The sequence below is a fragment of the Pseudomonas aylmerensis genome, from assembly GCF_001702265.1.
In the GTDB taxonomy this organism is placed as follows: domain Bacteria; phylum Pseudomonadota; class Gammaproteobacteria; order Pseudomonadales; family Pseudomonadaceae; genus Aquipseudomonas; species Aquipseudomonas aylmerensis.
Genome location: NZ_MAUE01000002.1, coordinates 1 through 57,671, shown reverse-complemented (window position 1 = coordinate 57,671; position 57,671 = coordinate 1). Strand labels below are relative to the sequence as shown.

The 57,671-nt window shown below is 62.4% G+C and carries 40 protein-coding genes and 2 rRNA genes (1 of these 42 running past the window's edge); 10 read left to right on the top strand and 32 right to left on the bottom strand.

Features of this window, described 5'->3' with window-relative positions; all coding sequences use genetic code 11:
- The 18 genes from BBG20_RS01035 to BBG20_RS00950 all read right to left on the bottom strand — a co-directional run.
- Positions 1-69 carry the 5' end (the start) of an RDD family protein gene (locus BBG20_RS01035; protein WP_065899528.1) on the bottom strand. The gene continues 411 nt to the left of window position 1, outside the view, so 69 of the gene's 480 nt are visible here — the first part of the coding sequence; it begins with the start codon at positions 67-69; the stop codon falls past the left edge of the window.
- Positions 70-97: 28 nt separating this feature from the next.
- Positions 98-886 (bottom strand): signal peptidase I, encoded by a 789-nt coding sequence (lepB, locus tag BBG20_RS01030; protein ID WP_065899527.1) that lies wholly within the window; start codon positions 884-886, stop codon positions 98-100.
- A 93-nt stretch (positions 887-979) separates the two neighbouring features.
- Entirely contained in the window at positions 980-1,198 is a 219-nt protein-coding gene (locus tag BBG20_RS01025) for a hypothetical protein (RefSeq protein ID WP_065899526.1), read from the bottom strand.
- Positions 1,185-9,404 (bottom strand): two-partner secretion domain-containing protein, encoded by an 8,220-nt coding sequence (locus BBG20_RS01020; protein ID WP_065899525.1) that lies wholly within the window; start codon positions 9,402-9,404, stop codon positions 1,185-1,187. Before BBG20_RS01020 ends, BBG20_RS01025 begins: the two co-directional genes overlap by 14 nt.
- Positions 9,405-9,433: 29 nt before the next feature.
- Positions 9,434-11,158: a ShlB/FhaC/HecB family hemolysin secretion/activation protein gene (locus tag BBG20_RS01015; protein WP_065899524.1), complete on the bottom strand. Its 1,725-nt coding sequence runs from the start codon at positions 11,156-11,158 to the stop codon at positions 9,434-9,436.
- A gap of 365 nt (positions 11,159-11,523) precedes the next feature.
- Positions 11,524-12,006, bottom strand: a complete 483-nt coding sequence (pgaD, locus tag BBG20_RS01010) for a poly-beta-1,6-N-acetyl-D-glucosamine biosynthesis protein PgaD (RefSeq protein WP_065899523.1) — start codon at positions 12,004-12,006, stop codon at positions 11,524-11,526.
- A gap of 2 nt (positions 12,007-12,008) precedes the next feature.
- Complete coding sequence (gene pgaC, locus BBG20_RS01005; RefSeq protein WP_065899522.1) at positions 12,009-13,349, bottom strand: poly-beta-1,6-N-acetyl-D-glucosamine synthase; 1,341 nt, start codon at positions 13,347-13,349, stop codon at positions 12,009-12,011.
- A 2-nt stretch (positions 13,350-13,351) separates the two neighbouring features.
- The gene (pgaB, locus tag BBG20_RS01000; RefSeq protein WP_065899521.1) at positions 13,352-15,349 is read right to left on the bottom strand and encodes a poly-beta-1,6-N-acetyl-D-glucosamine N-deacetylase PgaB; all 1,998 of its coding nucleotides are present in this window, start codon (positions 15,347-15,349) and stop codon (positions 13,352-13,354) included.
- Between the two features lie 12 nt (positions 15,350-15,361).
- Positions 15,362-17,842 (bottom strand): poly-beta-1,6 N-acetyl-D-glucosamine export porin PgaA, encoded by a 2,481-nt coding sequence (gene pgaA, locus BBG20_RS00995; protein WP_065899520.1) that lies wholly within the window; start codon positions 17,840-17,842, stop codon positions 15,362-15,364.
- Positions 17,843-18,141: 299 nt separating this feature from the next.
- The gene (locus tag BBG20_RS00990) at positions 18,142-19,638 is read right to left on the bottom strand and encodes a YdgA family protein (RefSeq protein WP_065899519.1); all 1,497 of its coding nucleotides are present in this window, start codon (positions 19,636-19,638) and stop codon (positions 18,142-18,144) included.
- A 147-nt stretch (positions 19,639-19,785) separates the two neighbouring features.
- Positions 19,786-20,418 (bottom strand): NADH:ubiquinone oxidoreductase subunit N, encoded by a 633-nt coding sequence (locus BBG20_RS00985; RefSeq protein ID WP_065899518.1) that lies wholly within the window; start codon positions 20,416-20,418, stop codon positions 19,786-19,788.
- Positions 20,419-20,499: 81 nt separating this feature from the next.
- A complete protein-coding gene (locus tag BBG20_RS00980) occupies positions 20,500-21,942 on the bottom strand; it encodes an efflux transporter outer membrane subunit (protein WP_065899517.1) in 1,443 nt (480 codons plus the stop codon).
- Positions 21,939-22,829, bottom strand: coding sequence for an efflux RND transporter periplasmic adaptor subunit (locus BBG20_RS00975; RefSeq protein ID WP_065899516.1), 891 nt, complete (start codon positions 22,827-22,829; stop codon positions 21,939-21,941). The genes BBG20_RS00980 and BBG20_RS00975 overlap by 4 nt, the downstream gene beginning before the upstream one ends.
- On the bottom strand, positions 22,826-23,035 hold the full coding sequence (locus BBG20_RS00970; protein WP_012721577.1) for a DUF1656 domain-containing protein: 210 nt from the start codon (positions 23,033-23,035) through the stop codon (positions 22,826-22,828). Before BBG20_RS00970 ends, BBG20_RS00975 begins: the two co-directional genes overlap by 4 nt.
- Positions 23,032-25,110: an FUSC family protein gene (locus BBG20_RS00965; protein ID WP_065899515.1), complete on the bottom strand. Its 2,079-nt coding sequence runs from the start codon at positions 25,108-25,110 to the stop codon at positions 23,032-23,034. Before BBG20_RS00965 ends, BBG20_RS00970 begins: the two co-directional genes overlap by 4 nt.
- Positions 25,107-25,517 carry a MarR family winged helix-turn-helix transcriptional regulator gene (locus BBG20_RS00960; RefSeq protein WP_065899514.1) on the bottom strand — a complete coding sequence of 137 codons (411 nt, stop codon included), beginning with the start codon at positions 25,515-25,517 and terminating at the stop codon, positions 25,107-25,109. The genes BBG20_RS00965 and BBG20_RS00960 overlap by 4 nt, the downstream gene beginning before the upstream one ends.
- 265 nt (positions 25,518-25,782) lie before the next feature.
- The gene (locus BBG20_RS00955) at positions 25,783-26,028 is read right to left on the bottom strand and encodes a DUF2789 domain-containing protein (protein ID WP_065899513.1); all 246 of its coding nucleotides are present in this window, start codon (positions 26,026-26,028) and stop codon (positions 25,783-25,785) included.
- A 33-nt stretch (positions 26,029-26,061) separates the two neighbouring features.
- Positions 26,062-27,666: a glycosyltransferase family 39 protein gene (locus BBG20_RS00950; RefSeq protein ID WP_065899512.1), complete on the bottom strand. Its 1,605-nt coding sequence runs from the start codon at positions 27,664-27,666 to the stop codon at positions 26,062-26,064.
- A 179-nt stretch (positions 27,667-27,845) separates the two neighbouring features.
- On the opposite strand from BBG20_RS00950, the gene BBG20_RS00945 reads away from it, so the two are divergent.
- Positions 27,846-30,011 (top strand): outer membrane assembly lipoprotein YfiO, encoded by a 2,166-nt coding sequence (locus tag BBG20_RS00945; protein ID WP_065899511.1) that lies wholly within the window; start codon positions 27,846-27,848, stop codon positions 30,009-30,011.
- Positions 30,008-30,712, top strand: coding sequence for a DUF3142 domain-containing protein (locus BBG20_RS00940; RefSeq protein WP_065899510.1), 705 nt, complete (start codon positions 30,008-30,010; stop codon positions 30,710-30,712). The genes BBG20_RS00945 and BBG20_RS00940 overlap by 4 nt, the downstream gene beginning before the upstream one ends.
- 107 nt (positions 30,713-30,819) lie before the next feature.
- Here BBG20_RS00940 and BBG20_RS00935 read toward each other — a convergent pair whose 3' ends face one another.
- The 11 genes from BBG20_RS00935 to BBG20_RS00885 all read right to left on the bottom strand — a co-directional run bounded on the left by BBG20_RS00935 (position 30,820) and on the right by BBG20_RS00885 (position 43,782).
- Positions 30,820-33,270: a TonB-dependent siderophore receptor gene (locus BBG20_RS00935; protein ID WP_065899509.1), complete on the bottom strand. Its 2,451-nt coding sequence runs from the start codon at positions 33,268-33,270 to the stop codon at positions 30,820-30,822.
- A 92-nt stretch (positions 33,271-33,362) separates the two neighbouring features.
- Complete coding sequence (locus BBG20_RS00930) at positions 33,363-34,313, bottom strand: FecR domain-containing protein (RefSeq protein WP_065899508.1); 951 nt, start codon at positions 34,311-34,313, stop codon at positions 33,363-33,365.
- Positions 34,310-34,819: a sigma-70 family RNA polymerase sigma factor gene (locus BBG20_RS00925; RefSeq protein WP_065899507.1), complete on the bottom strand. Its 510-nt coding sequence runs from the start codon at positions 34,817-34,819 to the stop codon at positions 34,310-34,312. Before BBG20_RS00925 ends, BBG20_RS00930 begins: the two co-directional genes overlap by 4 nt.
- A 74-nt stretch (positions 34,820-34,893) precedes the next feature.
- Positions 34,894-36,339, bottom strand: a complete 1,446-nt coding sequence (locus BBG20_RS00920; RefSeq protein WP_065899506.1) for an efflux transporter outer membrane subunit — start codon at positions 36,337-36,339, stop codon at positions 34,894-34,896.
- Entirely contained in the window at positions 36,336-37,394 is a 1,059-nt protein-coding gene (locus BBG20_RS00915) for an HlyD family secretion protein (RefSeq protein ID WP_065899505.1), read from the bottom strand. The genes BBG20_RS00920 and BBG20_RS00915 overlap by 4 nt, the downstream gene beginning before the upstream one ends.
- A 15-nt stretch (positions 37,395-37,409) precedes the next feature.
- Positions 37,410-38,945, bottom strand: a complete 1,536-nt coding sequence (locus BBG20_RS00910; protein ID WP_065899504.1) for an MFS transporter — start codon at positions 38,943-38,945, stop codon at positions 37,410-37,412.
- A 213-nt stretch (positions 38,946-39,158) separates the two neighbouring features.
- Positions 39,159-40,079 (bottom strand): LysR family transcriptional regulator, encoded by a 921-nt coding sequence (locus BBG20_RS00905; RefSeq protein ID WP_065899503.1) that lies wholly within the window; start codon positions 40,077-40,079, stop codon positions 39,159-39,161.
- Positions 40,080-40,138: 59 nt separating this feature from the next.
- Positions 40,139-40,987, bottom strand: a complete 849-nt coding sequence (locus BBG20_RS00900; protein WP_065899502.1) for an ABC transporter permease — start codon at positions 40,985-40,987, stop codon at positions 40,139-40,141.
- A gap of 11 nt (positions 40,988-40,998) precedes the next feature.
- On the bottom strand, positions 40,999-41,850 hold the full coding sequence (locus BBG20_RS00895) for an ABC transporter ATP-binding protein (RefSeq protein ID WP_065899501.1): 852 nt from the start codon (positions 41,848-41,850) through the stop codon (positions 40,999-41,001).
- Between the two features lies 1 nt (position 41,851).
- The gene (locus BBG20_RS00890; RefSeq protein ID WP_065899500.1) at positions 41,852-42,877 is read right to left on the bottom strand and encodes an ABC transporter substrate-binding protein; all 1,026 of its coding nucleotides are present in this window, start codon (positions 42,875-42,877) and stop codon (positions 41,852-41,854) included.
- Positions 42,878-42,891: 14 nt separating this feature from the next.
- Positions 42,892-43,782 carry a TauD/TfdA dioxygenase family protein gene (locus tag BBG20_RS00885; protein ID WP_065899499.1) on the bottom strand — a complete coding sequence of 297 codons (891 nt, stop codon included), beginning with the start codon at positions 43,780-43,782 and terminating at the stop codon, positions 42,892-42,894.
- A gap of 369 nt (positions 43,783-44,151) precedes the next feature.
- Here BBG20_RS00885 and BBG20_RS00880 point away from each other — a divergent pair, with 369 nt between their 5' ends.
- The 5 genes from BBG20_RS00880 (at position 44,152) to BBG20_RS00860 (ending at position 50,740) form a co-directional block, all read left to right on the top strand.
- On the top strand, positions 44,152-44,850 hold the full coding sequence (locus BBG20_RS00880; RefSeq protein ID WP_065899498.1) for a GntR family transcriptional regulator: 699 nt from the start codon (positions 44,152-44,154) through the stop codon (positions 44,848-44,850).
- A gap of 335 nt (positions 44,851-45,185) precedes the next feature.
- Positions 45,186-45,944 carry a DUF3050 domain-containing protein gene (locus BBG20_RS00875; protein ID WP_065899497.1) on the top strand — a complete coding sequence of 253 codons (759 nt, stop codon included), beginning with the start codon at positions 45,186-45,188 and terminating at the stop codon, positions 45,942-45,944.
- Positions 45,941-46,888 (top strand): diiron oxygenase, encoded by a 948-nt coding sequence (locus tag BBG20_RS00870; RefSeq protein ID WP_065899496.1) that lies wholly within the window; start codon positions 45,941-45,943, stop codon positions 46,886-46,888. The genes BBG20_RS00875 and BBG20_RS00870 overlap by 4 nt, the downstream gene beginning before the upstream one ends.
- Positions 46,885-50,262 (top strand): amino acid adenylation domain-containing protein, encoded by a 3,378-nt coding sequence (locus tag BBG20_RS00865; RefSeq protein ID WP_065899495.1) that lies wholly within the window; start codon positions 46,885-46,887, stop codon positions 50,260-50,262. Before BBG20_RS00870 ends, BBG20_RS00865 begins: the two co-directional genes overlap by 4 nt.
- Positions 50,263-50,281: 19 nt before the next feature.
- Positions 50,282-50,740, top strand: coding sequence for an SRPBCC family protein (locus BBG20_RS00860; protein ID WP_065899494.1), 459 nt, complete (start codon positions 50,282-50,284; stop codon positions 50,738-50,740).
- A gap of 45 nt (positions 50,741-50,785) precedes the next feature.
- On the opposite strand, the gene BBG20_RS00855 is transcribed toward BBG20_RS00860, so the two are convergent.
- Positions 50,786-52,666, bottom strand: coding sequence for a methyl-accepting chemotaxis protein (locus tag BBG20_RS00855; RefSeq protein WP_065899493.1), 1,881 nt, complete (start codon positions 52,664-52,666; stop codon positions 50,786-50,788).
- A gap of 278 nt (positions 52,667-52,944) precedes the next feature.
- Here BBG20_RS00855 and BBG20_RS00850 point away from each other — a divergent pair, with 278 nt between their 5' ends.
- The 3 genes from BBG20_RS00850 to BBG20_RS00840 all read left to right on the top strand — a co-directional run bounded on the left by BBG20_RS00850 (position 52,945) and on the right by BBG20_RS00840 (position 57,028).
- Positions 52,945-53,460: a sigma-70 family RNA polymerase sigma factor gene (locus BBG20_RS00850; protein ID WP_065899492.1), complete on the top strand. Its 516-nt coding sequence runs from the start codon at positions 52,945-52,947 to the stop codon at positions 53,458-53,460.
- On the top strand, positions 53,457-54,440 hold the full coding sequence (locus BBG20_RS00845) for a FecR domain-containing protein (protein ID WP_083221302.1): 984 nt from the start codon (positions 53,457-53,459) through the stop codon (positions 54,438-54,440). The genes BBG20_RS00850 and BBG20_RS00845 overlap by 4 nt, the downstream gene beginning before the upstream one ends.
- A 92-nt stretch (positions 54,441-54,532) precedes the next feature.
- The gene (locus tag BBG20_RS00840) at positions 54,533-57,028 is read left to right on the top strand and encodes a TonB-dependent siderophore receptor (protein WP_065899490.1); all 2,496 of its coding nucleotides are present in this window, start codon (positions 54,533-54,535) and stop codon (positions 57,026-57,028) included.
- A gap of 184 nt (positions 57,029-57,212) precedes the next feature.
- Here BBG20_RS00840 and rrf (BBG20_RS00835) read toward each other — a convergent pair.
- Positions 57,213-57,328: ribosomal RNA gene (rrf, locus tag BBG20_RS00835) — 5S ribosomal RNA — on the bottom strand.
- 108 nt (positions 57,329-57,436) lie between these two features.
- Positions 57,437-57,552 (bottom strand): 5S ribosomal RNA (gene rrf / locus BBG20_RS00830).
- Positions 57,553-57,671 lie beyond the last annotated feature (119 nt).

The following is a 57,671-nucleotide window of genomic DNA, read 5'->3' as shown; positions in this document are numbered from 1 at the left end:
ACGAGCGGCCAGGCGGCGGCCGATGCTGGCCAGGATGGTCGCCCGTCCGGTGGTGTTCGGGACATTCATAGGGTGTTGCTCCAGCTTCAAGAAGGTATCAAGGGAATGTCGTGCCGATCCGCGTCCGGTCTTTGGAGGACCAGATGCCGGTCACCTTGCCCACCACGTCTTCAACCGCGACCTGGCCCATGAAGCGGCTGTCATTGCTGTTGTGGCGGTTATCGCCCAGCAGGTAGACGTGCCCCGGCGCAACCTTTATCGGCGCGAGCGTCAGCGATTCCGGGCCTTTCACACGGTCGGCCTGGGCATGGAACAGCCCGAGGTTTTCGCCATTGTGGATCAGCTCGCCGTTGACGATTTCTAAGGTGTCCCCGGCGACGCCCGCCACGCGCTTGATCGCTTCGGTGCCATTCCAGCGGTACACCACGATGTCACCGACCTTGGGTGGCCCCGCACGCAGGTCGGACACGATGTAGTCGCCGATCGACACGGTGGGCGCCATCGAGGCTGTCGGTACGAAGTAGGTGTTGAAGCCCAGCAGCGGTGCACGCAGCACCGAGAGCAAGACCAGCGTGACCACCACCAGCACGCCCACATAGAGCACGTGGACACGTTTGCGCGGCACATTCAGCGGGCCGGTGTAGCGGCGCGCCAGCACCGCGGCGGTGACCGCCGAGGCAAGCTTGACGCTGATGATGAAGCCCAACAGGACATACAAACCGAGCGGCGTCGAGATCAGCCCGCACAGGCCCAGCAGCACGATGCCGATATACATCAGCGCCGCGACGCGGATGCCCCACTGGATGCGGTCGACATACACCAGGCCCCAGCCGGCCACCAGGCAGGACATCAGGAAGGCCTGCAGGGAAAGTTTTACGGGTTTCATTCATCGTCCTTGAAAAGGTAAAGGCGCCTAGCCGAACAACGGGCCGGAGTTTAACGCAGTGTCCGCCTGATACGCTCCGCTGCCCGTGGATAATCAGCGCACATTAAAGAACCAAAGCACCCACCCCGCGATGAATCCAACCCCGGCCACTTTCAGGTACAGCAGGCTGTTTTCCTTCACCAGTCCGATGACATCCTCGCCACCACTCAACCAGTACCCCGCCACCTGGAAGAACACACTCATGAACAGCAGCGCCAACGCAAAGGCACACGGCAGATAAATGGCGACCCACCAGGGTTCATTTCTTCTCATTGAGGTCTCTTTTCTTCATATAGTACTCAACGCTTTTGTTGAAAAGCCCGGAGGCCGTGGAGTCACCCAAATTACCCGCGATGGAAGGAATGGAGCTTGGCGGGGCGGGCTTTGTAATAGTCCATATTCCGGCCGGTACCCACTCGTACTGCTTGGACAAAGGGTTAAGGCCCTTCTCCAAGGGTAATTTGACCATGTTACCAATGCCGAACCCTACGGTTGCGCCCGCTTTACCTACCAAGGCCGCCATGAACGGATCATCGCCCTTCATTTCAGCCTGATAATAACTACCTGTTGCATTCCACGTGACCGTAGGGCTGTACCCTTTACCGGGGGTGATGGCCCCGACTATCCCAGAGCCAATCACGTCCGCCAGTGTCACCTTGCCATCCGCCGCGTATTGGATACCGGCGCCAACACCGGCGGAAACGCCCACGGAGACTAACTGTTCTCGCCCTTTGGTCACTGCATTGGTGAGAATGGATTTACCGCCCATCAAAATGGCAGGCCACGTTAACGGATCGATGACAACCGACATCACGCGGTCTGAGTCGGTAATGTTTTCCTTCAGAAACTTGAGGTCCGCGCCATTCAGATAATTAACCAGCGCAATGGCCTCGGGGTTCTTCAACTTTTCACTCGTGCGAAACTGTGAGGGATCGGCATCTCTGGCAGCATTGGTACTTGCCTGGATTTCCTCTTCGCGCGTGACACACGTCCATCCCCCGCCCGTACAGCGACCCGCCATTCTTTTACTGTTTTCATTACTGATATCAATGTATTTCTTTATCACCGGCGCGCAGTCTCCACCCCTGACGTTTTTACAGGCTGTCAGTTCTTTATCAAGCGCACGGGCTTCTGTCTCGCTCAGCCAGTTATTTTCCACCGCATTACGTCCTGCTTGAGCGCCGGCGACAGCGCCGAACATGTCACCGCCCGCGAGCCCTCCGCCCACGCCCGCAGCCAAGCTCGACAGCGCGGAAACCGTTGCCTTTTGCGCCTGGGTCAAGTCAGCGGTCGCGGTGCCCGGATACAGCTGGCGGGCAATAAATTCGCCGGTTGCAGCACCGGCTGCCCCTGACAACGCCGAGTTACCCTGGGCTTGCGCCACCACCGCACCCAGCACTGCGTGAGCCATCAGGTTGGCGTAGGGGTCGCCTTCAGTCTGCTGCTTGATTTCATGGGCCAGGTACGGTGCCGCCGCACCCGCCAACGCACCGCCAACACTGCCACCCATGACCGCCTGCACCACGGCCGTCACGGCCTGGCTGGCCTTCTGGAAGCTGCTGCCGACACCATAATCCTTCTGGGCTTGCTGGTTGATCTGCGCCGGTGTCGGGTTAGCGATACCGTCCTCAATCAGCTTCTGCCGTGTGGCTTTATTGATGTCGCTGTTGGGGTCATTGGCGGCATTGATCCTGGCGGCGGCGATGGCATCGCCGATCCCCTTGGTCAACTCCATCGAGCTTTTGATCAGGTCCATGCGTTCTTGCATGGCCTTCTGGTCAGGCTTGTCGAGGTGCTGGTTGGCATTCGCCGTGTCGCGGTTCAGGCCGATCAGGTCGCCCGCGCCTTCGGGGTTGCGCACCACGATCGTGCCTTCACTCACGGCACTGCGGGTGTGGCTGTGGTCCGAATCATTCAGCGCCATGCCATACAGGGCCCCGGGTGTGAGCGTACCGACACCGCCACCGTAGGAACCGGACACACTCATGCCCGCCGATTTGCTTTCGATCTCGCTCTTGTTCTTGATGTCGCTGACCAGCAGACGATCGGTGAGCAGTAAATTCCTGTCAGCCGTGGCTTCGCTGGCAATCACCGCGCCTTGCAGGGTGGTGTTCTTGGCCACGTCGATGGTGTAGCCGCCCTTGCCGGCAAAGAACCCGCTCTGGTCGGTCACCGCCTGGTAATCGCTGTTCATCTTCGACGCCGCCAGGTTCGCCGACGCCGCCACGGTGGAGCCGTAGCAGAACGGCGGGATACAGATGCTCGCTCCGAAGCCTGCGCTGTCCTGCTTGCTCTTGGAGGTCTCGGTGTCCTGTCGCGACAGGATGTTGAGGTTGCCGCCGATGTCGGCATCAATGCGATCAGCCCGTACCTGCGCTCCCGCCAAGGTCGTGTCCTGGCCGCTGCGCAGCACCAGTGAACCGGTGTCCAGGGTGGTATTGACTTGCGTCACCGAGCCACCCGACCCGAGGTTCTTGGCGGTTTGTGCGCCCAGGTCGAGAGTGAAGCCGTTTTGCTCGCCAATGTTGAAGCTGGCGCCGATGGCAGTCCGGTTGCGCGAGCCATCGTTTTTACGCTCAGTGGTGTTCTGCGCGCTTTGCAGCAGGATGTTGTTTTTCGCCGACAACAGAGTGTTGCCCGCTTTCAATGAACTGCCGGTGATCAGCAGGTCGCCCAAGGTCTGCGGCGCGTCGCCCGCCGCGACAATCAGCAGGTTTTCACCCGCATTGAGACTGCTCTGATGGGCGGTTTGGGCTGTGTATTCACTGCTGCTTTTGGTCCGCGTGTTGGCCAGTTCAGTCCCAATCTTGATCAGCGAGCCGTTACCGGCGGAGCCGCCGGTCTTGTCCTTGAAACCGGTGCTTTGCTTATTGAGCTCGCCCGCCTGGTTATTGAGGTTGTAGACCGACAGCGCCGCCTGGGCGATTTTCACGGCCTTCAGACGCGGGTCGTCGGAGCTGCGCGCTGCCTCGGCGGCATCACGGATACTTTTAGTGGTATCGACCACGGTGCCCGCGATCACACGGCCTACCGCCAGGCTCTTGGAACTGTCCTTGCTGGTCTGGCTGGCAGTTTCCATGCCGGCCGTAATGCTGACGTTCGCACCGGTGAGCGCCATGTTTTTGGTACTCACCAGATCACTGGCAATCACCGCCAGCTCACGCCCTGCAGTCAGCGACACATTGCCTGCACTTGAGCCAATCGTGCTGCCGGTCAGGGTCATTTCATTGGCGGTGCCGTTGTGCTTCGAGCTGTTGATGTACAGTTTCTGGTTGCCGGTGATGTCATCCAGGCCCAGCGTGTTGCCGGTCAACACACCGGTGAGGTCGCGGTTTTTTTCCTTGTGCATGTCGGTGCGGGCGAAGGTGTTCTGCGCCGCATCGATGGTCAGGTCGCGGCCGGCCTGCACGGCGAGGTCGCCGGTGCTGACCAGCGCGGAGCCGGTCACCACGGCATCGCGCTTGGCCGCGACGGTGACGGTTTCGCCGGAGACCATGCTGCCCATGGCGGTGGTGCGTTTTTCGTCGACCTTGTCCTCGACCTTGCTCGCCTTGAGCCCGCCCCAGCTGCTTTTGCTCTCTTTGCGTTCGTGGCGGGCGCTGTCCGAATTGCTCACCGCGAGGATGCTCACGTCCTGCCCGGCAACCAAGTGCGCCGCGCCTTTTTCGGCGGTGACGGCACTGCCGGCCAATAGCAGGTTTTCGCCGGCCACGACCGTGCTGTGAGTGCCAGCGCTGACGAGGCTGCCGACATTGTTCACGGCGTCGGTTTCGTCGAGGCGGAATTTCTTGCCCTGGGAGGTTTTCTTGGTCTTGCTGTAGAAGCTGTAGTCCTGGTCTTCAGCGGTTTTAAGGCTGAGGTTTTTACCCGACACCAGGTAGGCCTCGCTGCCGGCATTGACCTGGCTCGCCACCAGTTGCAGGTCCTGCCCGGCGCTCAGGCTGGCGTCGCCACCGGCCTTGATCACGCTGGAGACTTGCTGGACGTGGTCCTCGATGCGCTTGACCTTTTTCGAGTTGAACGTCGAGTGCTGCTCATTGGCCGCTGCTCCCGCGTTGAAATCGCGGGTGGCAACCAGGTTGATATCGCGCGTGGCTTGCACCTGGCTGGCCACGATGCTGATGTCGCGCCCGGCGGCCACGTGCAGGTCGCGACCGGCTTCCACCACGGAGCCTTGCTGCGCGATGGTCTTGTAGTTGGAGCGCGTGCCGATGGCGCCGCTGTCGAGGGTTTGCGAGGCGCTGATGTTGACGTCGCCCACGGCTTGCGCGGTGGTGTCCGCGCCGCTCTTGAGCACACCACCGACGTTGTTGAGGTTGGCCCCGGCCTGCAAGGTCAGCGCGTTGGCTGACTCGATGCGCGCGGCGCTGTCGACGAAATCGCTGCGCTCGGTGCGATAGGCACTGGCGCTTTCGTGGGTGGTCACCGTGCGCTCGTTGAGCAGGTCGGCGCCGGCGGCGAGGTTGACGTCGCGCCCGGCAATGACACCGCCCGCGCGGTTGGTCAGGTTGTTGCCGCTGAGCAGGTCGAGACGCCCACCAGCTTCCATCAAGCCGCTGTTGGTGAGGTTGCTGCCGACATTGGCCAGCAGGCTGCCGTTGGCGCGCAAGGTGCCGGCGTTATTGAGGTGGCTGCCGCTGATCAAGCTGACGTCGCTACCGGTAATCAATGCACCATTGGGCGCCAGGCGGTTGCTGGCCTGGGCCAGGTACAGCACCGGGACCAGCACTTGTTGCCCGGCGACGGTAGCGTTTTCCAGCCACACGATGTCGTGGGTCAGGGCCGCCACCTGTTCGGCGGTGAGGCTGACGCCCACCGACAGGCTGAGAGCGTCCTTGCTGCTGATGGCGTTGTCCATCAGGTGCTTGAACAGGTCGGCATCGCTGGTCAGGCCGTCGATGAAACGCTGGCCGGTGCGCGCAAGCACGGCCTGCTGGATCAGGCGCTGTTCGTAGAAGCCGTCGCCGAGGCGCCGTTGCGCGGTGTCGGGGTCGTAACCGAGCTTGCTGAGCATGTAGTCCGAGCTCATGAACTGGCGCATGTCGGTAAGCAGCGGGTTGGTTTCGATCAGGTATTTGTGCGGGTTGGCCGCGAACTGGCTGGTGGGCACACCGTTCACGCCATTGCCGTCATTGAGGTGGAACAAGCCGTTCTGCCCGGTGGGCAGGTCGAAGCCTGGCAGGCCCAACGGGTTGACTTGTTGCTGGGCGACGTCCGGCGGCAGCTGCGGGTTGAGGCTGACCTCGGTCGAGTAGCCCGGCGCATGGCTGTTGGCGCCGCTGCCGACGTAGGTGTAGCCGCCGCGCACGACTGTGTTGTCGATACCGGCCTGGGCCTGCACAGTCACAGCGCCACCGGCCTGGATCACGGCCGCGTAGCTCTGGTCCACCGGTGCCAGTTCGGTGGTCTTGCGCAGGGGGAGCTTCTCCATCTGCATCGCGCCGATAAACGTCGCCAGCGACGCTTCCAGGCCGCCGAGGTTGTTGGCGTCGTACCGAGTGCCGCCAATGGAATATTGGTCAGTGAAGTCCGCGGCGTAGCGGTACCAACCCTCTGGCTTGCGCTCGCGATCGGAGGTAAACACGCGGTCGTACTGGGTGTCGTGAGTCACCACACCGACGTTGGTCAATTGGTTGACCCGCACCGTCATGTTGCCACCCGAGGCGATGCTACTGCTGCTGTTGAGCAGGTCGCCGCCGGCCAGCAGCATGTCGGCGCCCGAGGTAATGCTGGACGCCGCCGTCGCGTTGCTGACGATGAAGCGATCGCGTTGGGTGATCTGGAACGGTCGGTTCTGCTTGCCACCGTCGCAGTCGCCACCGGTCACGCCCTCGACACAGGCGATAGGGGTGATGGAGGCGCTGTAGATGCCCGATTCGGTGGTCAGCACAGTACGGATGTTGTCGATCGTGCTGGCCGCCAGGACCAGGTTGCGCTCGCTTTCGATGGTGCCCGAGCTGTTGATGATGCTGGTGGCCAGCCCACCCTGGCCGTCGCGGTCAACGCGCAGGTTGCCCATGGCGTAGATGTTGGCGCCGAGGTTTTTCAGGCGGTCGACCTTCAGGTTCATGTCGCCGCCGCTGAAGATCAACCCGTGGTCATTGAGCAGGTTGCCCACCGACAGGTCGAGGCTGCCCTGGCTGGCAACGGAGCCGCCCACCGTCCAGTCCTGGCCGCTGCCGACCAGGCTGCGGGTACCGAGCAATTGCCCGGTGGCGGTCTGATGCAGGTTGTCGACATTCACCGTCAGGCGCCCGGCCTGAATCGCGGTGCTGTTGGTCCAGTGGGTCTTGTCGAGGGTCAAGTCGCCCTGGGTCACCAGGCTGCCGCCGACGTCATCGAGGCTGATGCCACTGAGGTCGAGCACGCCGGTGCCGACGTGCAACACCTTGCCGCCGGTGTTCTGGAAGGTGCCGGCGGCGAGGCTCAATTGGTCGTTGGCGGTCTCCAGGCTGCCGCTGTTGTTCAGCAGGCCACCGATGGCGTAGCGGGTCTTGCCGACGACGCCGAGGGCGCGCATTTGCCCGCTGTTGGTGAGGCTTGCGCTGTCGACATCCAGGGTCGTGGCGCTTTCGATCAAGCCACGGTTGACCAGCGCGCCGCGCAGGCTGACGTCGATCCGGTTGGCGGCGATCTCCCCGCCGTTATCCACATTCACGCCACTCAGGTGCACGCGGTCACGGGCGAACAGGTTGCCACTGCCGTTGTTGAAATCCGTGGCATCGATAAGCGCATCACCGCCTTTGGCCGCGATGCGTCCGCCGTTGTTATCGAGGGTGCCGGCGGTAATGCTGAGGCCGGCCTTTTCGCTGTGGATCAGGCCGTTGGTGCCGTTCTGTACGCCTTCGGAGGCGGTCAGGCTCAGGCCATCGTTGGCGGCCAGGGTGCCGCTGTTCTGGTTGTCGATGCTGGTGGCGAACACCGTCAGCAAGCTTTGGCTTGCGAGCTTGCCGCCCTGGTTGTCGAGGTGGGCCGCACGCTGGACCAGCAAGGGCCCGACACTCGCCAGCTTGCCGTTGCGGTTGATCAGGTCACCGAGCAAATCCAGGGTAAGCGTGCTGGCGCCGGTGAGGTTGCCGGCACTGTTGTCCAGGGTATTGCCGTGCAGGGTGAATGCGCCCGTGCTGTCGATGATGCCGCCCTGGCTGTTGTCCAGCAGGCCGCTGACGTTTAGGGTTTGAGTACCGTCGCTGAGCAATTGGCCCTTGTTGCGGTTATCGAGGCTGCCGGCGGTGATGTTCAGCGCTTGCTTGGCGCTCATGCTGGCGCCTTGGTTATCCAGGTCTTGGGCGACGGTCGCGGTCAGGTTGCGATTGGCGATTACGGTGCCGGTGTTGGTGATCTGCTGGCTGTCGAGCGTGACGTCGCCCCCGGCGTTGCGGGTGTTGTCGGCGTTGACCCCGGCTTCGATGATGCCGTTGTTGGTCAGCTTGCCGTTGCTCGCGAGGGTGATGCTGTCACGGGCGGCGAGGCTCTTGCGGTTTTTCAGCTCGCCCTTGGTCTTTGCCTTCAGGGTGGTGCCGGCGTAGACCGGGCCCTGGGCATCCAGGCTTGCCGCCTTGATGTCCACCGCACCGCTGGAGGCGGCCTGGGCCATGCTCAGGTGGCCGTTGACATCGAGTTGGATATCGCCGCCGCTGGCGGCCAATGTGCCGTCGAGCTTCACGCCGACGCCGGCCTCGGTGCCCACCAGCTTGATGGCGCCGGCGTACATGCCGCCCAGCGCCGACGAGTCGATCGCCAGCTCCGGCTTGGCGCTGCCGTCGTCGGCGCGCGCGGTGGTTTTCAGGCTTTTGGCATCAACGTCATTGCGACCGGCGATCACCGTAAGCTCGCGTGCATTGATCTGCGCGTTGATCTTGGCCGAACGGGTGATGATCTCGAAATGGTCGACGTTGCTCGCGTTCAAGCCCTTGCCGTCGATGGTCACCGCACCGCCATCCACCTGGTAATGGTCCAGGCGGCCGACTTTGTCGATAACTGGCTTGCCGGTGGTCAGGGTGACATTCGGGGTGTTGATAAAACCGCAGCCGTTGCAGCTGATGCCATACGGGTTGGCGACGATCACCTTGGCCGACTGGCCCGCCACTTCGGTGTAGCCGCGCAACTGGCTGGGGCTGCCGCCGTTGACTTCGTTGAGGATGACATTCGCAGCGCCGCCCTTGAGGTTCGGGTTACCGACGATGATCCCGCCCAGCTGCGTGTTCTGGACCATGCCCGTGGCGTTGTTGAGGATCACGCCATTGGGGCCGACGTTGTAGTCCTGGAACTGGTTATGGGACAGGCCGCTGCCATTGGGCGTGGCGATGTTCACCACCGGCACGCCGTTGCCCGCCTGGCCGACAGTCGTGCCCGGACCGCTGACCACGATACCGTCGGCCTGGGCCAGCAGCGGCTGCCAGAACAGCGCATTGGCCAGGATCAGGGCCAGGCCACGCTGGGACAGGGTTTTCAGGGCAACAACAGGGCGAACGTCCATATTCAGAATCTCACGGCAGCGGCGTTGAATTACAGGAAGAAATCCAGGCGGAAGTAGATCGGCGCTTCGCGCTCGGTCACCACGCCAGGTCGCTCCAGGGAATGGGCAAACGTCACACTGGTGCTGACGTATTTGCCCCGCGCGAACAACTCAACGGAGTTGCTCGACACCCGGCCATGCTGGGTGTCGTTGTAACGGTCATTGCGAATCACGCCCTGGTCGTAACCGACGCCGGCGCCGTATTCGAGCAAGGCCGGGCGCAGCCAGCCGACCGTGACCGGACGGGTCCAGCGCAGGTCGTTGCGCCAGTAGCCGCCGCTGTCACCGTTCAGTTGCTGGTCCTTGAACCCGCGCACCGAGTAGGAGCCGCCCAGGCTCATGCGTTGCGACGGATACAACACATCTTCACTGCGCTGCCCGGTGGCCAGGCTGGTGAAACTGAACGACTCGCCCCACAGCGTGAACGGCTGCAGGTAGCTGGCGGTGGCTGTGTATTTACGGTAGCGAGGGGTGGGCGTGAGGTTGCCGAAGCCGTCGCGACGCTGTTCGTCGCGCTGGGCATCGAAGGCGCCGATGCCGTTTTGCATGCCAACGTCCAGGTTGACGAAGGCACTGGCGATCCGCCGCCCGTGGCTGAGGCCGACCTGGAACTCACTGAGGCGGTTGCTGCTGACGCCCAGGCGCTCGTCGTTGATGTAGTTGTTGGTGCGCAAATGAGTGAGGCCGACGTTGACCGAAGTCTTGCTCACGTCATCGCGATGCACTACGCGCTCGGCGCGCAGCTGGTGGTTCTGGCTGTCGCCCGTCTGCTTGTATTTGTAGCCCTGGAGGTCACCTGGCGTGCGGTAGTCGCTTTCACTGTAGCTGTAGCTGAAGTTCCACCAGCCCCACGGCAGGTTGTAGTAGAGCATGCTGCTTTTCGAGGTTTTCTGGTGGTCGCTGATCGCGTCGTGGCCGCCGCGCACTATCAACTGGTCAGCCAGGCCCAGCGGGCTGTCCCACTCCAGGCCCGCGCCCCATTGCTGTTCGCCGGTGCTTTTCTGCCCGTCATTGTTGCGCGACAGGCTGGCGCGCCAGGGCTTTTGCGGCTGGTTTTTCACCACCACTTCGCTGCCGCCGACCTGGCTGCCGGGGATCAATTCCATCTGCGCCTGCTTGGACGGCAAGCGGCTGAGCTGGTCCACCAGTTGCTCGACTTCACGCAGGTTGAGCGCCTCGCCGACCTTGCCGGGAAACGCCATGGCCAATTCACGGTCGGTCACGCTGCTGCCCTCGGCGCCCTTCAGGCCTTCGAGCTTGCCTTCCACCACCAGCACCTGGAGGTGACCGCTGGAGAGGTCTTGTTGCGGCAGGTAGGCGCGGCTGGTGACCCGGCCCTTGGCGATGTAATAGTCGGTGATGACCTTGAGCAGTTCATTGAGCTGTGCCACGCCCAGGCACTGGCCGATATAGGGCTTGAGCAGGCGCGTGCGGTCGGCGGCGGACAGGCTGTCGGCGCCCTTGAGTTCGATGTCCTGGATCGGGAAGCAGCGGGTATCGACGGGCGTGGCCGGCGCCTGGGCCTTGGTGTCTTTGCCGGGCAGGTCCTGAAGTTCTTCCAGGCGCCGGCGCTGCTCTTCGAGAAGGCGGTTCTGGCGGTCGCGAATCAGGTCCTGATCCCCTGGCGTAGGGGCGGCCATGGCACTGTTCATACTCAAATAAGCGAGCAGGAAAGTGCACAGCAAATACCGAGTCCGTGGCGATAACAAAGACATGTTCGATCCGTCGAAAATCAAGGGGCGGCAAACTAACATCGAACTTGCGCCAACCCAAGAAGCTGGATTAGTTGCACAGCCGTACTAGTTACTCACTTAACCTATTGATTAATAACAACTAAAAATCATCAAAAAGAAATACAGCCTGTGACTGGCAGTATTATTCCGACAAGCGGCAATAGTTTTGATGGCGATTCGTCGGAGAACTTGAAAGTTGCCATTAGTTAGCCATCAAGTTCTTGCCGAGATAAGTTAGTACCGGAAAAGGCAGAAAAGTTCGCGGCGTTTTTGTGAATTGGATCCCACTTATCGGTATTAACCAAGAGTGTTCCCACATTGCGCGGGAACACTCTCCAGCGTAAATCCTAGCTGGCGTCCTTGTTGCGATCCTGGCCAGGCACCAGGGTCAGCCCCGGCTTTTCCACATCCCGCGAGACATGGGATTTGACCTCCGCCACACCGCCGTCGTCGTCATTGTGGATCACCAGCACGCCAGGCCGGCGCAGTTGCTCCAGGTCACCCTCGCCGAGGCTGAAGCTGTCGCTCAGGTTCTGGTCGGTGAGGGCCTTGGCCTCGGCGCGACGCTGGGCGAACTTGCGACCCCGGCGTTGCTGGTAGCGCGCCCAGCTGATCAGGATCACGGCGTTGAACAAGGCAATCCACAGGTAAACCTGCAGGGTGTTGAGCGCCGCAAAAATCGGCGCCTCGATACGTGGACCGCCGTGGGTGTCGAGCATCGAGGTAATCCCGCGAGCCAGTAGCCAGATCAAGCCGGCCCAGGCCATCAGGGTCAACAGCACATCGATGATCCACATCACGGAGCGTTGGCGGGTTCTGACCAGTTTCATGCTCACGCCTCCTCTTCAAGGGGTTTGATACCGCGATCCGGGCTGACCCAGCGGGCGCGCTTCTGGTGCTGGTTGAACAGCACCTTGGGGAAACTGACCAAAGTGGTGAACAGGCTGACCAGCCAGAACACCATCGGGTACCACACGGTCCAGAACAGGGTTTTCCACAGGTCTTTCTCGTAGCGCCGGTCAATCAGGATGCTCACCGCAAACTGCACCAGGCACACCATCGCCAGCACCAGCCCGGTAAACGCCGGCGGCACCAGGGAGTCCACGGTAATTGCCTGTGGCAGCGGGATGAATTTACCCACGCCCCAGAAGATCACCGACAGCAGGAAGGTGAAGGCCCATCCTGTGGACAGGCAGTACTCGAACAGCAACGGCCACAGGTAGCGGTGGCGCCACTGCCAGATGCCACGGATATTCTTGAACAGCACCTCGGCGCCGCCCTGGGCCCAGCGCAGGCGCTGCTTCCACAGGCCGCCGACGGTTTCCGGCATGAGGATCCAGCACAGTGCACGCGGCTCGTAGAAGATGCTCCAGTGATCGAGCTGCAGCTTCCAACTGACGTCGATGTCCTCGGTGATCATGTCGGTGCTCCAGTAGTCGATGCGGTCCAGCGCTTTCTTGCGAAACGCCACCACCACACCCGACACCGTGAAGATCCGCCCGAACACCCGCTGGGTGCGCTTGATCAAGCCGATGATCGACGAGAACTCGCCCACCTGCACCCGCCCGATCAGCGTCGAGCGCGTACGAATCCGTGGGTTGCCGGTGACGGCGCCCAGGCGCGGGTTGTCGAGCATCGGCGCAACCATGTAGGCCGCCGCATTCTTATCCAGCAACGCGTCGCCATCGATGCACACCAGGTATTCGCTGCGCGCGGCCACCGCGCCCATGCGCAACGCCACCGCCTTGCCCTGGTTCTGCGCCAGGTGCAATACGCGCAGGCGTGGCTGCTGCAAGGCCAGGGCATCCAGTACTGCGGCGGTGTTGTCGGAGGATCCGTCGTTGACCGCAATCACCTCGATATTCGGGTACACCTGGGCCAGCGCGGCCTCCATGGTGTCGGCGACGTTTTCGCCCTCGTTGTAGCAAGGGATGATGATCGAGATCAGCGGGTTGCCGGCCAGCACCGGCGCCGGGGTGTCTTCTTCCCACGGCCAGTGGCGCTCCCAGTGCAACCAGAAATACAGCCCGCCGGCGATCCACAGCGCCGACATGAACAGCGGGTAGAAAAACACGAAGTCCATCAGGAACTGCCCGGTGACCAGGAAGATCAGGCCCAGGGGCACACCCAACACCAGTGCCAGCACGAATAACGCCAGGATTCTGTCGAACATGGTCAAGGGTTCCATTGGTTGGAAAGAGCCGGACGCACTGTCTTCAGATCCGGCGAGTTTTCCAGGAAGTTGTCCGGGTAATAACCAAAACTCGTGACCCCCTGGCGTTTGAGTACACCCATCCACTGTGCCATCTGCGCCCCGTCGATATCGGGCGCGGCCTGGGTGCGCCAATCCTTGGCTTGCAGTTCGAATACGGTCCGTTGCAGCGCACCGGGGCGCGCCTTGACCGTGGCGACCAATTTTTCCAACCAGGCATTGGAGTTCTTCAGCGTTTCGCCTTCCATCAGCGGCATGGCCATGGGCGCGGTCCAGTCGTAGGTCTGGAGGAAGTCATCGAGGTTCTGCGCGAACCAGGCTTCGCTGCCGGGGTTGAGCATCGGCTCGGCGAAGATATTGCGCGCGGTCTGCACCTGCGGCCCACGGATGGCGCGGACCTTGGCAGTCAGCTCCTGGGTGAAGTCGATCAGGTAGCGACTCTTGAAGCGTGTCCAGCGCTGCATCACGGCCGGGTCGGCGCGCAGGGCGGCGATGGTGTCGGGCAGGCCGTTGGCGGCGTAGGCCTTGAGCGCCGCCGGGCTCGCGTCTTCGAAGTCCGAGAGGATCGCATCGTCGTGGAACAGCACGCCGTCGACAGCGGTGTTGCGCGCCAGGTCTTCGTAGATCTCGCCGATCTGCTGGCGCACTTTCGGATCGAACGGCGACAGGCGCTTGTACTGGTCCGGATCAAGGCCGAGCTGGCCGGTCTTCGGGTCCCAACGGGTGACGCGCGGCAACGCCGGGTCGAGGGCAAAACTGAGCACCGGCATCCACGCGAAAATCGCCACATGACCACGGGTACGCAGTTGCCAGGTCACGCGGTTGAACAGGTCGCGGCGCACCGGCAGGTGGCGGTTGGGAAAGTACAGCGAATGCACCAGGCCGTCGCCCTTGGGGTCGGCGAAGGCTTGCAGGAACACGGTGCTCACGCCCATGTCCACCACGCGCTGCACCAACTGGTCGAGGTTGCGCGCCTCCTGGGCCGGGTCAGGGTCGTAGACGTTGTCGAGGTCGACATGCAGCACGCGCATCGAGGCCTTGGTCTCGGTGCCGACAATCGCGTTGGCGTAGTGCTCGCCGTCCGGGTCGGACGCCACCAGAAAGCGCGGGCTGCTCTTGAGGTTGGCGAGGTCGTCGAGGCCGTCGTCCAGGGTCAGGGCCATCTGGTAGCCCTGCTCGCCCACAACGGCCAGGGACGTGCCATCGGCGGCGCCATAAGGCCACACCCACACACGCGGCGCCTTGCCGGTGACGGCGCGCAGCTTGTTGGAGATGGCCGTCACGTCGGCACGCATCCGCGCCTGGAACTGCGCGTCGGTTTCGTACTTGCCGGTAGCGGCATCGTAGCGCCGTGTGGCGGCGGCGGGCTCCAGGTTGCCCTGGGGGTTGGCCAGGATGCCGGTGTGGCTGGCGTCGGTATGCGCGGCGATTTCCACCAGGCCCGATTGGGAAATCTCCTTCACCTGCTGCCAGGTGAGGAAGTCCGAGCGCGCGCGGGGCGTGCCGGCGAAGTCCACCGGTTTGTTCAGCGGCGTGTCGATCCAATAGCCCACCGGGGCCAGGATCGCCGGCCAATGATAGGCCCGCAGGATCGGCATCACGCGGGTGTAGAAACTCGAATAACCGTCGTCGAAGCTGAGCAGGATGGCCTTGGGCGGTAGCTCGCGCCCACCGCTGCGTGCAGCCAGGATCTGGTCGACGCTGACCGGCTGGTAGCCGTTCTCGCGCAGCCAGGCCAATTGGTCGATCAACCGCTCGGTGCGCACCGCCACCACCGCCTGGTCCGGGTCGCGATCCTCGACATCGTGGTAGGCGATGCCGAGGAAATGGTTCTTCGGCCACGGCGCCTCATTGGGCGGCGTCGGCCGCTCGGCGGGTGGGATGTAAGGCGCGGGTTGCTGGGCGCAGGCACTGGCCAGCAATACACCCAGGACCAACAAGCAACGGCTGAGGACGGTCATGGTCAGGCTCTTCTAGAAACGGTAAGTGAGGTCGACGAGCAGGCGCAGATCGCGTTCGCGATCGCCGTCATAAGGTCGGCTGATCAAGCTCAGGTTGGCGCCGGCTTCCAGCACGTCATTCCAGCGAATGCGTTGGCCGTAGCCGATCAGGCCGACCCCGCCGGTGGAGTAGTCGCGCTGGCTATAGGTACCCGCACCGACCTGGAACTGCTGACTCCACTGGGTCTCGTAGCGGTGATAGAGCACATGATTGACGGTGACGCTGGGCAACACGCTGAGGTCCGACTTGGGGTTGAAGTACACCGTGTCGTCCTTGGTGTTGCGGCTCGCGCCGACCTCCAGGCCCAGGTCGACTTGCACATGGGGCGAGCTGTAGATGCCCTCGCGGCCAGTGAGCAAGGCTTCGAGCCGATTGTTGCCGTCGCTGAAGTGGGACGGGCTCAGGGACAGTTTCCACTCGCGGCTTTCATTCGCGCGCCAGCGGATAAAGCCGCTGCCGCCGTTGGCGGTGACGTCGGCGTTCAACGCCCGCAACGGCGTGGTGGCCAGCAGGTAGCCGAGGCTGCCGCCGTATTGCCAGTTGTCGTTGATGTCGCGGGTGATCGACACCGCAGCGCCTTGCTTGGAGCCGTAGCCGTAGGAATGGTTGGAGACTTCAGCCTCCAGGGTCATGTCGCGGGTGCGCTGCTCCACGCCAACCCGCTGGAAACGGTGCTGGCCGGTGCCTTCGGTGAAGTCGGCGGTGGCATAACCGGCGCCGGCGAACACGCGCCAATCTTCATTGATGGGCGGGCTGTAGAGCACGCTTTCGATGCCCCAGTCGCGACTGCCCGCGACCGCGCCCACGTCGTCATTGCCGCCACCGCCGTAGCTTTTACCGGTGTAGGCCTCGACACGCAGCTCGGCCATGTCATGCACATCGCGCAGGCGGCTGAGGCGCTGCACCTGGCGGTTGTCCGGGTTGCGCGCGAGCACGTCGTCGGTCAGCGCGTCCATTTGCCGCCATTCCTGCAGATCCATCGCGGTGTAGGCCTGGCTCACTTCCAGGCCGATGTCGCGCGGCGCCTGGGCTTCGGTTTCCTTGAGGCTGCCCTCGGCCCGGCGCGGCCATTCACGGGCGCGGTACATATCGGCCTGGGCCAGGCGCAAGCCGACGTTGCCCGGGGCCTTGGCCACCAGCGCTTCGAGGCCGGCTTCACTGCCTGGCAGGTCGCCGCCGTAAGTGCCGGCCTGGGCCGACAGTTGTTGCGCATCCATCCAGCTGTCGTTGGGGTTGCCGATCGGCAGGCCCTTGAGTTCCACCCGTGGGTTCTGGCTGTCGGCCAGGTTGCTGGCGACCTCGCGCGCTTCCATCACCTTGTCGCTCTCGAGCAAGGCATAGAACAGCGCGGTGCTGTCTTCGACGTGGTCCGCCGGGTCGGCGTCCGGCGCCGTGATGGCCTGGCGATAGAGTGGCTCGGCCTTTTCCGGCTCGCGCTGGTCGAGGTAGGCGGCGGCGACCCAGCGCACGGCATACGTCGGCAACTGCACGCCTTCGCTCTTGAGGGTTTCGTATTCGCGGATGACCTGCGCCATGCGCGCACGGGCCTTGAGTGCACCGAGGCGGTCGATGCGCCAGCGCACGACGTCGTCATGCGCAGTGGGGTCCGGGGTCCAGCGAGCGAGCAGCTTGTCGTAGTCCTGCAGCGCCCGGTCGGCGATGACATAACGTTCCTGCTCGGTGCGCGTGGCGAACTCGGCCATGCGCACACGCTCGGCCGCCACGTCGCCTTCCAGGCGGCGCTGAGTGACGTCATCCAGCAGGCCCGGACGCTTGGCCGACAGGCGCAGCGCGGCTTCCGGCAAGCGCGCCTTTTGCAGGGCGACGATGTACTCGCGAGCGACTTCAGGCTTGTCGCCAGTGCGGATAAACGCCTGGTCGAATTCAAACAACGCGTCGTAATTGAGACCGGCGCGGGTCAGTGCGTAGCCCAGTGCCATGCGGCGGTTGGGATCGTCCGGCTTGGCCGCCACCAGCGCGCGGGTGCGCTGCACGGCTTCGTTGGCCTGGCCGCCGTCGGCCTGGGTGAGCGCAAGGCCCAGTTGCAGGTCGACATTGTTCGGTTCACGCAGCAGCGCGCGGCGATAGACTGCCTCGGCCTGCGCCCACTGCTTCTGGTTGCGATAGGTGCGCGCAACGGTGGCCAGCGCCTGGGAGGTCAGGTTGCGGTTCGCGCCCTGGGCCTCGTACACCTTCAGCACTTCAGCGTCTTGCCCGGCCCAGCCGGCGATCACCAGATGGTCACTGATCTGGCCTGGCGTCTGGCGCTCGGCGGGCCATTGGCGCAGTTGCGTGAGGGCGGGTGTGAAGTTGCCGTTGCGCGCCTGAATGATCAGGGCGTCATAGGCCGCATCGGCCATGGCGAAGGTGGGGACCAGCAATTGGCTGCACAAGGCGACCCCGATGAGCAGTCGCAACCGTCCTGTGGCACTGAGTGGTAGGTTTCGCAACATATCGTGAGCTTCCTTACACACGGAAAGCTGTAACGATAGGTGGTCCTGAGCAATTTGCCTCAGGGTGTCGGCGTCTCGTGACCCGACCTAGCTTTCCTGTAGGAACTATCCCCGACGCTTGTATCGAAATGGACAATTCAGAACAATTGTTCAGAATTGCCGCAGATTCTGAAAAGCGAATGGGGGAGCGGGGTTGCGTGCGATAAGGGGGTGACGGCAAGGCTACGCGCCGACCGTTTGACCCTTATCGCAGGCAACCCCGCTCCCCCATTATTTATTTCGGGGTGATGGCGAAATTCTTACTGCGCGCCGCTCACCGCACCGACTTTGGACATCACGAAGCCAATGAACTGCTCAACGGTCATCTTCTGGCCGTTGAAGGTCACTTCATTGTTGGCGTAGTGCAGCTTGGACACCACGTCGCTGCCGACCAGGGTCGCCAGTTGCGTGCCGACCGCCATGCCGCTGACCATCTCGCTGGCCATCTGGGATTGCTGCTCGATGGCTTTAGGATCGGTTACACCACCTACCTGCGCTTGCAGGGCGGCCACGTCGGCGATCATTGGCTTGGACAGGGTCAGGTTGGCGTCGAGCAGGGACACCATCTGCTTGCCCAGCTCGATCGGTGGCAATTCCATGGAGGCCGGCTTGGCCAGGTCCACGACCAGGCTGAGCTTGCTTTCGCCGTGGGTGGTTTTCAACGACAGGTTTTCCAGCGCCAGGTGCGGCTTGGCGGCCAGCAACTGGTTAACGTTGGCTTCGGCCAGGGTCTGTTCGGCCTCGGTCAGTTGCAGCTCCGGCACCGGTTGGCCGGCAGCGGCGGCGGCTTGCACCGGCTGCATCTTGTCCTGGTACAGCTTGGTCAGCACCAGGCCCGATGGCACGTCGATGTTCTTCAGGCTCACGGCCATGGCAGCGGAGCCAACCGGTTTGCCCTGGTAGCCGATCTCGTCGATCTTGTAGTCAACGCGGCCATCCATGCTGTTGTCTTTGATTTCGCTGGTGTCTTTCTGCTCGAAGCCCTTGAGGGTCAGCACGGCTTTCTGCGGACCGAAGGTCAGCTTGCTGTCGGTCAACTCAACGGTGTTCTGCCCGGTGTAGAAGCCGAAGGTGGATTTCTCCAGGTTGCTGGCCACGGTCAGGCCGGCAAACTCGGCGTCGAACGGCGTGCCATTGGCATCGATCACGGCGATCTTGAGGCTGTTCATGTAGCCATCGGCCTTGACCTTCTTGCCTTCGGCGGTGCTGTCGAAGTCCAGGTTGGCGCCGGAGAAGCTTGCCGAGGACGTTTCGTCCTTGTACTCCAGGGGCAGCAGTTCGAGGTTACCGCTGACCGAACGGTTGTAGCCGATATTGGCCACGCCCTTGAGCGGCGACACGTCCTTGGCGGCGGCGAACCATTTTTCGGTGGTGGCGTTCTTTTCCAGTTCGTAGTGACTGGTGGCCATGACCGGCAGCCATTTCAGCGACACCAGGCGCGAGAACGGCAGCGGACCGTGTTCGATATGGTCGACAAACAGCAGTTCGGGATTGGGGTTCTGCTCGCCGAAGAACGAGCCTTGCGCCTTGAGGCGGTAGTGCGCGGTGCTGCTGAACAAGCCACGGTCCAGGGAGACCAGTTCCAGGGCGACGCTGCCGTCGACGCCGGCCATGGACCGTTGCAGTTCCTTGTTGGCGTCCTGCACCGCCGTTTGCAGCACGGGCTCCAGCTGCTTACCGGTGTACCAGGCGCCGCCTGCACTGACGACGCCAACGGCGACAACGAAACCCAAAAGAACAACTGCTGGCTTATTCATGAAGTGACCTGATCAAATCCTGTGAGAAGTGGGCTGTCTTCCTTGAACCCCAAAGGGGTTGGCTCAAGCCCGCCGAAAGCGGGGGAAGATTAGCACTGGCGGCCGCGGACGGCCCAGCTTTTCAGAGGGGTCAGGCGTGCAGTTGGTTCACGAGTACTCCAATTCGATCTCGTCGAGCTGGTGGTCAAAACTCTTCAGGCGCGCGGTCCAGGTGTATACCAGCACCTCAAACTCGCGGTGTATGACGGCATTGCCCGGGGTGTCGGTCTTGGGGTCGCAGAAGTCCAGTTGGTAGCGCTCGCGGGCCATCTGCGTGGCGACATCGGACAATTCCCGCGCGTTATTCAGCCAATGCCTACCCTCGGCGACCTGCTGATCGAGGGCCACGCATTGTTTTTTCAGGACTTCGAGGCTTTTTTCCAGGGGCGTGCCAGTGAGGTCGCCCATGACTTCCTGGAAGGTGCGCCCAGGCTGCCAGTAGCTGCCCCAGAAATAGCGGTCGAACACGGTTTCGACCCGGCGCAGGGCAACCTTGGTGTCCCAGATGGCCACGCGGGTCTTGCCTTGTTCGAGGAGCTTTTTCTTCACGCGTTGATTTTGGTAGGAGGCCCACGCCACGACGCCGATGGACAGCGTGCCAATCACCAGGCACGCGCTGTCGAGAAACACCATGGCCTTGTCGATCTGATGGGCAAGCATGACGCCGTAGAAATAGGCAGCCGATAACAACACCAGTGCGAAGCACACGCACCAGAAAGCGGGAGCATAAGGGTTTTTCATTATTGGAATCCCCATGAGCAAACGCGAGCAGTGTCAGGCGGATCGTCACGGCGATCCACCTGACAAAGCATAGCTACCTGCTCAGGGTTTGCTGCCCTGTGACGCTTGCGTTCGTCCGCTTTCCCAACCACCGCCCAGGGCCAGGAACAGATCGATCTGGCTCATGGCAACCTGAGTGTTGGCCGCGGCCAGTTGCGCGCGGACGTCGGTGTAGGTGCGGGTGGCCTGCAGGTCGGCCAGGAACGACGCGCGGCCGGCCTGGAAGAAGCGGTGGGTCTGGTCGGCGGCTTCCCGTGCGGACTCGCCGGCCTCGGCCAGCGCGTCGCGCCGTTGCAACTGCGCGGTGTATTGCGCGAGGCCGGTCTGGGTCTCGCGGATGGCATTCAGCACCACGCCATCGAAGTGGGCCAGGGCACCCTGGGTCGCGGCTTCGGCTTCGTGGATGCGCGCACGCGCGCCATTGGTGGGTAACGACCAGCTGATCAGCGGGCCAAACCCCCAGCGGTTGGTGGGAGCGGTACCCAGGTCGTCGAGGATACCGACGGTGCCCACCGTGGCGCCGATGCTGATGTCCGGGTACAGCGCACCGGTCGCCACGCCGATACGCGCGGTGGCAGCGGCGAGTTGACGCTCGGCCTGGCGTACGTCGGGACGGCGCTTGAGCAGGGCCGCGCCGTCGCCCACCGGCAACAACTGGGCGATGTGCGGCAGCTCGGCGCAGGTGGCGGTGCCGGCCGGCAGTTGGTCCAGCGGCTTGGCCAGCAGCATCGACAGGCGGAACAGCCCGGCCTGGCGCGCCGCTTCGTAGCGCGGCATGTCGGCACGCAGGGATTTGTATTGGGTCTGCGAACGGGTTACCTGGGTTTCATCCCCACGCCCGGCGTCGCGCAGGCGCTGGGTCAGCTTAGTGCTCTGGCCTTGCAGGTCGAGGGATTCGTTGGCAATCGCCAGCTCTTCATTGGCCGCGCAGACCTGGGTATAGGAGCGCACCACATCGGCCACCAGGGTGATGCGGGCGATATCGGCGGCGGCTTGCGCAGCATCGGCGCTGGCCTGGGCGCTTTCGATACCGCGTTGCAGGGTGCCGAACAGATCGAACTGGTACGAGGTGCTGATGCTGGCGCTGCCGATGTTGGCCACCGGGACTTTTTCCGTCAGCAAATAGGCCTCACCCGACTCCTGCAGGCGCTGCGCCTCGGCCTTGGCACCGGCACTCCAACCGCCGGCGGATTCAGCTTCCTGAGTCTGGAAACGCGCGCGTTGCAGGTTGGCGGCGGCCACGCGCAGGTCAGTGTTGGAGGCCATGGCCTGGCGCACCAACTCATCCAGGCGTGGGTCCTTGTAGAGCTTCCACCAGTCGGCCGGCACCGGCGCCGACACCACATTGTTGCCCTCGCCCGCCAGCTGCCCTTGCAGGTCGCCACGGTTGACGGCGGACTTTTCCGGCAGCTTGTAATCCGGCCCTACCACCTGGCAGGCCGACAGCAACAACCCCAACGCAGCGGTTGCCAGGAGCTGCTTCATGGTTTGTCTCCATCTTTGACCTTGTCACCGATGATCGACACCGTCGCCGTACGCCCGGCGATCATGCGAAAGTCCGCCGGCACATCGTCAAAGGCAATGCGCACCGGGATCCGCTGGGCCAGGCGCACCCAGCTGAACGCCGGGTTGACGTTGGGCAGCAGGTTGGAGCCGCTGGTGCGGTCACGGTCTTCGATACCGGCGACGATGCTTTGCACATGGCCGCGCAGACGCGCGTTGTCGCCGATCACGCGGATGTCCACGCTCATGCCGACGTGGATGCCGTCGAGCTTGGTCTCCTCGAAGTAGCCGTCGATATGGAACGAGTTGCTGTCCACCACCGACAGCACCGGGCGCCCGGCCGTCACGAACTCCTGGGCACGCGGCGCACGGTCGTTGACGTAGCCGTCCACCGGGCTGCGGATCACCGAGCGGTCGAGGTTGAGCTGGGCGGAATCCACCGTCACCTGGGCTTCGGCCAGGGCCGATTGCGCACGGGCCACGCGCGATTGGCTTTCTTCCAGTTGCTCGCTGGGCACCAGGTTGCCGAGGCCACGGTTACGCTTGTACTCGCGCTGGGCCTGGGCCAGGGTTTCCTGGCGGTCGGCCACGGCGGCCTGGGCTTGGCGCAGGGCCAGCTTGAAGCGGTCCTGGTCGACGGCGAACAGCACCTGGCCCTTGGTCACCAGTTGGTTGTCGCGCACCTCTACCTGCTGGATCAGCCCGGAGACGTCCGGGGCGATCTGCACGATGTCGGCACGGATGTGCCCGTCACGGGTCCAGGGTGCAAACATGTAGTACATGACCATGCGCCACACAACGACAACCGCGAACGTCACGATCAACAACGTGAGGACTACACGGCCGATGGTCAAAAAAGGTTTTTTCATGTCATCAGGTATCGACTGAGTGAGTCCACCGCGCCCAGCAACAGCGCGTAGAGCCCCACATTGAACAATGCCCGGTGCCAGACCAGGCGATAGAAGTGGACGCGGGTCAACAGCCCGTGCACCACCAGGAACAACACGTACGTAATGCCCATCAGCACCAGCAGCGTGGGCAGGAACACCCCGCTGATATCCAGATCACCGATCATAAAGGCGCTCCATCAGGCAGCGGCGCTTCCATCTCCGTGCCACCAATAAATTCCACCCCCGGCAGCAGCGACAGGCGCAGGCCGGCCAGCGCATGCAGCAAGTGCAGGCGGGTGTCGTCTTCGTCTTGCAGGCCCTGGCCGTTGAGCGCGCGCCGGGTGCGGTCGAGGGTCATCAGCAGACCGCTGGGCGCGGGCAAGCGTTCACCCGCCTTGAGGCAGGCCTTGAAGTAACCGCCCACGCCTTCCACCACCTGGTTGAGCAGCACGCGCGGCACGCCGTAGATGCGCGGCGAGTACGCCAGCAGATCGAGCAGGTTGAGCGCCACGCGCAAATCGCGCAGGGCGGTGCCGGTGTCCTGGTTGATCAGGGCCAGGCGCGGCAGGTGCTGCATCAGGCGGTCGAGCATCTGCACGGCCATGTGCCGGTGTTCGGCCAGGGTCGCAGGCTCGGTGAGGCTGACGATGTCGCGCCAGCTGAAACGGGTCAGGCGCTTGGCCGCCAGCTCGGCACCGAAGGGCCGCGCGATCAGCGTCCACACGAACGCGAACAGCAGGCCCACGGGCCCGGCCAGGTTGACGTTGGCGAAGTTGAGGAAGTCCGCGTCGTAGGCGCCCTGGATGCTGATGAACGACGAGGTATTGACCAGCGTCAGCAGCATGCCGAGGTAGAAACGCGGCTGCACGGTGAGCGTGCCGATGCAGATAAACGGCACCGCGAACGCCAGTACCAGCATCGGGAAGTCATGCAGGTTGGGCAGCACCAGGAACAGGTACAGGCTGGCGAACAGCACCGACATGGCAGTCCAGAAAAAGAACCGGTAGATCTGCGGCGCCGGGTCGTCCATCGAGGCGAAAAAGCTGCAGGCCACCGCGGCCAGGATCACTGCACTGCCGCCGTCGGTCCAGCCGAGCAGGATCCACAGCACCGAGGCGACGATGATCGCGGTGACTGTGGAAAACGCCGAGTAGAACATCAGGCCACGGTCGAGAAACGGCGTGAGCCGGCCCAGTCTCCAGTGGCGGTAGACCGCGCGCCAGGTGTCCTGGCTTTCGCACTGGATGGCGGCTTGCAGGCTGCGGCAGTCCTGCCACAGGTCGATCCATTCGCCAAGGCGATACAGCGCATTGGAAAACAGCAGCGTGTGGCGGTCGTCCAGGGCTTCGCTTTCGGGTTGCAGGGCGTCGAGTTGGTCACGCAGGGCACGCCAGGCTTCGAGCGGCGCAGCGTGCGTGGTGCTTTCCAACCATTGCCGGGAGGCTTCCAGTACCGGCGTGATGCGCTCGAGAAACTCCGGCGCGCGATGCTCCAGGGCATACAGGGCATCGTCGAGGGCATCCACCACCGGCAACAGGTGGATCATGCGCCCGCGCAATTCCTTGGTGTTGCGCACCGTCTGCGGCCGCGCGCCTTCGTGAGGCAACTGGCCGATCATCAATTCCAGGGTGTTGAAGGTGGCGACCATGCCGCCACGCAAGGTGCTGACCTCTTCCGGCTGCACATTGCGGCTGAGGAAACGCAGGCTGTAGACCTGCGCGTCGGCAAACCACTTGGCCACCGAGCCGTCGAACACCGGCATCAGGCGACGCGGCCAGAACATCGCACCGACCACCGCCGCGACCGCGATGCCCAGGAAGATTTCTTCTGTGCGCGCCTCGGCCACATCCCACACGGCCAGCGGGTTATCCACCACCGGCAGGGCGATCAGCGGCAAGGTGTAGCCAGCCAGCATCAAGGCGTAGTTGTTGGCGGTGCGCAGGTGCATGGAGAGGAACAGCAGAATCCCGGTCCACAGCGCGATCACCACCACAAGCACGTAGGGCGACTGCACGAACATCGGCACAAAAACCACCGCCGCCGCCGCGCCCATGAAGGTGCCGATGGCGCGGTACAGGGCCTTGGAGCTGGTGGGCCCGACAAACGGGCTGGAGACGATATACACCGTGGCCATCGCCCAATACGGGCGCGGCATCTGCATGAGCATGGCGATATACAGGGCGATCATCGACGCCGCAAAGGTGCGCACGCCGTAGAACCAGTCGCGGGCCGGTGGAAAACCGGTAAAAAATCCGTTCAAAGTGTCGCCGCCTCAAAGGCACGCAATACCCGCAGAGCCGCTTCCAGGTCGTTCGCAGCGATGTCTGCCAGCACGTCCTTGCGCAGGCGCACCAGTTGTTCTTCAACCGCTTGCACCAGCTCGCGCCCACGCTCGGTGAGGCTCAAGGCCTTGGCCCGGCGGTCGTGGACATCTTCGGTGCGGCACACGTAGCCGCCGCTGCACAACTGGTCGAGCAGGCGCACCAGCGACGGGCTTTCCATGCCGGAGGCCTGGGCCACCTTGACCTGATGCACACCGTCGCCCAAGCGGCCGATCATCAACAACGGCACGGCGCAGGCTTCGGAAATACCATAGCTCACCAGCGTGGTCTGGCAGATTTTGCGCCAGTTGCGGGCGCCCACCACCATGCTGCTGCTGAGGTTCATCTGGAGTTGTTCGAGGGTCTGGGACACTGAATAATTCGCATACAGTTAGTTTGCTAACTATCAATATGGTGGATGGATCCAGAGCCGTCAAGTTTTGAAACAATTTGCCGGATGGGTGGTGGACACGCTGGGGTAAGTAAAGCGGGATTCGGCGCGGGCGCTGGATTTTCAGCGGGGAAGGCTACTTGGCAGCACCTCTGTGGGAGAGGGCTTGCTCCCACGTGCAGATCAGTGATGGATTCAAAGCGAGTGAGGCACAGGCCGCCTAGCCCCCTCGCCCACCGCGCAACATCAGGTTCAACTCATCCACCACTTCAGCCCAATCCGCATCCTCCAGAATCTCCTCGCGCAGAAACGCGCGCTGACTCTCTGACCAGAAAAACGCCTCCGCCAGGCTCAAATCCGGCTTGAGCGGCGAATGCACCGCCACAAACTGCTCGATACTCACCGGGTCATCCGGCAACCCCAGTTGTTTGAACAGTGACGGCAAGCTGTGCACGGGCGATTCCATGATGGGCTCCTGCTGGAAGTGGTTTAACCGAGTCTAGCGGCAGCCCTCGGGTTGCGCCGACGGCACGTTGCACAACACAAACAGACGCGCCCTCGCGCCGCCGCCGTCCTGACGACTCAGCTCGCGCCAACCCTCGGGCAGCGGGGCGAAGTCATCCGGCGCCTCGTTGCTGCTGATCAGCCACACGCGACGGCTTTCGACAGGCAGCGCCGATAGACGGTCGAGGTAGATGCGCCCGCCGTCCTGGTCCACCAGGGTGCCGAAGCCGTAGGCGTTCGGCCGGGTGGGCGTACCGTCGGGCTTGGGCGGGGTGTAGAGCTGCAATTGCGCATCGGTCTGGTCGTAATACACGTAGCTGAGGTACCACATCATGTCGCTGAGGACGATGCGGTCACCTTCCTGGTAGTTGCGGTTGACGAACTCCACCGGCACGTTGAATTGGTCGTGCTCATCCACCGTGAAGTTGTTTTTGAGGCCCACCAACTCCACGCCGACAAACAGCACGAACAGTGCCGCCCCCAGCAGTGAAAAACGCGCGGGCAGGCGGTCGATGGCCAGCGCCACGAGCATCGGCAAGGCCAGGGCATAGGCGGTGAGATAGCGCTCGATAAACACCGGGGAGATGAACGACACCCCATACACCAGCAACAGCGGCAGCAGCAGAAACAGCGCCAGCAGGCAGGCCGGGCGGTAGCGTTCACGGTCATGCACGGCGGTGATCACCACCACGGCAACCAGCAGCAGCGGGTACAGCCAGAACAGCAGGGGCCAGAAACCGCCGCCTTCATCCTGCAGCACGAACTGCCAGATCATCGACGGCAGGGAGAACAGGTTGACCGGGTCTTCCCAGCCAATATCACCGCCGACTTTGAGCTGGTCGACGTGCTGGACCAAATCCCACAGGTTCGGCAACCACGGCAGGTACAGCAACACAATCACGGCGTTGGTCACCCACCAGGCCGGGCGCGCGAGCAGGCGCTGGCCGCGCGGTTGCGTGCGCCACAGCACACCGAGGTAGGCCCAATGCACCAGCACGCACAGTGCGGTGAAGTAATGGGTGTAGAAACCGGCAGTCATCAACAGCACATACACCGCCAGGTAACGCGTACGCTCGGGTTGGCGCACCCAGTACACCAGCGCCAGCGTGGCAGCCAGCAGCCACACACCCAGCAACGAATACATGCGCACTTCCTGGCTGTAGCGCACTGCCGTGGGCAGCAGCGCCAGCAGGATCCCCGCCAGCACCGCGGCACGCCGGGTGGACAGTTGCCGCGTCAGCCAGATCCCCAGGCCCACGGCGATCACGCCGGGGATCGCACTCATGCCGCGAATCGACAGGATGCTGTCACCGAACAGTTCGATCCAGCCGCGCAGCAGGAAAAAGTACAGCGGCGGATGCACATCATGGGCCGCGTGAAACCACAGGTCGGCCGCCGCGTACTCGCTGAGCAGCAGGCTGGAACCTTCATCGCCCCAGATCGCCGCCGAGGTCAGGCCATAAAAACGCAGGCCCATGGCCAGGGCCAGGATCGGCACCCACCACAATCGGCTGAGCCAACCGGCACCTTCCCACGTGAGTCGATTGAATGCGGGCAACGTCCCGACCTTTTCGTTTTGCTCTACCACAGACCGACGCACCTCGATTTCCCTAGCACTGCCCTGATTGCCTCAGTGCAAACACCGCCACTCTAGGACAAAAGCCCCCGGTTCGCTTCTGGAATCGGACAAATCAGCAATTTGTGTAGGGCTTCACCGAAGCACCCGCAGGAACAGGCTATTATTGGCGCCCTCCAAGGACTCAGGATCAAGGACACGTCATGCGCATCGGTTTTCTGTCACCCCTGGCACTGGCACTGCTCGCCGGTATTTCCCAGCCGGCACTCGCCAGCTCCGACGACTCGTGCTACCCCGACTGGCGGGTCTCGCATGACAGCCTCGATGCGTGCAGCAACCAGCCCTTTCTCAGCCCCGGCAACGACAGTCGCGTGAACCTGCGCTTGCTGCTGGCCGACAAAAAGGCCGCGCCCCTGGCGCCGAATGCCCTGAGCGAGGACGACCTGTCCCAAGGATTCGGCCCGGTGCCGTTCCCGGCATACCGCCTCGTACCGATTCCCGCTGCGAACGAAGCGTCCGACAACCCGCCGGGCAACTCGCGTACAGCCGAACTCGAGACGTTGCTGCAACCCCTGGGCATCCCGCGCGGCGACGTCACGCCCGCCGGTGACGCCTTCCTCAACGGCGAAGGCAGCCGTTGCCGCAGCAACAACGAGGACAGCGCCACCACGTTTATCAGCCAGGTGATCAAGGCCGACATGCCGCCGGCCGAGCGCGACCTGCTGATCAAGGCGCGCCTGCAGTTGCTCGGCACCTGCACCTGGGAGGGCCAGGTGCTCGACGCGCAGCAAACCTCGTCACCCAATGCACAACTGCTGCGCACTTACCTGCAGGCCGCCGCCGACTTCTACAGCGGACGCTTCAGCGATGCCGAACGGGGCTTTGCCGCCGCCAGCAGCAGCGAGCTGCCATGGCTCAAGGAAACCGCGCTGTACATGACCGCGCGCGCGTCGCTCAATCAGGCGCAGGCCGAGGCGTTCGACCAATACGACATGCCGCAGCTCGACCATGTGGATAAGTCCGCGCTGGGCGATGCCGAAGCGGGCTTCCTCGGCTACCTGAAAACTTATCCACAGGGCGCTTATGTGGCCTCTGCCCATGGCCTGCTGCGCCGGGTGCATTGGCTGGCGAACGATGACGACAAGCTCGCCGCCGACTTTGCCTGGCAACTCACCGACGCCAGCGACGCCCAGCGCAATGTGTCGGTGGACGAACTGGTGGAGGAAGCCGACCTCAAGTTGCTGATAGGCAGCAGTCGCCTCGGCGACCCGATGCTGCAGGCGGTCAGGGACCTGATGCTGATGCGCACCCAAAACCCGCCGCGCTTGAGCCGCGAAGATCTCGACAAGCAGAAAGCCACATTTGCCAACGAGCCAGCCCTGTTCGACTACCTGCAGGCGGTGTACGCCTTGTACGTGGAACATCAACCCGAAAATGCCTTGAAGCACCTGCCCCGGGACGTGCCGTCAAACCTGGATTACTTTGCCTTCAGCCAGCAGACCCTGCGCGCCCTGGCGCTGGAAGCCCAGCAAGACTGGAAAGGCGCCGAGGCGCTCTGGCTGCAACTGCTGCCGCTGGCCAAGCAACCACTGCAACGCGATCAGCTGGAACTGGCCCTGGCCATGAACTACGAGCGCAGCGGCCAGTTGGCCAAGGTGTTTGCGGCCGACTCGCCGATCAGCGCCAAGCAGGTTCGCTACATCCTGCTGCGCAACGTCGCCGGGCCTGAGTTGCTGCGTCAGCAAATTGCCCAGGCCAGCGACCCGCTGGAGCGCCAGACCGCGCAATTCGTGCTGCTCTACAAAGACCTGCTGCACGGCCAGTTCGCGACCTTCGCCGAGGACTTCAAGCAACTGCCCGCCCAGGCGCCGGAAGACAAACTGGGCACCAGCCTGGGCTACGTCTACAGCGCCAGCCAGAGCTTGAAACTGTTCCAATGGAACGGCGACAAAGCCGAATCCGGCTATGCCTGCCCGAGCATTTTGCACACCGCCGGGATGCTTCAAGCCGATGCAAAAAACCCACAGGGCCTGAACTGCTTTGGTGAGTTCATCCTGCGCAACGGCCTCGACGGCATGCCGCTTGAGCAAGCGCGCGCTGCCGGTAGCCTGGGCAGCACTGCATCGGACTTCAAGGGTGAGACCTTCTCGCGGCTGGACGGTTACAAGCTCGTCATCGGCAATCCCAAGGCGCCGAAGAATGACAAGGCCTATGCACTGTTCCGCGCCATCAACTGCTACGCGCCCGCCGGCTACAACAGCTGCGGCGGCCAGGACGTCGAGCCGGCCGTGCGCAAGGCCTGGTTCCGCCAGCTCAAGAGCGGATTTGCCGACACCCAGTGGGGCAAGTCGCTGCAGTACTACTGGTGAAGCACCTGTGGCTCGGCTTGCTGTTGCTGGCAAGCCCGGCCTTCGGCTCCGTCGACGCGGGTGACTATGACGCCTTCTGGCTGTGGAGCGGCGTCGCACCGCAGCCGGTGCTCAAGCAGGCCAAGACCCTGTACATCCTCCAGGGCCAGATCAACGCTACACGCCGCGCCCCGCAGCGCGGCGTGCAACTGATCGCCCAGGGCATCAGCGTGCCGCGCCTGACCCGCGGTGAAGTCTGGGTGGTGTATCGCGCCCATACCTTGCACTGGCCGGAACGCGTCTACACCCAACTGCTGGGCCAGGTGCAACGTTGGCGCGACGCGGGCAACCCGGTGGTCGGCATCCAGATCGACTTCGACGCCCGCACCCAATACCTGCACGAATACGCCGACTTCCTGCGCGACCTGCGCCAACGCCTGCCGGCCGACCTGCGCCTGAGCATCACCGGCCTGATGGACTGGAGCAGCAACGCCGACCCCGCCGCCATCGCCCAGCTCAAGGGCGTGGTGGACGAGGTGGTGGTGCAGACCTATCAAGGACGCCAGAGCATCCCGGACTACGCGGCATACCTGCCCCGCATGAATCGGCTGGGGCTGCCGTTCAAGATCGGGCTGATCCAGGGTGGAGAGTGGGATGAGCCTGGGTATTTGCAGGGGAGTGAGTGGTTCAGAGGGTATGTGGTGTTTCTACGGAACCCGTGAAAGGCACAAAACTGTAGGAGCCCGGCTTGCCGGCGATGACGGCCTGAAGAGCTGAGGTGCTTTCAGACCTTATCGCCGGCAAGCCGGGCTCCTAAAGGTTCAGGGGGTCACCAGTCATACGTCAGGCTTGAGACCACCGTGCGCCCTGCTCCGTAGTAGCAATCCAGGTCGCTGGTGCACTGCGACACATACGTCTTGTTGGTGAGGTTCTGCACGTTCATCGCCAGTTTCACGCCCTTGAGCTTGATCGGTGAGGCGCCCAGGTCGTAACTCAGGCTCGCGTCGTAGACGCTGTACGACGGCACGCTGAACGCGCCCTCGAAGTAGTCGCCCAGGCTTTGGCGCGCATAGCGAACGCCCAGTCCGGCGCCGACGCCGGCCAGCGGCGTATCGCCCAGCACGGTGTAGTTGACCCACATCGAGGCAGTGAGCGGCGAGATCCCGGCAGGATGGCGGCCTTCACGGCCTTCTTCATCCTTGGTGTACTTGATGTCGTTGCGCGAGGCCGAGGCGATGACCTCCCAGGCATCGCTGAGGGCCGCCTTGGCTTCCAGCTCCACACCGCGCGAGCGCATGGCGCCGCTCTGGGTGCTGAAGGTCTCGGTGGGGTTGGTGGTGATCACGTTTTCCTGGTCCAGCTGATACACCGACACCTGCACAAAACTCTTCTGGCCCGGCGGCTGGTACTTCATGCCGACTTCATATTGCTTGCCGGTGGAGGGGTCGAACGGTTTGCGCTGGGCGTCGGTACCGGTCAGCGGCAGGAACGACTCCGAGTAGCTGACAAAAGGCGCCAAGCCGTTATCGAACAAATACACCAGGCCCGCGCGGCCGGTGAAGGCTTCGTCCTTGCTGGCAAAACGTGTGCCTTGCAGCGGTTCCTTGTTCACCACGCTGGCCCAGTCATAGCGACCACCGAGCACCACGGCCCACTTATCCAGTTTGATCTGGTCCTGCACGTACAGCCCGGTCTGGCTCAGGGTGCGGTCCCAACGATACGGCTGGCCGAAATCCAGGCGTTGGCCGTAGACCGGCTTGAACAGGTCGATCACCGGCGGATTGCGGTCATACCGGCCATGGAACAGGGAGCCGGAGTGGTAGTAATCCAGGCCGATGATCAGGGTGTGGGCCAACGCGCCCGTGTCGAATTCGGCCTGGGCAATGCTGTCCACGCCAAACACTTTATTGTTCTGCGCCCAGTCCACGCCGAAGCGTTGCAGGTAGCGTTGGTCCTGCACGCCGGTGGCCGGATTGGCGACGAAACGGTAGCCGTGCAACGGCGCGGTGTAGCGGTCATCCACCTCGGCGTAGCGCGCGTTTTGCTTGAGGGTCCAGGTCTCGTTGAGGCGATGGGAAATCTCGTAGCCCAGCGCGTACTGCTCGCGGTTGTACTGGTTGACGCCCGGCTCGCCGAGGAACAGGTCGCGCTTGATCTTGCCATTGGGGTTCGCCCACAAGGTGCCGGACGCCGGCAGGCCTTGGGCTTCGGGCACGCCTTTGTCTTTCTGATACTGGGCGAACAGCGTCACGCGGGTGTCGTCGCTGGGCTGCCAGGTGAGGCTGGGCGCGATGAACTGGCGCTTGTTTTCGACGTAATTGATCTCGTCCTGCCCGTCGTTGGCCAGGCCGGTGAGGCGGTAGAGGAATTGCCCCTGCTCATCCAGCGGGCCGCTGAGGTCGATGGCCGCGCTCTTGTGCTCATAGGTGCCGGCTTGCAGCACCACCTGGTGCACCGGGGTTTCGCTGGGGCGCTTGCTGACCATGTTAACGATACCGCCAGGCTGGTTCTGCCCATACAGCACCGAGGCCGGGCCCTTGAGCACTTCGATGCGCTCCAGGGAGTAGGGCTCGATCTGCAACGCGCCACCCGTGCTGCCGCCGCCGTAGGGCAGGTGCAAACCGTCGAGGTACAAGGGCGTTGGCGTGAAGCCGCGCGAGGTCGGCTCGTCGAACAACTTGACCCGGTCAGCAAAGCCGCCGGCGGTCATGCCTGGGGTGTAGAGCAACGCCTGGGTGACACTCTGGGCACCGCGCGCCTTGATCTCGGCGGCGGTGATCACGTTGATGGTCTGGGGAATTTCCACCAGTGCCGAATCAGTCTTGCTGCCGGACGCGCTGCGCGTGGCGACGATACCGTCCACCGGTCCCCAGGCGCTTTCCTGGGCCTGCTGGCCGCTGATCTGGGTGGCACCGAGCTGCAACGGCCCGCCACCGGAAATCGCCTGCAACGACCACCCGCCCTGGGCCTGCACCGCCACCAGGCCGCTGCCCGCGAGCAACCGCTCCAGGCCCGACCCGACGCCGTAACGCCCCTGCAGGCCGCCACTGCGTTTGCCCTCGGTCAATGTGGCGTCGACCGATAACAAAATGCCCGAGGCACTCGCGAAATGGTTCAAGGCCTGATCGAGACTGCCCGCCGGGATGTTGTAGGCGCGCATTGTCTCAGTGGTGTCTTCGGCGTGAACCTGGATCGGCAGCATCGGCACCGTCGCCAGCAGGCTGACAAACAAGCCACGGCGCAGGGCGCGGGCCAAGGGTTGGATTGGGTGGTGCGGCATTGCAGGACTCCCCGTGAGAACGCTTCTTGATTGGCTTTCAAGAGGTATCCCGAACGGATCGCGCAAACCGACAAGACCTGAAGAAAAAATATTCAGGCCCGCGCCTTGATGGTCACCCAGTAGCGCGTCACCGACTGTACCTGCACCGGCAGCGAACGCTCCAGGGCCGCGAGGATTGCGTCGGTATCGTTCAGGGGGAAAACACCAGTGAGCAGCAGGCCCGACACCGCCTGGTCACAACGCAACAGGCCGGGGCGGTAACGGCTCAGTTGCGCGACGAACTCGCCCAACGGCTGGCGCTCGGCGATCAGCCGATGCTCGGTCCAACTGCTGGCTGCGGCGCTCACTGGCGGCAGCGCTGAACTGTGCCGCGCATCGAACCACAGGCTGTCGCCGGCATTCATCTGCACCGCCGGGCCATGTCGCGGGGTCACGCGCACGCGGCCTTCGTACAGGTCGACGCGGCTCCCCTCGGGCAGTTCACGCACGGCGAAACGAGTGCCCAGCGCCTGCACATCACCGGCAGGCGTTTCGACGATCAGCGGGCGCACCGGGTCGTGGCCGCTGGTCAGCAGGACCTCGCCACGGATCAAGCGAATGCGCCGCTCGCTGGCGCTGAAACGCAGGTCCACCGCGCTGTCGCTGTTCAGGTCCAGGCGCGTGCCGTCGCTGAGGGTAACGTGGCGAATCTCGCCGGTGGGGGTGCGGTAGTCGGCAAAGGTGGCCTGCCAGGGTTCGCTGCGTTGCACCAGATAGCCGCTGCCGCCGGCCACCAGCAGCAGGCCGAGCAGCTTGAGCGCGGCACGGCGCTGGGTGTCCGGGGTGTCGCGCAGCACCGCGCGGGCGCTGTCGACCGGCACGCCGCCGAGGGTTTGCTGCAGGTGCTGCAAGCGTTGCCAGGCGCGGCGATGCTCCGGATCGGCGGCCTGCCACTGGGCAAACGCTTCGTGCTGCTGGCCCTGCAGCTCACCGCCCCACTGCAGCATCAGCCATTCGCTGGCCTGCTCGACAATGGCCGGGGCGATGGGCGCGTCATGCCTCATTCTGCGTACGCCACCTGGTAGCAGGCGACGATGGCGCGGGTCATGTACTTCTGCACCGAGCTGACGGTCACGCCCAGGCGCTCGGCGATCTGCGCATAGCTCAAGCCTTCGAACTGTGACAGCAGGAATGCACGGCGCACATTATCGGGCATGCGGTCGAGCATGGCGTCGATCTGCATCAGCGTTTCGAGGATCAGCGCGCGGGTTTCCAGCGACGGCGACTCAGGCTCAGGCAAGTGCGCAATGCTTTCCAGGTAGGCGCGCTCGATGCGCAGGCGACGCCATTGGTCGATCACCAGGTTGCGCGCGATCTGTGCCAGGTAGCTGCGGCTTTCCTTGTCACCGGGGAAGCGCCCGGAGACCAGCAGGCGCAGGAAGGTGTCCTGCGCCACGTCAGCGGCATGTTCACGATCGCCCAGGCGCTTGCGCAGCCAGCCTTGCAGCCAGCCGTGATGATCGCGGTACAGGAGGTGAAGCTGTTGCTGGCCGTTGGTCGCGGTGTCCATGAAAAGCTCAGATACACGATTGAGAGCAATTATCATTACACCTTGTTTCGCGGCTGGCAAAAACTCTTTGCGGTTCAGCGCCCGGCAGTTTGCAGCGGATACACCGATTCCCAGCCGCCGCCCAACGCTTTGTACAAGCCGACCATGGCCAGCGACACCCCGGTAGAACTCTCCACCCACTGCTCCTGAGTCGCCAGCAACGCGCTCTGTACGGTGAGTACGTTGACGAAATCCACCACGCCTTCGACGTACTGCTGTTGTGCCGTGCTCAGGGCGATCTGGTTCTGGCGCACCGCTTCGGCAAGGCTGTCGCGGCGCAGTTGGCTGGCGTTGTAGCGGGTCAGTTGGTCGTCGATTTCATGCCACGCGCGCAGCACCGTCTGCTGGTACGCGAGGGCCGCTTCCTGCTGCTGGGCTTCGCGCAGGTCCAGCATGCCTTGCAGGCGCCCGCCGTTGAACAACGGCAGGCTCAATTGCGGGCCGAAGGCAAATGCGCGCGAACCCCACGAGCCAAAATCCGACAGCTGCATGGCCTGCGAGCCGAGGCTGCCGGACAAAGTAATGCGCGGGTAAAAATCGCCCTTGGCTACGCCAATACTGGCGGTGGCGGCGTGCAGGCGCGCCTCGGCCTGGCGGATATCCGGACGACGCTCGGCCAGCTCCGACGGCAGGCCGATGGCGACCTGGCGCTGGGTCTGCGGCACGCCAGCGTCCTTGGACAGTTGCGCGTGCAAGGCTTGGGGCGGTTCGCCCATCAACAGGCTCAGGGCGTTGATCAATTGGTCCTGGCGTTGCTGCAGATCCGGCAGGCGCGCTTCGATGGCGGCGACCTGGGCGGCGGCTTCGGCCACGTCCAGGTCGGTGGCCACGCCGTCGGCCAGGCGCAGTTGCGACAGCTTGAGGCTGTGACGCGCGACGTCGAGGTTTTGCTCGGTGACGGCGCGGGTGTTCTGCACGCCGCGCAGTTGGATATAGTCCTGGGCAGTCTCGGCGAGCACCGACAACAGCACGGCGCGGCGGTCGTTTTCGGCCACTTGCAGGGTGGCGTCGGCGGCTTCGGTTTCGCGTTTGACGCGGCCCCAGAAATCCAACTCCCACGACGCGGTGAACCCCATGTCCCACTGGTTGAAGGCCGACCGGCCATTTTCGCCGGACGGGTCGCTCAAGCCTTTGCCGCTGTTGCGCTGGCGCAGGTAATCGCCGGTGGCGTTGACGTTGGGATAGCGCTCGGCGGTGGTCACCTGGCGCACCGCGCGGCTTTGTTGCAGGCGGCTGCTGGCGAGCTTCAAGTCGAGGTTATCGGTCAGCGCACGGCGTGTGAGTGCCGACAGTTGCGCGTCGTGGAACACATCCCACCAGCGCTCCTGCAGTGGGTCGCTGACCGCGCGACTGGCGGCCTGACGGCCCTGCGGCTCGGCCCATTGCGTCACCTGCGGGCTCTGGGGCCGCTGGAAATCCGGGCCGACGGTGCACGCGCTCAGGCTGATCAGGCTCACGGTGAGCCAGGCAAGGTGTCTCATTGCTGGGCCACCTCACGTTGCTGTGCGACAGGCCGGGTGTCGACACTGGCTTCCACCGACATCCCCACGCGCAGGCGCTCGGTGTGGGCCTGGTTGGGCTCGAGCACGATCTTCACCGGAATGCGCTGCACCACCTTGGTGAAGTTGCCGGTGGCGTTGTCCGGCTTGACCGAAGCGAAGGTCACCCCGGTCGCCGGCGCAAGGCTTTCCAGGTGGCCGTTGAGCAACTCGCCGTCGAGGCTGTCGACGCGCACCTGCACGGCCTGGCCGGCGTGCATGTGCGAGAGCTGGGTTTCCTGGAAGTTGGCTACCACGTAGGCCTCGGCCAGCGGCACCACCGCGAGGATCTTGCTGCCCGGCGTCACATAGGCGCCGACCCGCACCGCACGCTCGCCGACCATGCCATCCACCGGCGCGACAATGCGCGTATAGGACAGCTGATAACTGGCCATTTCCAGCGCCGCCTGGGCGCGCTTGAGCCCACCTTCGGCGGCATCGCGCTGGGCCGTGAGGATTTCCACCTGCTTGCGCTCGGCCGCCAGCACCGCCGTGGCATTGGCCAGGCGTGCGGTGGCCTGGTCGATACGGGTCTTGGCTTGCTGAGCGTTTTGCACGGTGCCCGCGCCGACGCCGGCCAGATGGTTGTAGCGATTCAGTTCGTGCTCGGCGAAGGCCACTTCAGCGCGGTCTGCCGCCACGGTGGCCTGGGCCTGGGCGATCACCGAGCTTTGGCGCTCCAGGGTCGCGCTGGCGTTTTTCAGCTGGGCCTGGGCGACCAGGGTGTCGGCATCGGCCGCTTGGGCGGCGGCGCGAAAATCACGGTCGTCGATCAGCGCCAGCAGTTGGCCGGCCTTGACGCGCTGATTGTCTTCCACCAGCACTTCCTTGATAAAACCGGCCACGCGCGGCGCGACCAGGGTGAAGTCGGCGGCGACGAAGGCATCGTTAGTGGTCTGGCGCTTGCTGCCCAACACACCCGGCGCCACCAGGTACACCAGCACGCCGACGGCGAACACGGCGATAACGGAGACGGCAATTTTGTCTTTGCGTTTCATGAAAATTCCTTGTGGCTAGGTCGGTGCGCGAGGCGGGAAAATCCGCGTGGGCATCCAGAAAATCAGCAGGATCAACGCCACCGCGACGGCGGCCATGACGTAGTAGAGATCCGAAGAAGTGAGCACCACGGCCTGCTCGTGCAGGCGGTGGGCAACGCCCGGCGCATCACCCTCGGCCAGCGGCGAGTTGCCCAGGCCGTCGACCAGCATGGTCGAGTGAAAATGCAGGCGCTGGGTCGTCAGCGCATCCAGCACACCGGTGGCGATCACGGCGGCCAGGCCTTTGACGGTGTTGAACCAGGCCGAGGCGAACGGCCCGTCCGCCGGCTGGATACTGCCGGTGGAGAGCATCAGCAGCGGCAGCACGGCCATGGGTTGCCCGAAAATCTGCAGCAGGTACAAGCCGTAGAAATCGTCGCGAATCCATTCCGACGTGAGGTGCGCACTGCCGACGCAGCACAGCACCAGCATGCCCAGCCCGGTGCCCAGTACCCAGCGGCAATCGATCCAGCGCAGGTTGCACAAGGCGGCTACCAGCGGCAGCGCGATCAATTGCGGCAGCGCCATCAACAACATCACCGGCGCGGTTTGCAGCGGGCGATAACCCTGGACCTGGGCAAGGAAACTCGACGGGATGATGATCACCGAGGTCAGCACCATCAGCACGCCGGCCAGCACGATCAAGGCAAACGACAGGTTGCGCAGGCCGAGCATCTGCAGCTTGAAAAATGGCATCGGGTGCGACCATTCGTTGAGCATGAACAGCACCAGCAACACGGTGCCGCCGCTCAGCAGGAAGGTGATCAGGCCCGACTCGAACCAGTCCAGGCGATTGCCCTGCAGGATGCCAATCACCAGCATGCAAATCGCTGGAAACCCCAACAGCAGGCCGCGCCAGTTGAACTGCTTGAACCGCTCCAGGCGCACGGGGTCCTGCGGCAAGCCGTAGGCCACGGCGGCCATCGCCACAAGGCAGGGGCCGACGATCTGCCAGAACGCCCACTGCCAGCCGACATATTCGGTCCACAGCGCCGCCAGCGGCGTGCCGAGGCTCGGGCCGAAGGTGGCAGTGAGCGCATAACCGGCCAGGCCATACAGCTTGACGTTGGCGGGCAGGAAACGCAGCGCCACGGTCATCAGCATCGGCGGCAACGCCCCGCCGGCCAGGCCTTGCACGGTGCGCAGCACCAGCAGGCTTTCGTAGTTCGGCGCAAACGGGCACAGGATGCCGAGCACAGTGAACAGGCCGATGGCGCACAGGGTGAAGCGGCGCAGGGAGAAGGTCACCGAACACCAGGGCGCAAAGGCCATGGCCGACACCGAGGTGGCGGTGTAGGCGGCAACCAGCCAAGTGCCTTCGTCGAAACCGATGTAGAGCGCGCCGCGAATATCCGCGAGGGCCACCTTGGTGACCATCTCGTTAAGACCGGAGACCAGCACGGCCAGCAATACGCCGACCAGGCCGATGATGATGCGCGGGCCGAATACAGGCGGGGTGATAGCGGTGGGCTTGGCTGCGGCCTGGAGTGCGGGAGCAGCGAGGGAAGTCATGAACAGGCAACTCGGAATGGTAAATACCCGAGCAGTTTAATCAGGCGTACACATGACAAAAAGTTACTTGTCGGCAGGTTATAACTGCACCAGACGCAATCCTTAACTCACTATTAACTCGTGCTTGGGGCGATGGAGGCCTGGATCACGTCGAGGTATTCGCCGAGCCTGCGCTATCGCCGGCAAGCCGGCTCCTACAGGGGCTATGGGGTGTCAGGTGGGTTGCGCTTCGAGCCAGGTGGCGTGGCAACTCTCGCGCATGGTTTCGCGCAGCCATTTGTGGGCCGGGTCTTTGTCGAAACGCGGGTGCCAGGATTGGGCCAATACCAGCGTCGGCAGCGAGATCGGCAAGGCAAACGCGCGCAGTGGCAGCTTCAGGCGATTGGCGCTGAGCAGCGCTTCCTTGGGCACCGGCAGCAGCAGGTCGGAATCGGGCAGCATGAACATCGCGCCGTGAAAGCCCGGGGCGATCATCGCCACGCGGCGCTCCAGGCCTTGGGCGTTCAGTGCGGTGTCAATCGGGCCGCGGGCGATGCCACGCCGCGAGATGCTGATGTGGGAATAGCTGGCGAAGCGCGCTGCAGTGATCTCTTCGTCGAACAACGGGTGATCTTCCCGCGCCAGGCCGACGAAAGTGGTGGAAAACAGGTTCTGTACCTTCACTTCGGGACTGACCGGCATGGTGTTGCTCACGCGCAAATCCAGGCGCCCTTCACGCAGCGCCTCGTCGTCGGTGTCACCCTCGGGCACGAAGCACAGCTCGCACAGCGGCGCCATGCGCTCCATGGTGTCGAACAGACGACCGCCATACACGCCGATAAAAAAGTCGTTGGCGCGCACGCTGAAGCGCCGGCGCAAGGTGCTCAGGTCGACCTGGTCCGCCGAACGAAACAGCAATGCAGCCTGCTCCACCACGTTGCGCACCTGGCCTTGCAACTGCAGGGCCTTGGGCGTCGGCACCAGGCCGCGACCGGCGCGCACCAGGATCGGGTCGCCTACCGCCTCGCGAATACGCGTAAGGGTGCGGCTCATGGCCGCCGGGCTGAGGTTCATCCGTCGCGCGGCACCGACCACGCTGCCCTCGTCGAGTAATGCGTCGAGGGCGACCAGCAGGTTCATGTCCGGTAGTTGCATGCCAAGCACTCGTAAGCAGTGGGGAGTGAGCGGAATGCAATCCTAGCAGGACGGGCGAATCAGCGCTGCATGCCCCAGCGCTTTACCGTCAGACGCTCGAAGGTGTCGAACACCAGGTTTTCCACGAGCAGGCCGATCAGGATCACTACCGCGAGCCCGGCAAACACCTTGTCGGTGTACAGCTCGTTGCGGTTCTGGAAGATGTACCAACCCAGGCCGCCCTTGCCGCTGGTAGCCCCGAACACCAACTCGGCGGCGATCAGCGTACGCCAGGCAAAGGCCCAGCCGATCTTGAGGCCGGCGAGGATCGACGGCAGCGCCGCCGGGATCAGGATGAACAGCACAAAACGCATGCCCTTGAGCCCATAGTTGCGGCCGGCCATGCGCAGGGTTTCGGACACGCCGAGAAATCCCGAATAGGTGTTGAGCGCCAGCGCCCACAGCACCGAATGCACCAGCACGAAGATCAGGCTGTTCTGCCCCAGGCCAAACCACAGCAGCGCCAGCGGCAGCAGGGCGATGGCCGGCAACGGGTTGAACATCGAGGTCAGGGTGCTCAGCAGGTCGCGGCCCAGTTGCGTCGACACCGCCAGGGTGGTCAGCGCGAACGCCAGCACGATACCAATCAGGTAGCCCTTGATCAGCACCACCAGCGAAATGCTCACCTTGCTCAGCAATTCACCGCTGAGCAAGCCGTCATACAGCGCGTAAGCGGTCTGCAGGAAACTGGGCAGCAACAGGTCGTTGTTCTGATAACGCGCGACCGCTTCCCAGAGGATCGCGAGCACGATCAGGATCAGGCCTTTGCGCAGCCAGCCTTGTTGCCACAGACGTTGGCGCAGGGGCAGCTCGCGTTCCACGGGAACGCTGAGCAGCGGCTCGAGAGTAATTTCGTATTCCTGGCGCATGGGTTGTCCCTTCAGTAAGCGATGCGGATATCGGCGAAACCCAACTCACGTTCGGCCTCGGGCGCTTCATCGAACAACAGGCGATGAATGCGTCGCGCCGACGCCTGGAACTCCACGCCGCCGAGGCTGTGCAGGTCGTATTGATGGCTGTGGATTTCCGCACGCACCCGCCCCGGATGCGGCGACAGCAACAGGATGCGATTGCCCACCACCAGCGCTTCTTCGATGGAGTGAGTGACAAACAACAGGGTGAAGCGCACCTCCTCCCAAAGCAGCAGCAGCTCTTCCTGCATCTTGCGCCGGGTCAAGGCGTCGAGGGCGGCGAAGGGCTCGTCCATCAGCAGGATTTTCGGCTGCATCGCCAAGGCGCGGGCGATCGCCACGCGGGCTTTCATGCCGCCGGAAAGGGTGTGCGGGTAAGCGTCGGCAAAGGCGCTGAGGCCGACCTTGTCGAGGTAATGCAACGCGCGCTCTTCGGCCTCAGCACGCTTGAGGGTTTTCGACGCCAGCAACGGAAACATCACGTTCTGCTTGACGGTTTTCCAGGGTGGCAGTTGGTCGAATTCCTGGAACACCACGATGCGGTCCGGGCCCGGGTGTTCGACCTTTTGCCCCAGCAAACGGATCTCGCCTTCGCAGGGTCTGATAAACCCGGCGATGGATTTGAGCAAGGTGGATTTGCCGCAGCCCGACGGGCCCAGCAACACGTAGCGATCGGCCGGATCGATTTCGAAACTGACCTGGTGCGTGGCCCGCACCACGCGCTCGGGGGTGCGGTATTCCAGGCTGACTTTATCCACCGCCAGCAGCGGGGCGGTGGTGTGCAGGTTGCTGGCCGTGTGGCCTTGCAAGGGCGCGTTCATCTCAACTTCCTTGCAGGGGCTTGGCGTCCTGGAAGAAGTAGTCCTTCCACGATTCCGGCTTGTTCTTGATGGCGCCGACGCGGTAGAGGAATTCCGCCAGCGGGTAGGTGTTTTTCGGCGTGACGCTGAACTCGAACTGCGGGTTCTCGATGATTTTCAGCAGCTCGGCGCGGTCGATCTTGGCCTTGGTCACGCGAATGTAAGTGTCGGCGGCGGCGCCTTTGTCGTTCTGGGCAAACTGCGCCGCTTCGGTCAACGCTTCCACGAATGCCTTGTAGGTCTTCGGGTTGTCGTTGCGGAACTTTTCAGTGGCGAACAATACCGTCGGCGAGTTCGGGCCGAGCAGGTCGTAGGTGTTCAACACCACATGCACGTTAGGGTTGGTGAGGGCCTGCTCCTGGAATGGCGGGTTGGAGAAGTGCCCGGTCAGTTCGGTACCGCCGGCGATCAGTGCCGCCGTGGCGTCCGGGTGCGGGACGGCGACGGTGTACTTGTCGAGGCGATTGAATTCCTTGTCGCCCCACTGCTTGGCGGCGGCGTATTGCAGGAAGCGCGACTGCACCGAAACACCCACGGCCGGCACCGCGATGCGGTCCTTTTCAGTGAAATCGGCGATGGTCTTGACCTTCGGATTGTTGCTCACCAGGTAGTACGGGAAGTTACCCAGGGACGCCACGGCCTTGACGTTCTGCTTGCCGTGGGTGCGATCCCAGATGGTCAGCAGCGGGCCGACACCGGCCCCGGCAATGTCGATGGAACCGGAGAGCAACGCGTCGTTGACCGCCGCGCCACCGGACAGCTGGGTCCAGTCGACCTTGATGTCGATGCCTTCCTGCTTGCCATATTTCTCGATCAGGTTCTGGTCGCGTACGACGTTGAGCAACAGGTAGACGATGCCGAACTGCTCGGCAATGCGGATCTCACCTTCGGCGTGCGCAGCCGCCGGAGCTACCAGGCTGCCAGCCAACAGGCTGACACCCAGGCCAACCGTCGCGGCCAATCGTGCAAATGGGATTTTCCTGGACATGGTCATGCTCCGAATCAGAAAGGCGCGTCGCCCTGGATGGTGGTGCGATAGAGCTTGCGGCGCAGATTGCTCGGGCAACCGGCGGCCAGGTGGATCAACGAGCGGTTATCCCAGAACACCAGGTCATGGGGCTGCCATTGATGGCGGTAGATGTTGTGTGGCAACACGCTGTGGGCGTAGAGCTGGGCGAGCAGGTCACGACTTTCGTCTTCCGGCAGGCCAACAATGCGGGTGGTGAAGCCTTCACTGACGAACAGCGCCTTGCGCCCGTTTTCCGGGTGGGTGCGCACGATGGGGTGCACGACCTCGGCCACCTGGGCGAGCTGCTCGGGAGTCAGCGTCGGGCGCCAGTTACCTTCGAATTTGGTTTCGCTGTAGCGCGCGGTATAGGAGTGCGCGGCGCTGCGGCCTTCAACGGCTTTGCGCAGGTGCTCGGGCAATTGGTCCCAGGCCTTGTGCATGTCGGCGAACAACGTGTCGCCGCCTTCGGAGGGCAGCTCCTGGGCGTGAAGCATAGAGCCCAGGCTCGGCAGCTCTTTATAAGACAGGTCCGAATGCCAGAACTTGCCCGCATCCCCCAGGCCGATGGATTGGCCATTTTCGATGATGTTGGAAACGATGAGGATTTCCGGGTGATTGGCCAGCAGGAACTGCTTGAGCACGTGGATCTGCAGCACACCGAAGCGGCGACTGAAGGCGATCTGCTGCTCGGGGGTGATGCGCTGGTCGCGGAAGACCACCACGTGATGGTCCAGGTGGGCGCGGTGAATGCGCGCGAACTCCTCGTCGCTGACCGGGCGGGACAAGTCCAGGCCGATGATCTCGGCGCCAACGCTGCCGGGCAGTGGATGAATCTCGAATGTTTGGGCGGTGGTCGCTGTTGGAACAGTAGAGGTGGCGGACATGAGGTCACTCCCGGTCAGACAGGAGAGTGACTTTATAGATATAAGAACAGCAGTTTAAATACCGTTAGTGAATATCGATATGCGGGAATGTAGCGGCGCAACCCCGCCCGGCGCGTTATTGACGCAATAAACAGCAGGGCAATAAAGCGTTGAGTCCGGGTCAACACCTGCGGCGAATGCCGACTCGGCAGGCGGCTCTTGAAACCGGGTCGCGTAAGACGCCATAAAGGCTGGATGTGGGCGCCGGGAGCGCTGTGTTGAACCGCTTACAAGCCGAAACCGTGCCCGTTTGACAAGCCTATAAGCAGTCTCTAGTGTGCATTGGATCCAATTAGCCACCCCTATTCTAATAAGGAGGATAGCGTAACCGTGACGCAGAAGCCGAACCCATTGAACAGCATCAAGATCAGCGGTCCTATTCCCGCCCATCTCGCTCGCTCCGTGATTGAAGAAACCTTGCGCAATGCCATCCTGGATGGGCGATTGCCTTGCGGTACTGCCATGCGCCAACAGGAGCTGGCCAGCCTGTTCGGGGTCAGCCGCATGCCCGTGCGTGAAGCCCTGCGCCAGCTCGAAGCCCAGTCACTGCTGCATGTGGTGACACACAAGGGCGCCGTGGTCGCACCGTTGATCGAAGATAACTCGGCGGAAACCTATGCACTGCGAATGTTGCTGGAGTCTGAAGCCCTGCGCTTGTCGATCCCCTTGCTCACCGAGGCCGATATCGCCGAAGCCGACGCCTTGATCTGTGCGCTGGAGCAAGAAAAAGACTACGCCGAGATTGGCCGCCTCAACCGCCTGTTCCACATGGCACTTTATGGCAAGGCACCCAACCAGCGGTTGCTCAAGTTGGTGGAGCACGGGTTGAATGAGGAGGAACGCTTCTTGCGTTTCAACCTGGAAGCGATGGGATTGGGCGAAACCTCCCAGGAAGACCACCGTGAGCTGCTGCAACTGGTGGCACAGAAGAAAATCGATGAAAGCATCCTGACCCTGCGCAATCACCTGATGCGTGGCATGGAAGTGATTACGACCTACCTCAATGGCCTGGACAAAGGCGACAACTAAGCCGCGCACCTCTGTTTACCCCTATCGCCCTTCAAGCGCTACGCCCCACCGTCGGACAGGGGCGTAGCACCGAAGATATCTCCTACTTGCAATAGAGTAACTTACTGACAGCACATATTATTTAGAAAAACTTCTAACACATTTATATGCTCGCCAAACTGTTTAACCCGCTTATTATCTTTTATCACTAAACCAGCCGCCCTCTTCAACAGCGCCACACCGCCTGTGGGCGGCCGTGCGCATCACGCCTGGTTTACATCCGCTTTTCTTTATTGCCGATCACAATAGCCCCTCGCTGTTCCTACAGCAGACGCAACAACTTATAGGCATCAACCATGTATCAACCGTTACTTGAACAGACCAAACTGCAGTTATGCAATCACCCGTTATTTGCAGAAATAACTTCGCGCCACAAGTTACAACTTTTTATGGAAAGTCATGTATTTGCGGTGTGGGATTTCATGACCCTCACCAAACGCCTGCAACAGGACCTGGCCGGTACTCGCCTGCCCTGGCTTCCACCTGCCGACCCACACGCTGCGCGCCTGATCAATGAAATTGTACTGGGCGAAGAATCGGACTCGCATCCCCGACAAGGCTATTGCAGCCACTTCGAACTGTACCTGGAGGCCATGGCCGAGGTCGGCGCCAGCACTTCGGCGATCGAGCATTTTATCGCGCTGCTGCGCCAGGGCCTGGAAGCCGACTCGGCGTTGCAGGCGGTCGATGTGCCTGCCGGTGTTGCCCGCTTTGTCAGTGCCACGCTGCACATTGCATTGAACGCGCCCACTCATTGTGTCGCGGCGGCATTTCTTCACGGCCGTGAACGGGTCATCCCGACGATGTTCGAGCACCTCCTGCAAGCCGATGAACTCATTCATGACCCGGCGCCTACCTTGCAGGGCTATCTCAAGCGCCATATCGAAGTGGACTCCCAGGAGCACGGGCCGGCGGCCGAGCGGTTGCTGGAGCGCCTGGTCAGCGCGGATCCGGATTACCCGCGACAAGCCTGCGACACAGCCCTTGCGGCGGTGCAGAGCCGCCTTGCCTTCTGGGATGAGGTGCGGGCCTCGCTGCACAGGGTGCGCCCATGAACAGCACCGACTACCCCTCCATTGCCGACGACTGGGAGCGCCGCGCAACCATTCGCACCCGCCCCCGTCGCTGGCTCGAAAACGATGACAAATTGATCTATCCCCTGAGCCGCCAACCCCTGGTACTCAGCGCGACCTTTCTCGAACACTGTGCGCATTGGCGCGACTTCGTGCTGGTGCAGAGCTTCTACAAATTCATCAACGACGTGGTGATTTTCGAAACCGAAATCGTCGACAAGACCGCGCGCAGCATTGCCAAGAATCGCTTCTCGCTGCCCTTCCCGCTGGCCTGCCGCGTAGACGCGATGACGGTCGTGGTCGACGAGGATTATCACGCGCTGGTCGCGCTGGATTTCCTGCAACAAACCGTGGCCATGACCGGTATCCAACCGCTGGACCTGCCAGGCCAGATCGAATTGAGCCACGCCCTGCCGGCGGCACAGGCGCAGGTACCCGCTCACCTTCGTGATGCCGTGGAGCTGATCGGGGTGGCCATCGCCGAAAATACCGTCACCCAGGATGTGGCGGCGTTCTCCAAGGACAGCAGCGTCAAGGCCTCTGTCCGTGGATTGATGGCCGACCACCTGTTTGACGAAGGTCGTCATGCGCAATTCTGGACGCGGCTGGTGCGCCTGTATTGGCAATCCGCGAGTGCGGCCGACCGTGACAGCATCGCTCAGGTACTGCCGACGTTCCTCGCCCATTACCTGACCAATGACTTGCAGAAAAACTTCGACCTGCACCTGATTGACCACCTCGACATCAGCCACAGCTTGCGCAATGCACTGCGCGATGAAGTCGCCGCGCTGGCGTTCCCCATCCACCGCCAGCATCCCTTGCTGGGAAATATCATGGGCTTCCTGCAGCACAGCGGCTTGCTGCAGACACCCAGTGTGGCGCTGGCGTTGAAGGACTATCTGCCGGTGCCAGGGAGGCCGATATGAGGCGCCTGGAGATCGGCTGGAGCGGCACCAGCAGCGCCCTTGGTGCCATCCGGCAAGAGCTGGAACGGTATGGGCATATCGCGGGCGACGAGGCCATCGACCTGTTGATTGAAGACGGTAGCCAGGCATTGCCGACACACGCGGACCACCACCCGATGCTAGGCCTGCGCGCCGGCATGGGGCCGTTGAACGAGCACGGCCTGCCAGCCCTGCAACTGCGGGCCTACGGGCATGAGCGGCGACTGCTGGCGGTGCTGGACATCGCCGATGAGCCCAGTGGCAACGGCAAGCGCCTGCGCCAACAAGTGACCGGTGCGCTGGTTGAATGGATCGCGCTGCACGTCAGCAGTTTCTCGCGGGACCCTGGGTACTTCTGTTCGAGTGCGGTAGCCAACGACTGGCCGGAGCACGACTTGCGAGCGCTTGAGGCGCTGGCGTTCATACACCGATTCAATCAAACCGCAGACCCTGCATTGCTGCAGGAGGCCCGGGTCCCCGTGATCGAACAGGTGCAGGCCAGCCTTCATACGTTCGCCGACAGGCCTGCGTTGAATATCGCCGGACGCCAGGTGACCTACCGCCAGTTGCAGGTCCTGGTGTTGGCGATCCAGCGCCGGTTGCGACCTCTGCTGGAAGCAGTCGAGACGCCGGCGGTGGTCGGCGTATACTTGGAGAAATCCATCGAGCTGTACGCCAGCATTCTTGCAGTGTTGGGCTGTGGGGCGGTGTACCTGCCACTCGGACTGGAACAGCCTCCCCACCGCCATCAGGGTATGCTCGACAGCGCGGGAGCACGGGTGTTGCTGGACGCCGGCCAACACCCCTTGCGGGGGCGCTTCAATGCTTTAGATGTGAGTAGGGTGAGCCCGCACGATGCCGACACCAACGCGGCACTGATGCACCCTCGTCCCTGCCCCGATGCGCCTTGCATGGCGCTCTTCACCTCGGGCACCTCCGGCCAGCCCAAGGGCGTGCTGCTCAGCCAGGGCAACCTGGCGCATTTCACCGCGTGGTTCAGGTCCTGCATGGACATGGGAGAACACAGCCGTGTGTTGCAATTTTCGCCGTTGAGCTTCGATTCGTCGCTGATCGATATCTTTCCTGCGCTGATAGCAGGCGCCGAGCTGATCGTCCCCAGCGAAGCGCAACGACGCGATCCCCGGCAACTGCTCGACCTGCTGCGCCGGCAACACGTCACTCACGCCTTTCTACCCCCGGCCCTTCTCAACATTCTGCCGCTTGATCAACCACTGGGCCTGAGGCACCTGCTGACCGGAGGCGATGTCTGCGAGCCCCATGTGATCGAGCAGTTGGCGGGACAATGCCAGTTTCACAACCTCTATGGCCCCACCGAGGCCACGGTGCTGGTCTGCCATCGCACCTTGCGCCCCGGCGACAGCAATCGCAGCCTTGGCCAGCCTATCGCCAACAGCCAGGTGCTGATCCTCGACGACCAGCTGCAACCGGTGGATGAACAGGTGATGGGCGAGGTGTATATCGTCGGCCCCGGTGTGAGCCTGGGGTATGTGAACCTACCCCAAGGGGCCGCCAACCCTTTTGTGACGCTGGCGGTGCCTGGCGGCCAGACCCTGCCGGCCTACCGCAGCGGTGACCTGGCCAAGTGGACTGCCGACGGCATTGTGTTTGGAGGGCGGCGCGACGATCAGGTGAAGATCCGTGGTTTTCGGGTCGAGCCCCAGGACATTGAACATTGCCTGCGCAACAGTCAGCTGTATCGCCAGGTGGCGGTGGTGATCGACCGAGACGGCAGCATCCGGGCGTTCGTCGCCCAACCCCGACCGGGCGCCACAATCGCGACCCTGCAACAGCATGCGCGGCAACAGCTACCGGATTACATGCAGCCCGGTTGCTGGAGCGAGTTGCCCTGTATGCCGCCCACCAGCAACGGCAAGGTCGACCGCCAGGCTCTGCGGGCCCTGCCGATGCCAGCGCCGACGCAGCCCAGCCAACGCACTGCACGCACCCCGTTGCAGGTGCGATTGACCCACCTGTGGAGCGAACTGTTGGCAGTACCCGCCGGCGGGTTGTCTATCGATGAGGGGTTCTTCGACCTCGGTGGTCACTCCATTTTGCTGTCGACCTTGTTGCTGCGCACTCGCGAGCTATTCGGACGCAGTTTCGCCTTGAGCCATTTCATTGAAGTCCCGACGATTCGTACGCTTGCGACCTTGCTGGAAGATGGTCAACGACCCGACTCTCCGTCTGGCCAGGCAGTGAAGGATGCTCAACGGCAGCGGGTGATCCACACACTGCCCGAGGACCGCGCAGGCGACGCGCACAAAGTGATCGTGACAGGCGCCAACAGCTTCGTCGGCGTGCATATCGTCGAAGCGCTATTGGCCGGTGGCGCAACCGAGGTGGCGTGCCTGGTAAGGGAAGAACCGGGGCACACAGCGATGGCGCGCTTCCAGCATGCGTTGCGCGAATACCACCTGGAAGGTCTCGACCTGAGCCGAGTACGGGTGTTCGCGGCCGACATCAGCCTGCCGCTGCTGGGCCTGGCCAATGAGGTGTATGACGCGCTTGCCGAAGACTACGGCGTGCTGGTGCACAACGCCGCGCGCGTCAACCACGTGATGGAATACGCCACGCTGGCCAGGGACAACGTCGAGCCCATCTTCGAGTGCTTGCGCCTGTGCGAGACCCGCCGCAAGAAAGTCTTCAATTTTATCTCGACGCTGTCGGCCTGCAGCAGCATCGACGCCTCGGGGCACGTGCTCGAAGCGCCGGCATCAGACACGTTGCCGCTGTATCTGAAGAACGGCTACAACCTCTCCAAATGGGTTGCCGAACGGCAGTTGGGGCACGCGGTAAGCCAAGGTGCCTGGGTGAATATCCATCGCCCCGGGAACATCAGTTTCAACAGCCGCAACGGTGCCTGCCAGCCGCAGAAAAATCGCCTGATGCTGATGCTCAAAGGCTCGCTCCAGTTGGGCCTGCTACCGCGTCTGGAACTCAATTTCGACCTGGTGCCGGTGGACTTCCTGGCCCGGTTCATTGCGTTCCACTGCGCCAGCTTTCAAGCAGGCGCAAGCGTGTTCAACCTGCACAACCCACAGCCTTTGAGTTGGGCGCACTACCTGGATGCCTTCAGCCAGGCGGGCCACAGTTTCGAACGGGTGAGCGTCGCGCACTGGCAGCAGGCGCTGCGTACGGTCAACCAGGACAACGCATTGTTTGGCGTGCTCGGCTTTTACCTCGACCGCCTGGACGAAGACATCGGCGACACCTCAATGATTCGTCATGACAACGCGCGGCAAGGCGTCCGGCAGATGGGGGAGCAGTACCCGGAAAAAGACGCGGCACTGCTGAGCAAAGGCTGCAACTACCTCAAGGCCATCGGCTTTCTTTGAAACGCCTCAGGACACCCTCATGAAACCACTGCAACCCGATACATTAATCCGCAACCCGAGCGCCCCGCCGATCGTGGCCTCTGTCGTGGTCGACTGCCCTGCCACCCGCCTGTGGAGCATGGTGGGACAGTTTGCCGGCTTCAACGTATTCATCCCGGCGCTCACGCATATCGAAATGATCGGCACCGGCGTGGGCGCTTTACGTCGCAAGTTTTTCCGCGACGGCCACTGTGTCGTGGAGCAACTCAACAGCCGCGACGAACACGCCATGCACATGACCTGGACCACCCTCTACAACACGCTGGGCGTGGCCAGGTTGTGGGCGGCCATCCAGGTGGAAGCCATGGGTACGGAGTGTTCCAGGGTGACCTGGACCCTCGTTGCCGAGCCCATGGATGCAGCACAGGCTGGATTCGAGCAGTTCTTGCAGGGGTTCGCCGACAGTGCCCTGGAGAATGTGCGGCGGTTGCTGGGTTGAGCGGCAGGAGCAGAATGCTCCGCGCCTGCCAGGTTGATCAGCGGTTCAAATCTTGAAGCTGTCGACCAGTTGCTTCAACCGATTGGCCTGCTGCGACAGCGCATCGCAGTCCTTCAAGGTTTCATTCAGGTTGGCCACACCCTGCTGGTTCAGCAGGTTGATCTGGTTGATGTCGACGTTGAGCGTTTCCACTACCGCGGTCTGCTCCTCGGTGGCCGCGGCGACGGATTGGTTCATGCCATCGATCTCGACGATCCGCTGCGTCACGCTGACCAGGCGCTCACCGGCCTGGTTGGCGACTTCTACGCTCTCTTCGCTAGATGCCTGGCTGGCATTCATGGTGGTCACCGCTTCACGCGAGCCCACTTGCAGCGAGGTGATCATCTTGTGGATCTCTTCGGCCGACTCCTGGGTACGGTGAGCCAGGTTGCGGACCTCATCGGCGACCACCGCAAAACCACGCCCGGCCTCGCCAGCGCGCGCTGCCTCGATGGCGGCGTTGAGCGCGAGCAAGTTGGTTTGCTGGGAGATGCCTTTGATCACATCAAGGATGTGGCCAATATTGTCGGTGCTGGCATTCAGGGTTTCGATCTGCGTGCAGGACAGGCTGATCTTCTGCGACAGCGCAGACATCGCCAGGATGGTCTGCTCCACCACTTTGCGGCCATCGTCGGCCTGCTCACTGGCACCGCTGGCATGCTGGGAAGCGTCGGCGGCGTTACGTGCAATTTCCTGGGTGGCCGCCCCCAGCTCATTGATCGCGGCGGCCACGCTATTGGTGCGGGCGCTTTGTTCGTCGGAGCCGACGATCGAGGCGTTCGAAGACGCCATCACGCGCTGCGACAAGTCATGCACCTGGCGAGTGGCCGAAGACACTTCGGAAATCGAGGCGTGAATGCGCTCCACGAACTGATTGAACGCACTGCCGACTTCGCCGAACTCATCCTTGCTGGTGACAGCCAGGCGGCGGGTCAAATCGCCCTCGCCCTGGGCAATGTCCTGCATGGCCACACCCATGGTGGTCAGAGGGCGCAGCAGTACCTGGATCAGCAAGCTCAGCAGCACAGCAATGACGACCACGGCGATCAGCATGGCGATCAGTGCGGAAGTACGGAATTTACCCAGCGGTGCGTAGGCTTTGTCTTTGTCGATCGACAGGCCGATGTACCAATCTGCACCCGGCAACCCGCTGATAGGGGTGAATGACAAGATTCGGTCCTGACCATTGAGGACCACATCCTGGCTGACTTTCTCGATACGGACGTGGGTGCCTGGGTAGATGTCCTTGAGGTTTTTCATCACCTGGTCCTGATCCGGACTGACGATGACCTGGCCGTCACCACTGACCAGAAACGCGTGGCCAATACCACCGAAATCCACCGAGTTGATGATCTTCACCAAGGTCTGCAGGCTCAGGTCGCCACCGACCACACCGAGCAATTCGCCGTTCTTTTTCACTGGCATGGCGATGGTTACGATCTGCCCACCCACTGCGGCCATGTACGGCGGCGTGAGCATGGGCTTATCGGCGACTACAGCTTGCTTGTACCAGGGGCGCTGGCGAGGGTCATAGCCGTCGGGCATCTTCGCGTCAGGACGTTGGGTAAACACACCGTTGGTTTGCCCGACATAGGTGAACTGGAAGTTGGAGGTGAAGGCCGCCTGATCGACCAATCCTGGGAGGTCGGCACCACTGCCCTGATGGGCAATGTTTTGCGTCAGGCTTTCGAGCACCAGTATTCGACCACTGAGCCAGTTCTGCACACTGCTGGCAGTGAGTTCACCGGATTGCTGGATAGACGATTCCAGGTTCTGCTTGATGGTGCTGCGTTGCAGGTAGTCGTTGTAGAGGGTGAATAACGCGAAGGCCAGAACCACGACGCCTGACGCGGCCAACAGAATTTTATGACTGAATTTGAGATTCATTTCATCGACTTCTTTTGCCAAAGGGGGGTGAGCGTGCCGAGTGGAACATTCCATGTACGGTATAGGCAGCTTCTGTGGCTGCTCTATTTCGGTGCACGCATGGCTCGTCAGGCTTTCGGCCAGGCCCCGGCAAAACTTAGGAAATTGTGAGAAGGATCCTTATTTTGCGTAGGAAACCGACAAGTGGTTGTCGTACAAGGATCAGAGTTGCAAAATTTTTCAGCCTCCCAAACAATGCGACTAATTATCATTTGTAACGTTTGGCCAGGTCAGTTTGAATGCCGTCTTCTGAGTACCTCGCGTGTGAAAATGTCGTGCACACGCTTTACAGCACCCATCACCACTGGCTGAAGACCTGGCTGCGCGGGCGCCTGGGGAATGCTGCGGATGCTGCCGACCTGGCTCAAGACACCTTTGTGCGGCTGCTGCAGAAAACCGAACGGTTTGAACTGAGGGCACCTCGGGCTTTCCTGCGCACCATCGCACGCGGCTTGGTGATTGATCACTGGCGTCGCGAGGAAATCGAACGGGCCTACCTTGAGTCCATCGCCCATTTGCCGGAAGCATTGGCCCCGAGTGCCGAAGCGCGGGCATTGGTGCTGGAGTTGTTGGAAGAGGTCGCCCGACTTCTTGAAGGACTGAAGCCAAAGGTGCGTAAGGCTTTTCTATTGGCTCAGTGCGATGGATTGACGTACAAGCAAATCGCACAACAGATGGACGTGTCGCTGCGCTCGGTCGAGCGATACGTCGCCGAAGCGCTCTACCACTGTTACGTGCTGCGGTATGAATCATGACGCCGATGGATAACGTCGCGCGTTCCGGGCCGGATCCCCAGGTGGTCAAACAAGCTATCAGCTGGGCACTGCGCCTGCGTAACAACCGCGCCAATGTGCGCCTGCGCGCGCAATGTGAGCATTGGCGCGCCGCTCACCACGACCACGAACTGGCCTGGCAACGGGTGCAGGCGCTGCAACAGGAATTGAGCAGCCAACTCACGGCGATTCCCGGGGCGCATAGGGCACTTGAGAGCAGTGCACAGGGGCTGGGACGACGGCAGGCGCTGAAGCTGTTGTCGGGTGTCGTGCTGCTCGGATCCGCGGCCTGGATCAGTCGCGACCTCGCCGGCTGGCAGCGCTGGACCTCCGACCTCGCTACGGCCACCGGCGAACGGCGCAGCATCCAGTTGCCGGATGGCACCCGCCTGCAACTCAATACTGACAGTGCAGTGGACCTGGACTTCAACCCGCAGCAACGCCTGATCACCCTGCTGCGCGGCGAAATCCTGGTGACCTGCGGCGCGGCCGCATCCACGCCGTTGCTGGTGAAAACACGCCACGGCTTGCTCGAAGGCATCGATGGCCGGTTCGCCGTACGCCAAGACAGCGAATGCACGCGGCTGAGTGTGGTCAGCGGCAATGTCGCCATTCATTCCCCGCACCAGGCAGATGGCCTGTCAACGCAGGTTCACGCGGGCCAAAACTACCTCGTGAGCCCGACCCAGGCCACCCTTGTCCCCCCCCTGGATATGGACATCAGCGCCTGGGCTGATGGGCTGATCGTGACGCGTGCCATGCGCCTGGCTGATTTCCTAGCGGAAGTAGGACGTTATCGTCATGGCTATCTGGGTTGCTCGGCAGATGTCGCCGACCTGCGGCTATCGGGGGTTTTCCGCCTGGAAGACACCGACAAGTTGCTGGCGATCTTGCCGCAGACCCTGCCCGTCCAGGTGCGCTATCGCACGCGTTGGTGGGTGAGCCTTGAGCGGTCTGTCTGATGTGCTGACTTTTTTTGGCGGCTTTTTCCCGTGAGACCGGCTTAGACAGTAAGCCTTCAATCTGCCCTCACCGGCCTCTACGGACCTTGATCATGACTGTGCGTTTTCCCCGCAACTCTTCCAACTCTTCCTACCCGTTATTGAGGAAAGCCGTACGCGCGGCAATGCTGTCGACAGCGATGGGCATCAGCGTGGTATCGACCAGCAGCATGGCCGCAGAGGCAGGTGCCGTACAGGTCAGTCAACACTATGAGATTCCCGCAGGGCCGCTGAGCGACGCGCTCAATCAGTTCGCCCGGCAGGCAGGCATCACTCTTTCCGCCACGCCTGCGCAAACTCAGGGCCGACAATCGACCGGACTGCAGGGCGAGTATTCCGCCGAACAGGGCCTGAATCATTTGCTCAACGGCTCCGGCTTGCAGGCTATTTCCGAAGACGGTGTCAGTTTCGTGCTGCAGGCGACGCCGCAAAGTACTGCGCTCACGTTACCGACCACTGATATCAAGGGATTTGCCTTGGGTAACGCACTGGGAAGCATGGAAGGCTACAACGCGACTCACAGCCAGATCGCGACCAAGACCAGCACCGCGTTGCTGGAAACCTCGCAAACGGTTTCGGTCGTCACGCGCGAGCAGATGGACGACCAGGGCTCGCAGACGGTTGCTCAAGCCATGCGTTACACCCCTGGCGTGTTGACCAACCCATATGGCGCCACTCATCGATATGACTATGTGGCAATGCGCGGCTTCAACGATGGTTCTGTGGATAACATTTACCTCGATGGGCTGAAGTCCATGGGGGACAGCGGTACGTACAGCACGATGCAGGTGGATCCGTACTTTCTGGAACGCGTGGACATTCTCAAGGGCCCCTCTTCAGTGCTGTATGGACGCAGTTCGCCCGGCGGCCTGGTGGCGCTGACCAGCAAGAAGCCATTGTTCGAGCCTTATCACCAGGTGCAGGCAACCGTCGGCAGCAACGGGCAGCGCGGCATGGGCTTTGACTTCAGTGGGCCTGTGGATGATGACAAGCGCATTGCCTATCGACTCACAGGGCTAACGGATAAGTCCGACACACAGTTTGATCACGCCAAGGAAAAGCGCTTCGCTTTGGCGCCGACACTGAGCATCGATTTTACCGATGACACTTCGCTGACGCTGCAAGCGTATCTGCAGCACGATCCTGATGGCGGCTACCACGGCGGAATGCCGGCAGATGGGGCATTGCATCAGCGCAATGGTCAGCGGATCTCCAGCCACTTCTTTGAGGGTGAGCCGGGGGTTGATGGCTATAAGCGCGATCAGCAGTCGTTTGGCTATCAGTTTGAGCATCGCTTCAATGATGTCTTCACCGCGCGCCAGAACTTTCGTTACCTGGACTCCAAGGTGAAGTTGGATCAGGTATACGCCTACGGCTGGACCACACCGACCAGCAATGAACTGAATCGCTACTACTCGGGCGGTGATGAGAAGCTGCATGCGTTCATCATCGATAACATGCTGCAAGCCGAATTCTTTACGGGGGCCACCAAGCACACCGTGCTGATGGGCGCAGATTATCAACGACGTAAAACGGTGGTGGACTGGACGAGCGGGTCACTGCAACCGATCAATGCGTTCAACCCGGTCTATGGCAACTCGGCTATCAGTTACTACAGCCCGACCAGTTATCTGCGACGCCTGGAACAGACCGGCGTTTATCTGCAGGACCTGATCGAAATGGATAAGTGGCGTTTTTCCCTGGGAATGCGCCAGGACTGGGTAGAGACGTCCGATGAAAATCGTATCGCTGAGGCGGGGCGACCACTCGGCACTGAGATCAGTGACAAGCGAACCAAGCTCACCGGCCGCGCGGGCGCGCTGTACTTGTTTGATAGCGGCCTGGCGCCGTATGTCAGCTACTCCGAGTCCTTCAATCCGAACTCTTATTCAGACAGCTCGGGCAATCCTCTCGCGCCTACGGACGGGACGCAGTGGGAGGTGGGGCTGAAGTATCAACCGCCGGGCACTGACAACCTGTTTACGGCCTCATGGTTCCGCATCGACCAGGAGAACCTCGCGACCAAGTTGCCACAGGAGAACTTCTATCGTGCCGTAGGCGCTGTGCGCTCTCAGGGGTTGGAGTTGGAGGCTCATATGCAGCTAACCGATAACCTGAAGGTCTTGGGTAGCTACACCTTCACCGACATCGAGTATTCCAAGTCGATGGTGAGTACCTTGAGTACCGCGGACAACGTGATTGAGAACAAGGGCAACTCGCCGACACAGGCACCTCGTCATATGGCCTCGGTGTGGGCGGACTACAAATTTGATAGTGGCGCCTTGGACGGAGTGCGGCTTGGGGGCGGTGTGCGCTATGTCGGGTACAGCTGGGCAGATGCGGAGAACACCATGAAGGTACCGTCCTACACCTTGTTTGATGCTTCGCTAGGTTACGACTTAGGCAAGGTCGGCTTGAAGGGTGTGGATGTGCGACTGAATGCCAATAACCTGACCAACGAGACGTATGTAGCCTCCTGTGCCAGCCTGAACTTCTGCTATCTGGGGGAAGAACGCAACGTCAGCGCAACACTGAGTTACCAGTTCTAATCCGATAGCGTTCAACCCCAGCCAGTGCCTGATAGCAGGCACTGGCTTTTTTGTGTCGGCAATATGGGTTGCCCTTTGGATTGCCTCTCTCGGATGCCCAGGGGTTCGAACCACAGAGGTTTCCATCTTCCCATAAACGACAAAACCCCTGTCTGCGCTAGCAGACAGGGGTTTCGGAATTCAATCTTGACGATGACCTACTCTCACATGGGGAAACCCCACACTACCATCGGCGATGCATCGTTTCACTGCTGAGTTCGGGATGGGATCAGGTGGTTCCAATGCTCTATGGTCGTCAAGAAATTCTGTGTATCAGCCCGTCATGAAGCAACGTGCCGATGAAATTCATGGACTTCTACATAAACAAAACCCCTGTTTGCGTTAGCAAACAGGGGTTCTGGAATTTAATCTTGACGATGACCTACTCTCACATGGGGAAACCCCACACTACCATCGGCGATGCATCGTTTCACTGCTGAGTTCGGGATGGGATCAGGTGGTTCCAATGCTCTATGGTCGTCAAGAAATTCGGGTACTGAGTCGTGACCATATGGTCTCGCTTCAGCAAATTGGGTATGTGATAGCTTTCGGTGTTTTGTGAGCGTCGAACTTTCGGTTCATTTCGTCTTCACACACCGCAATC

What these genes read in the sequence shown, in the direction of transcription:
- BBG20_RS00890 (WP_065899500.1), bottom strand. Translation starts at nt 42,877, where the DNA reads ATGTCCAGGAAAATCCCATTTGCACGATTGGCCGCGACGGTTGGCCTG.
- BBG20_RS00930 (WP_065899508.1), bottom strand. Translation starts at nt 34,313, where the DNA reads ATGAGGCATGACGCGCCCATCGCCCCGGCCATTGTCGAGCAGGCCAGC.
- pgaD (WP_065899523.1), bottom strand. Translation starts at nt 12,006, where the DNA reads ATGAAACTGGTCAGAACCCGCCAACGCTCCGTGATGTGGATCATCGAT.
- BBG20_RS00990 (WP_065899519.1), bottom strand. Translation starts at nt 19,638, where the DNA reads ATGAATAAGCCAGCAGTTGTTCTTTTGGGTTTCGTTGTCGCCGTTGGC.
- BBG20_RS00885 (WP_065899499.1), bottom strand. Translation starts at nt 43,782, where the DNA reads ATGTCCGCCACCTCTACTGTTCCAACAGCGACCACCGCCCAAACATTC.
- BBG20_RS00955 (WP_065899513.1), bottom strand. Translation starts at nt 26,028, where the DNA reads ATGGAATCGCCCGTGCACAGCTTGCCGTCACTGTTCAAACAACTGGGG.
- BBG20_RS00840 (WP_065899490.1), top strand. Translation starts at nt 54,533, where the DNA reads ATGACTGTGCGTTTTCCCCGCAACTCTTCCAACTCTTCCTACCCGTTA.
- BBG20_RS00985 (WP_065899518.1), bottom strand. Translation starts at nt 20,418, where the DNA reads ATGAAAAACCCTTATGCTCCCGCTTTCTGGTGCGTGTGCTTCGCACTG.
- BBG20_RS01025 (WP_065899526.1), bottom strand. Translation starts at nt 1,198, where the DNA reads ATGAGAAGAAATGAACCCTGGTGGGTCGCCATTTATCTGCCGTGTGCC.
- BBG20_RS00850 (WP_065899492.1), top strand. Translation starts at nt 52,945, where the DNA reads ATGCCGTCTTCTGAGTACCTCGCGTGTGAAAATGTCGTGCACACGCTT.
- BBG20_RS00870 (WP_065899496.1), top strand. Translation starts at nt 45,941, where the DNA reads ATGAACAGCACCGACTACCCCTCCATTGCCGACGACTGGGAGCGCCGC.
- BBG20_RS00975 (WP_065899516.1), bottom strand. Translation starts at nt 22,829, where the DNA reads ATGAAAAAACCTTTTTTGACCATCGGCCGTGTAGTCCTCACGTTGTTG.
- BBG20_RS00960 (WP_065899514.1), bottom strand. Translation starts at nt 25,517, where the DNA reads ATGAACCTCAGCAGCAGCATGGTGGTGGGCGCCCGCAACTGGCGCAAA.
- pgaA (WP_065899520.1), bottom strand. Translation starts at nt 17,842, where the DNA reads ATGTTGCGAAACCTACCACTCAGTGCCACAGGACGGTTGCGACTGCTC.
- BBG20_RS01015 (WP_065899524.1), bottom strand. Translation starts at nt 11,158, where the DNA reads ATGTCTTTGTTATCGCCACGGACTCGGTATTTGCTGTGCACTTTCCTG.
- BBG20_RS00935 (WP_065899509.1), bottom strand. Translation starts at nt 33,270, where the DNA reads ATGCCGCACCACCCAATCCAACCCTTGGCCCGCGCCCTGCGCCGTGGC.
- BBG20_RS00855 (WP_065899493.1), bottom strand. Translation starts at nt 52,666, where the DNA reads ATGAATCTCAAATTCAGTCATAAAATTCTGTTGGCCGCGTCAGGCGTC.
- BBG20_RS00945 (WP_065899511.1), top strand. Translation starts at nt 27,846, where the DNA reads ATGCGCATCGGTTTTCTGTCACCCCTGGCACTGGCACTGCTCGCCGGT.
- BBG20_RS00865 (WP_065899495.1), top strand. Translation starts at nt 46,885, where the DNA reads ATGAGGCGCCTGGAGATCGGCTGGAGCGGCACCAGCAGCGCCCTTGGT.
- BBG20_RS00970 (WP_012721577.1), bottom strand. Translation starts at nt 23,035, where the DNA reads ATGATCGGTGATCTGGATATCAGCGGGGTGTTCCTGCCCACGCTGCTG.
- BBG20_RS00895 (WP_065899501.1), bottom strand. Translation starts at nt 41,850, where the DNA reads ATGAACGCGCCCTTGCAAGGCCACACGGCCAGCAACCTGCACACCACC.
- BBG20_RS00925 (WP_065899507.1), bottom strand. Translation starts at nt 34,819, where the DNA reads ATGGACACCGCGACCAACGGCCAGCAACAGCTTCACCTCCTGTACCGC.
- lepB (WP_065899527.1), bottom strand. Translation starts at nt 886, where the DNA reads ATGAAACCCGTAAAACTTTCCCTGCAGGCCTTCCTGATGTCCTGCCTG.
- BBG20_RS00915 (WP_065899505.1), bottom strand. Translation starts at nt 37,394, where the DNA reads ATGAAACGCAAAGACAAAATTGCCGTCTCCGTTATCGCCGTGTTCGCC.
- BBG20_RS00900 (WP_065899502.1), bottom strand. Translation starts at nt 40,987, where the DNA reads ATGCGCCAGGAATACGAAATTACTCTCGAGCCGCTGCTCAGCGTTCCC.
- BBG20_RS00910 (WP_065899504.1), bottom strand. Translation starts at nt 38,945, where the DNA reads ATGACTTCCCTCGCTGCTCCCGCACTCCAGGCCGCAGCCAAGCCCACC.
- BBG20_RS01020 (WP_065899525.1), bottom strand. Translation starts at nt 9,404, where the DNA reads ATGGACGTTCGCCCTGTTGTTGCCCTGAAAACCCTGTCCCAGCGTGGC.
- BBG20_RS00860 (WP_065899494.1), top strand. Translation starts at nt 50,282, where the DNA reads ATGAAACCACTGCAACCCGATACATTAATCCGCAACCCGAGCGCCCCG.
- BBG20_RS00920 (WP_065899506.1), bottom strand. Translation starts at nt 36,339, where the DNA reads ATGAGACACCTTGCCTGGCTCACCGTGAGCCTGATCAGCCTGAGCGCG.
- pgaC (WP_065899522.1), bottom strand. Translation starts at nt 13,349, where the DNA reads ATGTTCGACAGAATCCTGGCGTTATTCGTGCTGGCACTGGTGTTGGGT.
- BBG20_RS00845 (WP_083221302.1), top strand. Translation starts at nt 53,457, where the DNA reads ATGACGCCGATGGATAACGTCGCGCGTTCCGGGCCGGATCCCCAGGTG.
- BBG20_RS00980 (WP_065899517.1), bottom strand. Translation starts at nt 21,942, where the DNA reads ATGAAGCAGCTCCTGGCAACCGCTGCGTTGGGGTTGTTGCTGTCGGCC.
- BBG20_RS00905 (WP_065899503.1), bottom strand. Translation starts at nt 40,079, where the DNA reads ATGCAACTACCGGACATGAACCTGCTGGTCGCCCTCGACGCATTACTC.
- pgaB (WP_065899521.1), bottom strand. Translation starts at nt 15,349, where the DNA reads ATGACCGTCCTCAGCCGTTGCTTGTTGGTCCTGGGTGTATTGCTGGCC.
- BBG20_RS00875 (WP_065899497.1), top strand. Translation starts at nt 45,186, where the DNA reads ATGTATCAACCGTTACTTGAACAGACCAAACTGCAGTTATGCAATCAC.